This is a genomic window from Amaricoccus solimangrovi, assembly GCF_006385685.1.
Lineage (GTDB): Bacteria > Pseudomonadota > Alphaproteobacteria > Rhodobacterales > Rhodobacteraceae > Amaricoccus > Amaricoccus solimangrovi.
Genome location: NZ_VFRP01000014.1, coordinates 1 through 55949 on the forward strand (window position 1 = coordinate 1; position 55949 = coordinate 55949).

Annotated in this window: 53 protein-coding genes (1 of these 53 running past the window's edge); 22 read left to right on the plus strand and 31 right to left on the minus strand. The window is 70.0% G+C overall.

Translation table 11 applies throughout. The annotated features are described in order from the left end of the window. Positions 1–257: 257 nt before the first annotated feature. The 8 genes from FJM51_RS14080 to FJM51_RS14115 form a co-directional block, all read right to left on the minus strand. Positions 258–1184 (minus strand): sugar ABC transporter substrate-binding protein, encoded by a 927-nt coding sequence (locus FJM51_RS14080; protein WP_140454775.1) that lies wholly within the window; start codon positions 1182–1184, stop codon positions 258–260. Positions 1185–1215: 31 nt separating this feature from the next. Beyond that, a complete protein-coding gene (locus FJM51_RS14085) occupies positions 1216–2349 on the minus strand; it encodes a Gfo/Idh/MocA family protein (RefSeq protein ID WP_140454863.1) in 1134 nt (377 codons plus the stop codon). A gap of 76 nt (positions 2350–2425) precedes the next feature. After that, positions 2426–3478 carry a sugar phosphate isomerase/epimerase family protein gene (locus tag FJM51_RS14090; protein WP_140454776.1) on the minus strand — a complete coding sequence of 351 codons (1053 nt, stop codon included), beginning with the start codon at positions 3476–3478 and terminating at the stop codon, positions 2426–2428. A 154-nt stretch (positions 3479–3632) separates the two neighbouring features. Beyond that, positions 3633–4811: a Gfo/Idh/MocA family protein gene (locus tag FJM51_RS14095; protein WP_140454777.1), complete on the minus strand. Its 1179-nt coding sequence runs from the start codon at positions 4809–4811 to the stop codon at positions 3633–3635. Further along, positions 4804–5766 (minus strand): hydroxyacid dehydrogenase, encoded by a 963-nt coding sequence (locus FJM51_RS14100; protein ID WP_140454778.1) that lies wholly within the window; start codon positions 5764–5766, stop codon positions 4804–4806. Before FJM51_RS14100 ends, FJM51_RS14095 begins: the two co-directional genes overlap by 8 nt. Continuing rightward, a complete protein-coding gene (locus tag FJM51_RS14105; protein ID WP_140454779.1) occupies positions 5766–6587 on the minus strand; it encodes an HpcH/HpaI aldolase family protein in 822 nt (273 codons plus the stop codon). Before FJM51_RS14105 ends, FJM51_RS14100 begins: the two co-directional genes overlap by 1 nt. A 10-nt stretch (positions 6588–6597) precedes the next feature. After that, a complete protein-coding gene (locus FJM51_RS14110; RefSeq protein ID WP_140454864.1) occupies positions 6598–8031 on the minus strand; it encodes an NAD-dependent succinate-semialdehyde dehydrogenase in 1434 nt (477 codons plus the stop codon). Positions 8032–8036: 5 nt separating this feature from the next. Then, positions 8037–8252, minus strand: coding sequence for a Rossmann-fold NAD(P)-binding domain-containing protein (locus tag FJM51_RS14115; protein ID WP_140454780.1), 216 nt, complete (start codon positions 8250–8252; stop codon positions 8037–8039). 107 nt (positions 8253–8359) lie between these two features. Between FJM51_RS14115 and iolD the strand changes: the two genes are divergently transcribed. Genes iolD through FJM51_RS14130 form a run of 3 tightly spaced genes read left to right on the plus strand, consistent with a single transcriptional unit; the run spans position 8360 to position 11932 of the window. Next, the gene (gene iolD / locus FJM51_RS14120; protein ID WP_140454781.1) at positions 8360–10207 is read left to right on the plus strand and encodes a 3D-(3,5/4)-trihydroxycyclohexane-1,2-dione acylhydrolase (decyclizing); all 1848 of its coding nucleotides are present in this window, start codon (positions 8360–8362) and stop codon (positions 10205–10207) included. Positions 10208–10211: 4 nt separating this feature from the next. Continuing rightward, positions 10212–11111: a myo-inosose-2 dehydratase gene (gene iolE / locus FJM51_RS14125; RefSeq protein WP_140454782.1), complete on the plus strand. Its 900-nt coding sequence runs from the start codon at positions 10212–10214 to the stop codon at positions 11109–11111. A gap of 14 nt (positions 11112–11125) precedes the next feature. Beyond that, complete coding sequence (locus FJM51_RS14130) at positions 11126–11932, plus strand: SDR family oxidoreductase (protein WP_233713131.1); 807 nt, start codon at positions 11126–11128, stop codon at positions 11930–11932. 393 nt (positions 11933–12325) lie between these two features. Here FJM51_RS14130 and FJM51_RS14135 read toward each other — a convergent pair whose 3' ends face one another. The 8 genes from FJM51_RS14135 to FJM51_RS14170 all read right to left on the minus strand — a co-directional run bounded on the left by FJM51_RS14135 (position 12326) and on the right by FJM51_RS14170 (position 19241). Beyond that, positions 12326–12625, minus strand: a complete 300-nt coding sequence (locus tag FJM51_RS14135; protein WP_140454784.1) for a DUF4242 domain-containing protein — start codon at positions 12623–12625, stop codon at positions 12326–12328. Between the two features lie 141 nt (positions 12626–12766). After that, positions 12767–13762 carry a Gfo/Idh/MocA family protein gene (locus tag FJM51_RS14140; RefSeq protein ID WP_140454785.1) on the minus strand — a complete coding sequence of 332 codons (996 nt, stop codon included), beginning with the start codon at positions 13760–13762 and terminating at the stop codon, positions 12767–12769. Beyond that, positions 13759–14640, minus strand: a complete 882-nt coding sequence (locus FJM51_RS14145; protein WP_140454786.1) for a sugar phosphate isomerase/epimerase family protein — start codon at positions 14638–14640, stop codon at positions 13759–13761. Before FJM51_RS14145 ends, FJM51_RS14140 begins: the two co-directional genes overlap by 4 nt. 25 nt (positions 14641–14665) lie before the next feature. After that, positions 14666–15499 (minus strand): carbohydrate ABC transporter permease, encoded by an 834-nt coding sequence (locus FJM51_RS14150; protein WP_140454787.1) that lies wholly within the window; start codon positions 15497–15499, stop codon positions 14666–14668. Beyond that, entirely contained in the window at positions 15496–16416 is a 921-nt protein-coding gene (locus tag FJM51_RS14155; protein WP_140454788.1) for a carbohydrate ABC transporter permease, read from the minus strand. The genes FJM51_RS14150 and FJM51_RS14155 overlap by 4 nt, the downstream gene beginning before the upstream one ends. A gap of 55 nt (positions 16417–16471) precedes the next feature. Beyond that, positions 16472–17653 (minus strand): ABC transporter substrate-binding protein, encoded by a 1182-nt coding sequence (locus tag FJM51_RS14160; RefSeq protein WP_140454789.1) that lies wholly within the window; start codon positions 17651–17653, stop codon positions 16472–16474. Beyond that, complete coding sequence (locus FJM51_RS14165) at positions 17650–18624, minus strand: alpha/beta hydrolase fold domain-containing protein (protein ID WP_140454790.1); 975 nt, start codon at positions 18622–18624, stop codon at positions 17650–17652. Before FJM51_RS14165 ends, FJM51_RS14160 begins: the two co-directional genes overlap by 4 nt. Continuing rightward, positions 18621–19241, minus strand: coding sequence for a GntR family transcriptional regulator (locus tag FJM51_RS14170; protein ID WP_210240289.1), 621 nt, complete (start codon positions 19239–19241; stop codon positions 18621–18623). Before FJM51_RS14170 ends, FJM51_RS14165 begins: the two co-directional genes overlap by 4 nt. A gap of 139 nt (positions 19242–19380) precedes the next feature. Between FJM51_RS14170 and FJM51_RS14175 the strand changes: the two genes are divergently transcribed. After that, positions 19381–20454, plus strand: a complete 1074-nt coding sequence (locus FJM51_RS14175; RefSeq protein ID WP_140454792.1) for an ABC transporter ATP-binding protein — start codon at positions 19381–19383, stop codon at positions 20452–20454. Between the two features lie 9 nt (positions 20455–20463). Here the strand turns inward: FJM51_RS14175 and FJM51_RS14180 are convergent, their stop codons facing one another. From FJM51_RS14180 to FJM51_RS14220, 9 genes are all read right to left on the minus strand, one after another. After that, positions 20464–21228, minus strand: a complete 765-nt coding sequence (locus tag FJM51_RS14180; RefSeq protein ID WP_140454793.1) for an SDR family oxidoreductase — start codon at positions 21226–21228, stop codon at positions 20464–20466. Then, a complete protein-coding gene (locus FJM51_RS14185) occupies positions 21225–21764 on the minus strand; it encodes a gluconokinase (RefSeq protein WP_140454794.1) in 540 nt (179 codons plus the stop codon). The genes FJM51_RS14180 and FJM51_RS14185 overlap by 4 nt, the downstream gene beginning before the upstream one ends. Next, complete coding sequence (locus FJM51_RS14190) at positions 21757–22080, minus strand: putative antibiotic biosynthesis monooxygenase (RefSeq protein WP_140454795.1); 324 nt, start codon at positions 22078–22080, stop codon at positions 21757–21759. The genes FJM51_RS14185 and FJM51_RS14190 overlap by 8 nt, the downstream gene beginning before the upstream one ends. Positions 22081–22092: 12 nt before the next feature. Then, complete coding sequence (locus FJM51_RS14195) at positions 22093–23028, minus strand: 2-hydroxyacid dehydrogenase (protein WP_210240290.1); 936 nt, start codon at positions 23026–23028, stop codon at positions 22093–22095. A gap of 4 nt (positions 23029–23032) precedes the next feature. Continuing rightward, the gene (locus FJM51_RS14200) at positions 23033–23788 is read right to left on the minus strand and encodes an amino acid ABC transporter ATP-binding protein (RefSeq protein ID WP_140454796.1); all 756 of its coding nucleotides are present in this window, start codon (positions 23786–23788) and stop codon (positions 23033–23035) included. A gap of 11 nt (positions 23789–23799) precedes the next feature. Next, the gene (locus FJM51_RS14205) at positions 23800–24588 is read right to left on the minus strand and encodes a transporter substrate-binding domain-containing protein (protein WP_140454797.1); all 789 of its coding nucleotides are present in this window, start codon (positions 24586–24588) and stop codon (positions 23800–23802) included. 29 nt (positions 24589–24617) lie between these two features. Continuing rightward, complete coding sequence (locus FJM51_RS14210) at positions 24618–25274, minus strand: amino acid ABC transporter permease (RefSeq protein ID WP_140454798.1); 657 nt, start codon at positions 25272–25274, stop codon at positions 24618–24620. A gap of 11 nt (positions 25275–25285) precedes the next feature. Further along, the gene (locus FJM51_RS14215) at positions 25286–25954 is read right to left on the minus strand and encodes an amino acid ABC transporter permease (RefSeq protein WP_140454799.1); all 669 of its coding nucleotides are present in this window, start codon (positions 25952–25954) and stop codon (positions 25286–25288) included. Between the two features lie 92 nt (positions 25955–26046). Beyond that, positions 26047–27081, minus strand: a complete 1035-nt coding sequence (locus FJM51_RS14220) for a LacI family DNA-binding transcriptional regulator (RefSeq protein ID WP_140454800.1) — start codon at positions 27079–27081, stop codon at positions 26047–26049. Between the two features lie 227 nt (positions 27082–27308). Between FJM51_RS14220 and FJM51_RS14225 the strand changes: the two genes are divergently transcribed. From FJM51_RS14225 to FJM51_RS14285, 13 genes are all read left to right on the plus strand, one after another. Further along, the gene (locus FJM51_RS14225) at positions 27309–28307 is read left to right on the plus strand and encodes a Gfo/Idh/MocA family protein (protein ID WP_140454801.1); all 999 of its coding nucleotides are present in this window, start codon (positions 27309–27311) and stop codon (positions 28305–28307) included. A gap of 3 nt (positions 28308–28310) precedes the next feature. Next, on the plus strand, positions 28311–29939 hold the full coding sequence (locus FJM51_RS14230; RefSeq protein ID WP_140454802.1) for an acyl CoA:acetate/3-ketoacid CoA transferase: 1629 nt from the start codon (positions 28311–28313) through the stop codon (positions 29937–29939). Beyond that, positions 29936–30703, plus strand: coding sequence for an enoyl-CoA hydratase/isomerase family protein (locus FJM51_RS14235; RefSeq protein ID WP_140454803.1), 768 nt, complete (start codon positions 29936–29938; stop codon positions 30701–30703). The genes FJM51_RS14230 and FJM51_RS14235 overlap by 4 nt, the downstream gene beginning before the upstream one ends. A 2-nt stretch (positions 30704–30705) precedes the next feature. Then, positions 30706–32229, plus strand: a complete 1524-nt coding sequence (locus tag FJM51_RS14240; RefSeq protein ID WP_140454804.1) for an aldehyde dehydrogenase family protein — start codon at positions 30706–30708, stop codon at positions 32227–32229. Positions 32230–32278: 49 nt separating this feature from the next. Then, a complete protein-coding gene (locus FJM51_RS14245) occupies positions 32279–33523 on the plus strand; it encodes an ABC transporter substrate-binding protein (RefSeq protein WP_140454805.1) in 1245 nt (414 codons plus the stop codon). A gap of 77 nt (positions 33524–33600) precedes the next feature. After that, positions 33601–34503, plus strand: coding sequence for a carbohydrate ABC transporter permease (locus FJM51_RS14250; RefSeq protein ID WP_140454806.1), 903 nt, complete (start codon positions 33601–33603; stop codon positions 34501–34503). Next, on the plus strand, positions 34503–35450 hold the full coding sequence (locus FJM51_RS14255; protein ID WP_140454807.1) for a carbohydrate ABC transporter permease: 948 nt from the start codon (positions 34503–34505) through the stop codon (positions 35448–35450). The genes FJM51_RS14250 and FJM51_RS14255 overlap by 1 nt, the downstream gene beginning before the upstream one ends. A gap of 108 nt (positions 35451–35558) precedes the next feature. Further along, entirely contained in the window at positions 35559–36668 is a 1110-nt protein-coding gene (locus FJM51_RS14260; RefSeq protein ID WP_140454808.1) for an ABC transporter ATP-binding protein, read from the plus strand. After that, on the plus strand, positions 36668–38149 hold the full coding sequence (locus FJM51_RS14265) for an FAD-dependent oxidoreductase (protein WP_140454809.1): 1482 nt from the start codon (positions 36668–36670) through the stop codon (positions 38147–38149). Before FJM51_RS14260 ends, FJM51_RS14265 begins: the two co-directional genes overlap by 1 nt. Further along, on the plus strand, positions 38146–39750 hold the full coding sequence (locus FJM51_RS14270; protein WP_140454810.1) for a GMC family oxidoreductase: 1605 nt from the start codon (positions 38146–38148) through the stop codon (positions 39748–39750). The genes FJM51_RS14265 and FJM51_RS14270 overlap by 4 nt, the downstream gene beginning before the upstream one ends. Continuing rightward, the gene (locus FJM51_RS14275) at positions 39747–40760 is read left to right on the plus strand and encodes a LacI family DNA-binding transcriptional regulator (protein WP_140454811.1); all 1014 of its coding nucleotides are present in this window, start codon (positions 39747–39749) and stop codon (positions 40758–40760) included. Before FJM51_RS14270 ends, FJM51_RS14275 begins: the two co-directional genes overlap by 4 nt. A 20-nt stretch (positions 40761–40780) precedes the next feature. Then, positions 40781–41197: an acyl-CoA thioesterase gene (locus FJM51_RS14280; RefSeq protein ID WP_140454812.1), complete on the plus strand. Its 417-nt coding sequence runs from the start codon at positions 40781–40783 to the stop codon at positions 41195–41197. Positions 41198–41209: 12 nt separating this feature from the next. Then, positions 41210–43288 (plus strand): FAD-dependent oxidoreductase, encoded by a 2079-nt coding sequence (locus tag FJM51_RS14285; RefSeq protein WP_140454813.1) that lies wholly within the window; start codon positions 41210–41212, stop codon positions 43286–43288. A 9-nt stretch (positions 43289–43297) separates the two neighbouring features. Here the strand turns inward: FJM51_RS14285 and FJM51_RS14290 are convergent, their stop codons facing one another. Genes FJM51_RS14290 through FJM51_RS14300 form a run of 3 tightly spaced genes read right to left on the minus strand, consistent with a single transcriptional unit; the run spans position 43298 to position 46580 of the window. Next, positions 43298–44950: a GMC family oxidoreductase gene (locus tag FJM51_RS14290; protein WP_140454814.1), complete on the minus strand. Its 1653-nt coding sequence runs from the start codon at positions 44948–44950 to the stop codon at positions 43298–43300. After that, a complete protein-coding gene (locus tag FJM51_RS14295; protein ID WP_140454815.1) occupies positions 44947–45591 on the minus strand; it encodes a gluconate 2-dehydrogenase subunit 3 family protein in 645 nt (214 codons plus the stop codon). Before FJM51_RS14295 ends, FJM51_RS14290 begins: the two co-directional genes overlap by 4 nt. After that, the gene (locus FJM51_RS14300; RefSeq protein ID WP_210240291.1) at positions 45591–46580 is read right to left on the minus strand and encodes a hypothetical protein; all 990 of its coding nucleotides are present in this window, start codon (positions 46578–46580) and stop codon (positions 45591–45593) included. Before FJM51_RS14300 ends, FJM51_RS14295 begins: the two co-directional genes overlap by 1 nt. A 240-nt stretch (positions 46581–46820) precedes the next feature. Between FJM51_RS14300 and FJM51_RS14305 the strand changes: the two genes are divergently transcribed. Then, positions 46821–48587: a thiamine pyrophosphate-requiring protein gene (locus tag FJM51_RS14305; protein ID WP_140454816.1), complete on the plus strand. Its 1767-nt coding sequence runs from the start codon at positions 46821–46823 to the stop codon at positions 48585–48587. 9 nt (positions 48588–48596) lie between these two features. Then, positions 48597–49697: an enolase C-terminal domain-like protein gene (locus FJM51_RS14310; RefSeq protein WP_210240292.1), complete on the plus strand. Its 1101-nt coding sequence runs from the start codon at positions 48597–48599 to the stop codon at positions 49695–49697. Positions 49698–49699: 2 nt separating this feature from the next. Here FJM51_RS14310 and FJM51_RS14315 read toward each other — a convergent pair whose 3' ends face one another. The 3 genes from FJM51_RS14315 to FJM51_RS14325 form a co-directional block, all read right to left on the minus strand. Next, positions 49700–50434 carry a DUF4396 domain-containing protein gene (locus FJM51_RS14315; protein ID WP_140454817.1) on the minus strand — a complete coding sequence of 245 codons (735 nt, stop codon included), beginning with the start codon at positions 50432–50434 and terminating at the stop codon, positions 49700–49702. Between the two features lie 144 nt (positions 50435–50578). After that, a complete protein-coding gene (locus FJM51_RS14320; RefSeq protein ID WP_140454818.1) occupies positions 50579–51817 on the minus strand; it encodes an amidohydrolase family protein in 1239 nt (412 codons plus the stop codon). 105 nt (positions 51818–51922) lie between these two features. Next, positions 51923–52957, minus strand: a complete 1035-nt coding sequence (locus tag FJM51_RS14325) for a LacI family transcriptional regulator (RefSeq protein WP_140454819.1) — start codon at positions 52955–52957, stop codon at positions 51923–51925. A gap of 272 nt (positions 52958–53229) precedes the next feature. On the opposite strand from FJM51_RS14325, the gene FJM51_RS14330 reads away from it, so the two are divergent. From FJM51_RS14330 to FJM51_RS14340, 3 genes are all read left to right on the plus strand, one after another. Further along, on the plus strand, positions 53230–54459 hold the full coding sequence (locus FJM51_RS14330; RefSeq protein ID WP_140454820.1) for an ABC transporter substrate-binding protein: 1230 nt from the start codon (positions 53230–53232) through the stop codon (positions 54457–54459). A 66-nt stretch (positions 54460–54525) separates the two neighbouring features. Further along, positions 54526–55419 (plus strand): carbohydrate ABC transporter permease, encoded by an 894-nt coding sequence (locus FJM51_RS14335; protein WP_140454821.1) that lies wholly within the window; start codon positions 54526–54528, stop codon positions 55417–55419. Positions 55420–55459: 40 nt separating this feature from the next. Continuing rightward, on the plus strand, positions 55460–55949 hold the 5' portion of the coding sequence (locus tag FJM51_RS14340; RefSeq protein WP_438502758.1) for a carbohydrate ABC transporter permease. It continues 398 nt past the right edge of the window; only the first 490 of its 888 coding nucleotides appear in the window; the start codon lies at positions 55460–55462; its stop codon lies beyond the right edge, outside the window.

Genomic DNA, 55949 nt, shown 5'->3' on the forward strand with positions numbered 1-55949 from the left:
CCGGAATTGCACGTCATCGAGCGCCACCACGCCCGGGAACTCCTTCCGGATACCCTCGATCTCCAGCAGGGACTCCCCCGCCTTCGACTTGTGGTGGTCGACGCCCTCGCGCGCTTTCGCCGACAGTTCCATGTCCGCCTTCCTCCCAGGCCGCCGTCCGCCCGGAGGCGGGAATGAAGCGGGCGGGAGCCTTCGGACCGGCTGCCCGCCCGTCGTGTCGAGGTGCGGGCGCTCCGGTCCGAGCGCCCGGGCTGGCGTCAGTTCAGCGCCTCGTACTGGGCGAGGTTCGCCGGGGTCACGAGCTCGAACGGGATGAAGGTCTTCTTCTCGTAGGGCTCGCCCTTGACGATCTTGAGCACGGTATCGACCGCGCCGACGCCCTGGCCCTTGGCGTTCTGGAACACGGTCACGTCGAGATCGCCCGCCTTCATCGCCGCGAGCGCGTCCTTGGTCGCATCGACGCCGCCGATCACGACCTGGTCCATCGGCACACCGGCGGCCTTCAGCGCCTGGATCGCGCCGATCGCCATCTCGTCGTTGTTGGCGAAGACCGCCGCCGGCTTGATGCCGCCGGTCAGCCAGTTCGTCATCAGGTCGAGCCCGGGCGTGCGCATGTAGTTGGCGGTCTGTTCGTCGACGATCTTGATGCCCGAGCATTCCGGCGTCTCGAGCACCTCGTGCACGCCCTGGGTGCGGCCGCGCTGACCCGAGGTGCCAAGCTGGCCCATCATCACGACAGCGTCGCCCTTGCCACCGATCTCCTCGCAGATCTCCTTCGCCTGCAACGTGCCCGCGAGCACCTCGTCGGAGCCGACCCAGGCCTGCTTGTCGGGGAAGTTGTCCGCGACCGGCGGCATCAGGTTGACGAAGACGAGCGGGATGCCCGCCGAGGCGGCGGCGGCCGACATCGCATCGCCGGAGTCGGCATCGACCAGCATCACGATGATGCCGTCGACGCCCGAGGCGATGAAGTTCTCGACCTGGCTCTGCTGGCGCGAGATGTCGCCGCCGGCGTCCTCCATCTGGACGGTGACGCCGAGGCTGTCGGCGTGCGCCTGCATGTTGTGGCGCAGCACGGTCAGCCAGTTGTCATCGAAGAGCGACATGGCGACGCCGATCGTCTCGGCATGGGCGGAGCCCGCCATGAGCGCCGCGATGCCGGCGCCGAGCAGATACTTCCTCATATGCACTTCCTCCTCCTGTTGGTCTTCTGGTTCAGGCGAATTTCGGTGTGGTCCAGGCGAGCGCGCCCGCTTCGTGGCAATCGACGACCGCGTCGACGAAGGCGACGCCCTTGAGCCCGTCGTAGGCGGTGGGGATCCCCTCGGCGGCCGCTCCCGGCTGCCGCCCGGCGGCGCGGGCGCGGATCGCCTCGGCGAAGCCGGAATAGAGATTGGCGAAGGCCTCGATGTAGCCCTCCGGATGGCCCGGTGGCGTGCGGACGCGGGCGTGGGTCGCCTCGGTCAGATCCTCACGGCCGCGCTTGATCGTGGCAGGCGCGCCGAAGAGCGGCGTGAAGGTGAGCTCGTTCGGATGCTCCTGGCTCCAGACCAGGCTCCCCTTCGCGCCGAAGACGCGGAGCCGCAGCCCGTTCGACTGGCCGATCGCCACCTGGCTCGACCAGAGCAGGCCGCGCGCGCCGCCCTGGTAGCGGATCATCACATGGGCGTTGTCGTCGAGCGCCCTTCCCGGAACGAAGGTCGCGAGATCGGCGGCGATGCTCTCGGCCTTCAGGCCCGTCACGTACCCGGCGAGGTGATAGGCATGGGTGCCGATGTCGCCGATCGAGCCGCCCCGTCCGTTCTTCTTCGGATCGGTGCGCCAGGCCGCCTGCGCGTTGCCCTCGAGCTCGATGCCGGTCGCCATCCATTCGAGCGGGTATTCGACCTGGACGACACGGATCTCGCCGAGGTCGCCGCGCGCGACCATAGCGCGGGCCTCCTGGATCATCGGATAGCCGGAATAGGTATAGGTGACGCCGACGAACCGCCCGGTCTTCTCGGCGAGGTCGTTGAGCGCGATCGCCTCCCCGAGCGTCGCGGTCAGCGGCTTCTCGCAGATCACGTCGATGCCGGCCTCGAGGAAGGCTTTCGCGATCGGGTAATGCGTGAAGTTCGGCGTGCAGATCGCGATCACGTCCACCCCGTCCGGCCGCCCCGCCTCGCCCGCGGCCATCGCCTGATAGGAGTCGTAGGACCGGTCGGGTGCGATGTAGTTCGCCGCCGCGAAGGCGTGGCCGCGCTCCGCGTTCACGTCGAAGGCGCCGGCGACGAGATCGTACTGGTTGTCGAGCCGCGCCGCGAAGCGGTGGATGCCGCCGATATAGGCGCCCTCCCCGCCGCCGATCATGCCGAGGCGGAGCCGCCGCCCGGCCAGATCGGAGCGGATGGGCTTGGTAGGGGCCAGGGTTTCGGCCGTCGTCATGTCAATACCCCAGGATTTCGCGGTTGAGGGACGGGTTCGCCTCCGCCCTGACGAAATCGTCGAAGGCGCGGTCGGAGACGCGGATGATGTGGTCGGCGATGAACTTCGCCCCCTCGGCGGCGCCGTCCTCGGGGTTCTTGAAGCAGCACTCCCATTCGAGCACCGCCCAGCCGTCGAAACCGTGGCCGGTGAGCTTGGAGAAGATGCCCTTGAAGTCGACCTGCCCGTCGCCAGGGCTGCGGAACCGGCCGGCCCGCTTCACCCAGGGCTGGAAGCCGCCGTAGACCCCGCCCTTGCCATCCGGGCGGAACTCGGCGTCCTTCACGTGAAAGGCCTTTATCCGCTCGTGGTAGTGGTCGATGAAGGCGAGGTAGTCGAGGCACTGCAGCACGAAGTGGCTCGGATCGTAGTTGATGGCGCAGCGGGCGTGATTGTTCACCCGCTCAAGGAACATCTCGAAGGAATGGCCGTCGTGGATGTCCTCGACGGGATGGATCTCGAAACAGACATCCACCCCCTCGGCGTCGAAGGCATCGAGGATCGGGCGCCAGCGGCGCGCGAGTTCGTCGAACCCCTCCTCGATCAGCCCTTCGGGCCATTGCGGGTAGGGATACATGTAGGGCCAGAGCAGGCTGCCCGAGAAGGTCACGTGACGGTCGAGCCCGAAGCGGCGCGACGCCTTCGCCGCCGCCCGCATCTGCCGCTCCGCCCATTCGCGCCGCGCCTTCGGGTTCCGCCTCACCTCGGGCGCGGCGAAACTGTCGGCGGGATGATCGAAGGCGGGGTGCGAGGCGACGAGCTGGCCCTGGAGATGGGTCGCGAGCTCGGTCACCTCGAGCCCGTTCTCGGCGAGCACGCCCTTCACCTCGTCGGCGTAGTCCTGGCTCTCCGCCGCCTTCTCGATGTCGATGACGCGCTTGTCCCAGCAGGGCAGCTGCGCGCCGACGAAGCCTTTGGCACTAGCCCAGCCCGCCATCCCTTCGAGGCTGTCGTACGGCGCGTCGTCGCTCGCGAACTGCGCGAGGAAGACGGCGGGACCCTTGATCGTTCGCATGGTGATATCGCCCCTTTCGCACGCCGCGCGCGGAGGAGCTCACAGCCAGGCCGTGCCGCTCATGCCTTCCTCCCCGCCGCGCACCGTGTCATGCCACGTGACGCAATTTTTATTGCGTTTATCCTGTCAGATGCAATTGTTGCTGTCAACCAGTTTACGCAACAAAAATTGCATTCCTGTTGACTCCGGAACGGCCGCGCAGGTCCGGGTCGTTCGTCGGCACCCAGGCCGTTTCCCGGCTCGACCTCTGGATCGCCTCGACGAGGGACTGGACGCGGGCGCCGGCGCGGAAGTTGAAAGGCTCCGGGGCGCGGCCGGCGATCGCGTCGAGATAGCCTGCGATCTCGATCGCCTTCAGATCGTTGAAGCCGAGCTGGTGGCCCGGCGCGACGCAGAAGCGGCCGTAGGGCGGATGCTCCGGCCCCGCCTCGATCCGGCGGAAACCGCGCTGGCCGGCGGGATCGTCGGCGCTGTAGTAATGGAGTTCGTTGAAACGTTCCTGGCTGAAGACGAGCGCGCCCTTCGAGCCGTGGACCTCGAAATCGTGCTGCATCTTGCGGCCCATGGCGATCCAGTTCGCCTCGATCGTGCCGACCGCGCCGTTTTCGAAGCGCAGGAAGGCGCGGCCGACGTCGTCGGTCTCGACCCGCTTCGTGCCTCCCGCGCCGTCCGGACGGCTGGTGATCACCGTGGCGCAGTCCCCGAGCACCCTTGCGATCGGCCCGAGCAGGTATTCCGCCGTGGCGAGAGCGTGGCTGCCGATATCGGCGAGCGCGCCGCCGCCGGCCGGATCGTTGCGGAAGGTGAAAGGCGCGTCCGCGTCGGCCATGTAGTCCTCGGCATGGACGCCGCGATAGGAGCGGATCTCGCCGAGCGCGCCCGCGCGGATCATCTCGCGCGCCTTCGCAAGCATCGGGTTGCAGAGATAGTTGAACCCGACCTGCGTCCTGACGCCCGCGGCCTCCGCCGCCTCGGCCATCTCGACGGCGTCGGCGGCGCGTGGCGCCAGCGGCTTCTCGCAATAGACATGCTTGCCGGCGGCGATCGCGGCCAGCGCCATCTCCCGGTGCAGCGCGTTCGGCGCGGTGATGTCGACCACGTCGATTTCGGGATCAGCGACCATCGCACGCCAGTCCCCGGTCGCATGCGCGAAGCCGAAGGCGCGCGCCGCCGCGGAGGCCACTGCATCCGAGCGGTCCGCGACCGTGTGAGGCACGATCTCGTAGGGCAGATCGAAGACGCGCGGCGCCGAGGCGAAGCCGAAGGCATGGGTCTTGCCCATGAAGCCGGAGCCGATCAGGCCGATGTTGAGGACGGGTTTCGTATCAGGCATCGGAGAGGTCCCGGTTGACGATCAGCGCCGGATCGGCGCGGCCTTCGAGAAAATCGAGCACGTTGCGGACCGCGCCGATCGCCATGCGCTCGGCGCATTCGGCGGTGAGGCCGGCGACATGCGGCGAGAGGATCACCTTGTCCATCGCGAGCAGCGGATTGCCGGGCGCGGGCGGCTCGTCCTCGAAGACGTCGAGCCCGGCTCCGGCGAGGCGGCCTTCCGCGAGGGCCGCGATCAGCGCCGGCTCGTCGACGACGCCGCCGCGCGCGGTGTTGACGAGGATCGCGGAGGGTTTCATCGCCGCGAGGTCCGCCGCGCCGATCAAGGGCCTGTCGCCCTTCGGTGCGTGGACGCTGACGAAATCCGCCCAGGCAAGGCCCCCGGTCAGATCCGCGACCGGCGCGACCGGCCCTTCGGGCCAGCCCTGGCGGGCGAGGAACGGGTCGAAGGCGCGGATCTCCATGCCGAAGCCCCCGGCCATGCGCGCGAGATGCCGTCCTGCCCGGCCGTAGCCGAGGATCAGCAGCCGCTTGCCATGGAGCTCGCCTGGCTCCAGCCCGTCGCGCCAGCTCCAGTCGCCGGTCCGGACCGCGCGATCGGCGCGAAAGCCGCGCTTGGCCGCGACGAGCATCAGCGTCATCGCCTGTTCCGCGACCGAAATCGAATTGACGTCGCCCACCACCGCCAGCGCGATGCCGCGCGCGTTCAAGGCGGCGAGATCGACGGAATCGTAGCCCACGCCGTGGCGCGACACGATCCGGAGCCGCCCGGCCTTCGCCACCGTCGCCGCCGAAAGCGGCTGGGTGCGGATCACCAGCCCGTCGGCCCGGGCGATCAAGGGAGCGTAGCTCGCCTCGGACACCTCCTCGACGTAATCGAAGGTGATACCGGGGCGGCCCCGAAGCAGGTCGATGCCGCTCGGGTGCAGCTTTCCGGCGACGAGAACATGCGGCATCAGTAGCCTCCCTTCGCGCTGGCGACCGCCGGTTCCGCCGCTGCTTCGTCGGTCAGTTCGCGGAAGCGGGCGACGCTCGCGGCGGCGGCGGCGGCGAGCAGGCGCGAGTCGCCGCCCACGGTCGTCAGGTCGAAGCCCCAGCCGATCGCCTTCGCCGCGTAATCCGGCGTCCCGCAATGGAGCGCGGCGCGGATGCCGTGCTTCCGGCACGCCGCGAGGATGGTCTTGATCGCCGCGACCATCTCCGGCTCCTCGCGGTCGAAGGCGGGGGCGAGCCTGCCCTCGGCGAGGCTGAAGCTGAGATCCGCCGGGCCGATGTAGAGCCCGTCGAGCCCCGGCGTGGCGGCGATCGCGTCGAGGTTCGCCATCGCTTCCTTCGTCTCGATCATCGCGAAGCCGAGGATCTCGTCATTCGCCTCCGAAGCGTAATTCGCCCCCGCGGAGAAATTCGCCCGCGTCGGCCCGAAGCTGCGCTGGCCCTGGGGCGGGTAGCGCAGGCAGCTCACGAAATCCGCCGCCTGTTCCGCCGTGTTCACCATCGGGCAGATGATCCCGTAGGCGCCCGCGTCGAGCATCTTCATGATCACCCCCGGCTCGCGCCAGGGCACGCGCACCATCGGCACCACGCCGGAGGCGCGCATCGCCTGCAGCATCGGCAGCACGGCGGAATAGTCGAGCGCGCCGTGCTGCGCGTCGATCGTCACGCTGTCATAGCCCTGCGCCGCCATGATCTCGGCGGTGAACGGGTTGCCGATCGAGAGCCAGCCGTTGATCGCCGGCTTCCCCTCGGCCCAGAGGGTCTTGAGCTTGTTCCTGATCATCGCCTTCTCCTCAGATCACGACCTGGGCGAGCTTGGTCTCGAGGTAGTCGGTGATCCCCTCCGATCCTCCCTCGCGGCCCATGCCCGAATATCTCGCGCCTCCGAACGGCGCCTCGGCCGCGGCGAGCGCGAAGCTGTTGATCCCCACCATGCCGGCCCTCAGTCCCGCCACCGCGCGGCGCGCGCGGCCAGGGTCGCGGGTGAAGGCATAGGCCGAGAGGCCCATCTCGGTCGCATTGGCGCGTTCCAGCACCTCCTCCTCGTCGCGAAAGCGCGTGATCGCCGCGATCGGGCCGAAGTTCTCCTCCGCGAAGACCCGCATGTCGTCGGTCACGTCGGCGAGCACCGTCGGCTCGAGGAAGAAGCCCGCGTTGAAATCGGAGGCACGGCCGCCGCCGGTGACCACCCGGGCGCCGGCCTTCACCGCCTCGGTGATCACGCCCTCGAGTTCCGCCCGGCGGTTGCCGTTGATGACGGGACCCATCTGCGTCGCCGGATCGAGCCCGTCGCCCAGTCGCAGCGCCTTCGCCCGCGCCGCGAAACCCTCGACGAAGGCGTCATGCAGGCTTTCGTGCACGAAGAGCCGGTCGCAGGTGACGCAGACCTGGCCCGCGTTGGCGAACTTGGTCGGCACCGAGGCGTCGAGCACCGCCTCGAGATCGGCGTCGTCATGGACGATCAGCGGCGCGTTGCCGCCGAGTTCCATCGTCACCTTCTTCATCGTGTCGGCGGCGTCGCGGATCATCTGCTGGCCGACGCCGGTCGAGCCGGTCAGGGATACCTTGCGCACGAGCGGCGAGGCCATGATCGGCGCGTAGGTCGCGGCGGTCGGCCCGACGACGAGGTTGACGACGCCCTCGGGCAGGTTCCCGGCGCGGCAGCAGTCCACCATCACCATCGCCGTGCCCGGCGTCTGGCTCGACGGCCGGACGACCACCGAGCAGCCGGCGGCGAGCGCCGGCGCGACCTTGCGGGCGACCAGCGCGGCGGGGAAGTTCCAGGCGGTGAAGGCGGCGACAATGCCGATCGGCTCGCGCGTCACCTCGAAGCGGCCGCCGGGAACGCGGCTCTCGACGATCCGGCCGTAGATCCGCCGCGCCTCCTCGGCGTACCAGCGGAACTGGTCGCAGGAGAGGCCCCATTCCCGGCCCGCCTGCGCGAGCGGCTTGCCGGTCTCCGAGGCGATCATCCGCGCCGCCTCGTCGGTCCGGCGGATCATCTCGTCGGCGATCGCATGCAGCGCATCGGCGCGCTCGAAGGCGGATTTTGCCCTCCAGGCGGCGAGGCCCCGTTCGGCCGCCGCGATCGCGGCCCCGGTATCGGCCGCCGTCGCCACCGGCGCCGCGCCGAGCGGCTTCTCGGTGACCGGGCTGATCACCGGGGCCGTCCCGCCCGCCGCCGCGCTCCAGCTCCCGCCCAGAAAAAGTCCGAACTTCTCGTACATCTCGCTCACCCGATCTCGCTGACCTTGACCGGCCGACCTTCGGTAGCCAACCGTAACGCCGCCTCTGCCAGGACCGGCGCCAGCCGCCCGTTCCCGAAACCGACCTCCGGCTTCGTTCCCGACTCCACGGCGCCGACGAGGGCCAAGGCGTCGTGCGTGGCGATATCGGCCACGTACATGCGGCCGATCCGGCCGCGGTAGGGCACGGCGATTCGAACCATGGCTCCCTCCCATTGGAAATTTTCGCAATGCTTGTTGCATCAAGCTTGATCTGTCAACACGCATTACGTATGAAGCGGGAAAGCAAATCTTCCTGGGAGGACCAAGGATGAGTCGATCAACCGTTCGCCTGACCATGGCGCAGGCGCTGGTGCGCTACCTTTGCAATCAGTTCACCGAGATCGACGGCGCGCGCGTTCCGCTCTTCGCCGGGGTCTTCGCGATCTTCGGCCATGGCAATGTCACCTGCCTGAGCGAGGCGCTCGAGGCGGCGCAGGACGAACTCCCCACCTGGCGCGGCCAGAACGAGCAGTCGATGGCACTGGCCGCGATCGGCTTCGCCAAGGCGAAGCGCCGGCGCCAGCTCATGGTCGCCACCTCCTCGATCGGGCCGGGCGCGACCAACATGGTGACCGCCGCCGGCCTCGCCCATGCGAACCGCCTGCCGGTGCTGCTGCTCGCGGGCGACGCCTTCGCCAACCGCCGCCCGGACCCGGTGATGCAGCAGGTCGAGCACTATGGAAACCCGACCGTCACCGTGAACGACGCCTTCAGGGCGGTCACGCGCTACTGGGACCGGATCACGCTGCCCGAGCAGATCATCGGCTCGCTGCCGCAGGCGATCGCGGCGATGCTCGACCCGGCCGATTGCGGCCCGGCCTTCCTCGCGCTCTGCCAGGACACCCAGGAAGTCGCCTACGATTACCCGGAAGCCTTCTTCGAGCCGACGCACTGGACCATCCCCCGGCCCCGTCCGGACGCGGACAGGCTCGCCGAGGCGGTGGCGCTCCTGAAATCGGCGAGGAAGCCGCTCATCATCTCGGGCGGCGGCGTGCGCTATTCGCTCGCGGAGGAGACCGTCGCGAAACTCGCGCTCGACCGCGGCATCCCCGTCGTCGAGACGATCGCCGGCAAGGGCGCGCTCACCCATGACCATCCGGCGCATGCCGGGCCGATCGGCATCCTCGGCTCGACCTCCGCGAACGCGCTCGCCGCCGAGGCCGACGTGGTGCTCGCGATCGGCACGAGGCTCATGGACTTCACCACCGGCTCCTGGACGGTGTTCAATCACGATGCGAGGATCATCGGGATCAACGCGGCGCGCTGGGACGCGACCAAGCACCGCTCGCTCGCGGTGGTGGGCGACGCGCGGGCGACCGTGACCGAGCTCGACGCCGGCCTCGGCGACTGGAAGGCGCCCGGGGGCTGGACCGCGAAGGCGCGCGAGCTGATGGGTGAGTGGGACGCGCTGGTGGACGACTACCAGAAGCCGACCAACGCCGAGGTTCCGACCTACGCGCAGGTGATCGCGCGCGTCCACGCGGCGGCGAAGCCCGAGGATCCGCTGATCACCGCCGCCGGCGGCCTGCCAGGCGAGCTTGTGAAGGGCTGGCGCGTCAAGGCGCCCAATACCTTCGACTGCGAGTTCGGCTTCTCCTGCATGGGCTACGAGATCGCCGCCGGCTGGGGCACTGCGATGGCCCGGCCCGGCACGACGCCGATCGTGATGATCGGCGACGGCACCTACATGATGATGAATTCCGACGTCTATTCCTCGGTGCTTTCCGGCCACAAGTTCATCCTGATCGTCTGCGACAACGGCGGCTATGGCGTGATCAACCGGCTGCAGAACGCCAAGGGCACGCCGGGCTTCAACAACCTCATCCGCGATTGCCGCGTCGTGGAGCCGTTCCCGGTGGACTTCGTGAAACACGCCGAGTCGATGGGCGCGCTGGCGCGAAGCTGCGCGAGCCTCGCTGATCTCGACGAGGCGATGGCCTGGGCCCAGACCACCGACCGCACCACGCTCATCACCATCAGGACCGACGCCTTCGCCTGGGTTCCGGGCGACGCGGACTGGGACGTCGGCGTGCCCGAGGTCTCGCACCGGGACACCGTCAAGGAGGCCCGCGCGGCGCAGGTCGCCATCCGCGAAAAGCAGCGCGTCGGAGTCTGAGCCGATGAAGGCGAAACTTGGAATCGCGCCGATCGCGTGGTGGAACGACGATCTGGCGGAGCTGAGCGACGACGTGTCGCTCGAGGAATGCCTGCGCCAGGCGCGCGAGGCGGGCTATACCGGCATGGAGACCGGGCGGCGCTTCCCGATGGACCCGAAGGAACTCGGGCCGATCCTCGCGAAATACGGCATCTCGGTCTGCGGCGGCTGGTTCTCGGGCCTGCTGCTCGATGGCGAGATCGCGGTGGAGAAGGACCGGATCGCGCCGCAGATGGAACTCTTCAAGGCGATGGGGGCGCCCTGCATCGTCTATGGCGAGACCGCGCGCTCGATCCAGGGCGTGAAATCGGCGCCGCTCGCGACCAAGCCGAAGCTCTCCGAGGAGGAGATCCGGGTCTACGCGCGCAAGATGACCGAGTTCGGCGAGTGGTGCGCCGAGCAGGGAATGCCGCTTTCCTACCACCACCACATGGCGGCGGCGATCGAGACCGAAGCGGAACTCGACCTCTTCATGAAGCATTCGGGCGAAGGCATTCCGCTGCTCTACGACGCGGGCCACATGGCCTTCGCCGGCGGCGACGTGCTGCGCGTGATCGACAACCACCATGCGCGGATTTCCCACGTCCACACCAAGGACGTGCGGATGGGGGTGATCGACGGGCTCGACCGGACGAAGGAGAGCTTCCTCGACGCCGTGGTGAAGGGCGCCTTCACCGTGCCGGGCGACGGCTCGCTCGATTTCGAGGCGATCGTGAGGAAGCTCGCCGGCCACGGCTACGAGGGTTGGTTCGTCGTCGAGGCGGAGCAGGATCCGAAGGTCTCGCCGCCGCTCGATATGGCGAAGATCGGGCATCGGGAACTGCTGCGGGTGATGGACGCGGCGGGATATGAAGTAGAGGCTTGAGAGCAATGAACCGCATGGACGGAAAGATCTGCGTCGTCACCGGCTCGACGCAGGGGCTCGGCGCCGCGATCGCGCGCCGCTTCGCGGAAGCGGGCGCCGCCGGGCTGGTGACGCTCGGCCGGAACGAGGCCAAGGGCAAGGCGGTCGCGGAAGCCATCACGCGCGACACCGGAGTGCCCGCGCATTTCGTGAAGGCCGACCTCGGGAGCGTCGAGGACTGCCGGAACGTGATCGCCGAGGCGGAGCGGGCGTTCGACCGCGTCGACGTGCTCGTCAACGCGGGCGCGCTGACCGACCGGGGCACGATCCTCGACACCAGCCCTGCGCTCTTCGACGCGATGTTCGCCACCAACGTCCGCGGGCCGTTCTTCCTGATCCAGGAGGCGATCCGGCTGATGATCCGCGACGGCGTCGAGGGCGCGATCCTCAATATCGGCTCGATGTCGGAACTCGCGGGCCAGCCCTTCATCAGCGCCTATTGCGCCTCGAAGGGCGCGCTCGCCACGCTGACGCGCAATACCGCCTTCGCGGTGCTGGCCAACCGGATCCGCGTGAACCAGCTCGACATCGGCTGGATGGCCTCGGACCACGAGCGCGAGCTTCAGGCGGCGGAATCGGGCGATCCCGACTGGGAGAGGAAGGCCAACGCCGCTCTGCCCTTCGGCCGCCTGATCGATCCCGCCGAGGTCGCCCGCGTGGTGAACTTCCTCTGCTCCGGCGACGCCGGCCTGATGACCGGCGCGGTCGTGAACTTCGACCAGTCCGTCTGGGGCGCCTACGCGGGCCAGGCGCCCGGACCCGAGGGGCCGATGACGCTCTGAGGGCGAGGCGGCCCCCGACGCCGCGCACGTTCGGGATGCGCGGATCGCTGACATTGTTCCGGATGAGGACGATCCCGCTGACGATGGAGAAGACCAGCACTGCGATGCGAAGCGCCGTCCCATCAATATGCGCGCGCGCCAGCCGCGAAACCGCGGTGTCAATGAGGACAGCCGGCATCAGCTAGAGCGCCGCCGTGAACCGAGCCGGCTCCAACCGCCCCGCCGTCGCGAGAATGACGAGCGAATTCCACTTCCCCACCAGCAGCGCATCAATTCCGGGGTCGCCGGGAACTGATGGGAGGAAGGAATTAGGTGGTCCCGATCGTCGGATCACGGCGTGCCGACGCACGTCCAGTTCCGACAGATCGGGGTTCGCTCAGGCCGCCGACCCGGTCAGGCCGGGACGGCCTCGACCGGGTCGGGGCGCACGATGACCGTCGTCGCGACCGGATAGAATTCCTCGCCCGGCATGCCGACGCGGCGGGCGTGCTCGCGGATCGCCTCGCCGTCGCGCGCCTCGTAGACGCAGAAGGTGCCGATGCGCCCGTCGGGCTCATGGACGACGTAGCTGCGGATCCACCGCACCTGGTCGGCCATTTCCTCGTTGCCGATCCGGGCCGATTTCGCGCCCGCGGCTTCGAGTTCGGCGAGATCGGCCCAGGCGCTCGGGCGCCGGATGACATAGAGCTGCATTGGTCTTCCTCCTCCTGTGCGGCGTTGCGCGCCGCGCGCGTCACGCGCTCCGCGTGACTTCTGGAAGAGTGCGACGGATCGCCGCTTACGGTCCTTACCGCGCGCTGATCCTTGCCGGATCTTCGGGCGCGCCCGCGCCGGTCAGATCGCGAGCGCGGCGCGCATCGTCTCGAGCCAGCGCATCGCCTCGACGCCGTCCGCGATGGTGGGCGCCGGGGTCGCCGCGCCGCCGAGCGCGGGAACGACATCGGCGAGCAGCGCGTGATAGCCCTTGTAGTCCTCGTTGGCCGCGGCGGTGAAGTTCGGCTTCCAGGTCAGCGTGTCCGATCCGGGATCGAGCGTCGCGCCAAGGTCGTCGACCTTGAAGGCCGGGTCGCGGTGCCAGCGCACCTCGATCACGTCCTCGACCTCGAGCCGCTGGTGGTCGCCCATGATCTCGATCCGCTCCACCGGCGCGCCCCGGCTCTGGAGCGTGCCCATGGCGATGGTGCCGATCGCGCCGCCCGCGAAGTCGAGCGCGACGTGGAACAGGATCCGCCCCGGCGTCTTCTCGACCTTGCGCGCGCTCAGGCCCGTGATCGGCCCGGCGAGGAACGGCGCGAGGTCCATGTAGTGCACGCAGTGGTGCAGCAGGAAGCCGGTGTAGTCGACGTCGCCGGTGAAATAGCCGGGCGCGGTCATGTAGTAGCCGGTGAGGCCGAGCACCTCGCCGAACCGGCCCGAGGCGATCACGTTGCGCGCGATCCGGTTGCCGATCGAATAGCGCTTCATGAAGCCGAGCAGCAGCGGCTTGCCCGCCTTCTCGGAAGCGGCGAGCAGCCGGCGCGCGCCCTCGGCTGTCCCGGAAGGCGGCTTCTCCATGAAGACCGGCAGGCCGCGCTCGAGCGCGGCGAGGCCGAAGGCGAGGTGCTGGTCCGGGCCGACCGCCATGCCGATCGCGTCGAGGCCCGGGGTGGCGATCAGCTCGGCCGCGTCGGAGGTGAGCGTGGCGACGCCGAACTGGCGGGACGCCGCCCGGAGCCGCGCGCCGTCGATGTCGCAGAGCGCTCCGATCCGGACGTCGTGGCGGAGGAGTTGCGGCAGCAGCATCTGGCTCGCGTGGGTGCCGCAGCCGATCCAGCCGATGGTGAGGGTCATCTGCGGTATTCCGTCAGTTCGATATGGGAGCGGATGAAGGCGACGGAGGCGCGCAGGCGCGCGTCCTCGTCCTCGTGGGGCGGCCGCCACTGGGCGAAGGGCACGCCGAAGCGGTCGTCGTTCCGGCGGAAGGGTTCGAGCGAGACCGGCCCGGCGTAGCTGACCTCGTGGAGCGCGCGGAACACGCCGACCCAGTCGGTCGCGCCGGTGCCGGGGAAGCCGCGGTGGTTCTCGTTCGCCTGGAAATGCGCGAGCCGCTCGCCCGCGAGCCGGATCGCCTCGGGGATCGAGGCTTCCTCCATGTGCATGTGGAACGTGTCGAGCATCATCCGCACGCCCGGATGGTCCACCGCGTCGAGCAGTTCCATCGCCTGCGCCGTGGTCGAGAGCACATCGGATTCGAACCGGTTCAGCGGCTCCACCGCGAGGGTGATCCCCGCCGCCGCCGCGTGTTCGCCGGCGGCCCGGAGACCCGCGACGCAGCGCTCCTTCCGCGCGAGGCGCTCGTCCTCCGCGACCGGCGCGGGCGGGCGGCCGGCGAAGACGAGCGGGTTGCCGGTGAGCGGCCCGCCGACGATCGCGGCGCCGAGCGCGACGGCGGTGTCGACCGCCTGGCGCAGGTAGTCGATACCGCCCTGATGTCGCCCCCGATCCTCCGAGGCGAGGTTGCGCTCGAGGTTGACGCGGGCGGCGAGCACGACGCCGAGCCCCGCGTCGGAGAGCGCGCGGGCGGCGGCGGCCGGATCGAGTTCGCCCGGCTCCGGCACCAGCAGTTCGACGAAATCGAAGCCCTGGGCCTTCATCCGGTGGAAGAGCGGGAAGTGTTCGGGCCCGAAGGGGCGGGCGTATTGCATCGAGATGATGCCGACGGGGTTCATGGCAGGTCCTTCGGTCATGCGAGATTCAGCCCTTCACCGCGCCCTGCGTCAGCCCGCCGACCAGCCGGCGCTGCACGATCAGGAACAGCAGGACGACCGGGAGCGCGCCGACGATGCCGCCGGCGGCGAGCAGCCCCCATTCGATCTGGAACTCGCCGATCAGGGTCTGGATCGCGACGGTCACGGTGCGCACGTTCCGGCCCGTCAGCGTCAGCGCGTAGAGGTATTCGTTCCAGGCGGTGATGAAGATGTAGATGCCGGTCGAGATGATCCCGGGCAGCGCGAGCGGCAGCACGACGCGCCTCAGCGCCTGGAGCCGCGAGCAGCCGTCGATCATCGCCGCCTCGTCGAGGCTTCGCGGGATCGCGTCGACGTAGCTCGTCAGCATCCAGACCGCGAAGGGGATCGCGACCGTCGCATTGGCGAGGATGAGCGCGAGATGCGTGTCGAGGATGCCGAGCCAGCGCATGATGATGAAGAGCGGCAGGATCAGCAGCACGACCGGGAACATGTTCACGAGCAGGAACTGCAGCATCAGGAGCTTGCGGCTCGGGAAGCGGAAGCGCGACAAGGAATAGGCCGCCGTCACCGAGACGAGGAGGCCGAGCACGACCGTGCCGGCCGCCACGATCAGGCTGTGGCCCATGTTGCCGGTGAAGCTCGTGTGGAGCAGCAGCCGGTTGAAGTTCTCGAGGCTCCAGACCGCGGGCGAGAGCGAGACGCCGCGCGCGCTGATCTCCGCGGACGGCGTGAGCGCGGTCAGCGCCAGCCAGGCGAAGGGGCCGATGGAGAGGAGCACGATCAGGAGCGCGGGGAGGTGGATCGTGAGCAGGCGGCGGAGCGGGGAAGGGTGGTTCATCTCTCGACCTCCCGCATCGTGCGCGCGATGTAGATCGCGACGAAAACCCCGAGCAGCAGCGTGAAGGCCACCGCGATCGCCGAGCCATAGCCGAAGTCGAGGTTCTGCCGCGCCTTGACGAAGGCGTAGAGCGGCAGCGTGTGGGTGGCATAGCCCGGCCCGCCGCCGGTCATCACGAAGATGACGTCGATCGAATTCGCGACCCAGATCACGCGCAAGAGCCCCGCCGTGGCGAGCACCGGCGCGATGCCGGGCAGCGTCACATGCCGGAACTGGCGCCAGGCGCTCGCGCCGTCGATCGCCGCGGCCTCGTACTGGCTCTTCGGGATGCCCTGGAGCGCGGCGAGGATCATCACGGCGAAGAAGGGGAAGCCCTGCCAGGTCAGCGTGACGATGATCGAATAGAGCGCGACGCCGGGATCCGCGAGCCAGGGCACCGCGGTTTGGATGATCGAGAGCCGCAGCAGCAGGTCGTTCGCGACGCCGATGTTCGGGTCGTAGATCCAGCGCCACATCAGCGCGATGACGACGCTCGGCAGCGCCCAGGGAATGATGACGAGCGCGCGGGCGAGGCCGCGCCAGAAGAATTGCTGGTTGAGGATGAGCGCGGCGACGAGGCCGAGCAGCATCTGCGCCGGTACCGTCAGGCCGATCCAGAGCACGGTGCGCCAGAGCGAGGACCAGAACACCGGGTCCGACATCAGCGCGACAAAATTGCCGAGCCCGATGAAATGCGTGGCCTTCGGCCTGAAGAGCACGAGTTCGAAGAAACTCGTGCCGATGGCGAGCAGCATCGGCGCGAAGACGATCAGGAGCGTGACGAGCACGGCGGGCGTCAGCAGCCAGTAGGGCAGCGCCCGCCGCCCGCGCGCGCGGGGGCGCGGCGCGTCGAGCGCCTCGGCGTCGGCGATGGACATGGGCGGTTCCTCGGAAAGGGGGGAGGCGGCGGTCCGCCTTCCCGCGCGTCTGGTGCTATTCGAACGGCGCCTCGAGGTTTTCCAGCATCTCCTCGGCGGAGATCTCGCCGGTCAGCGCGAGCTGCATCTGCGTCTGCCACTCGGTGTTCACGAAATTGGCCGTCGCGGATGTCTGCGGCAGCACATGGGCGAAGGGCAGCGAGGCGAGCGTCGCGTCGACGAAGCGCTTTTCGTGGCCGGTCCAGTTCTCCGAGCCGGACTTGGTCACCGGAAGCTGGTTGGTCGCCTTGACGAATTCGTTGTTGTTCTCGGGCTCCGCGAGGAAGGAGATCCACTTCCAGGCTGCGTCCTTGTCCTCGGCGCCCGCGAAGATCGCGAGCGACTCGTCGCCGTAGGAGGTCCACTGGCCGCCGCCGCAGGAGGGCACCGGGACCGCCGAGACCTTGTCGCCGAGCGCAGCGACGAGGTCGTTGGACGAGCCGATGTGGTGGATCGTCATCGCGGTCTTGCCGGACTTGAAGGCGCCGATGATCTCCTGGAAGCCGTCGTTCGGGGCAGAGGGCGGGATCGACTTGTCCTCGCGGAACATGTCGACGATCATCTGCGTGCCCGCGATCGCGCCCGGCGTCGCGAGCCTGCCCGGAGCGAGCTCGGCGCCGGAGGCGAGCGCGAAGGCGCCCCACTGGTCCCAGCCGCCCTTGCCGCCCCGGAAGCCGAAGCCGTAGGTGTCGCCGGTGGTGAGCGTCTTCGCCGCCGCGCGCAGGTCCTCGCAGGTCTTCGGCGGCTCGAGCCCCGCCGCCTGGAACAGGTCGGGCCGGTAGTAGAGGTAGAGCACGACGTACTGGATCGGCAGGTAATACCGCTGCCCGTCCGGCCCGGCATTGAGCTCCAGCAGGTTGTCGAGCAGGTTCGCCTTGCCGTCCCAGGCGTCGATCCGGTCGCCGATCGGCTCGAGCGCGCCCATCTCGACGAGCCGGGGCTGGGCGAAGAGCTTCACCATCGCCGCGTCCGGCGCGCCGCCGCCGACCAGCGCGGTGTAGAGCTGGTCGTAGTAGCTGTTCCAGGGGATGTTCTCGGCCTCGATCTCGATGCCGGGGTTCGCGGCCTCGAACTTGTCGACGAGCCCCTGCATCGGGTTCTCGGGATTGTCGAAATGGTACCAGAACCGGACCGTCTGCGCGTTGGCGGCGGTCAGGCCGAGCGCGAGCGCGCAGGCGGTGGCGAGCAGGCGGGTCATGGGTTTCCTCCAGCTGTTGTTGGTTCTTGTGTCGTTTTCCGGATGAAGGCGGCGGCGGCGGCGAGCGCGTCGCGCGCCTGGGGCAGGTCGCGGCTCATCTGCAGGAAGCCGTGGGTGACGCCCGGCACGACCACGGGCTCGACGCCGAGCCGTTCGGCGAGCACGAGCGTGTCGCTCAGCAGCGGATCGACCCCGGCCGCGAGCAGGAAGACCGGCGGCAGCGCCGCGAGCGCCGGAGCCGCCGCCCGCGCGGGCGCGGCGAGCGGGGTCGCGCGGGCTTCGGGGTCGGGAAGATACCAGTTCCAGTAGCGCCGCATCTTGTCGCGGGTGAGACCCGGGCCGTCCCGGAAGGCGCGATAGGACGGGCTTTCGAAATCCGCGTCGAAGACGCCGTAGAACAGCGCCGCCGCCTCGGCCGGAACCGGCCGCCCGTCGGCGATCTCGGAGAGCAGCGCGGCGAGCGCGAGATTGGCGCCGGCGGAATCCCCCGCGACGACGGTTCCGCCCGGCGCGAGCCCCGCCGCGCGGGCGAGGCCGGGCGCGGCCCGCAGCGTCGCGATCGTGTCATGGAGCCCGGCCGGGAACGGGTGCTCGGGCGCGAGCCGATAGTCCGGCAGCAGCGCCGGCAACCCCGTTTCGAGCGCCAGAACCCGCGCGCAGCGGTCATGCGACGCCGGCGAGCCGAAGGCGAAGCCGCCGCCGTGGACGTAGACGAGAAGCCCCGGCCGCGCCGTCTCTGGTACGATCAGGCGCGCGGTGACCGCGGGCGTGCCGAGCTCGGGATCGGCCGGGATCTCCAGATCCTCGGCGCGCGCCATCTCGAGCAGGTCGCGGTTCCACCAGCCATCGCGGCGCGCGGCGAGCGCGCGGCCCTCGGAGGGCGGCAGCAGCGTGGGATCGCCGGTCGCGGCGTCCGCCTCGGCCTGGAGGGCGACCAGCTCGGGCAGGAGTTCGGCGGAAAAGGCGGTCACGGGGCGGCTCCCTCGAAAACGTCGGGCCCGAAGTCGACGATGGTGGCGATGTGGTGGAAAAGCGCCCGCTCCGCGCCCGCCGCGTCGCCCGCCTCGATCAGATCGACGATCGGGCCGTGGCGCGCCGCGGTGCGCGCGAGGTCGCGGCGCGCGCCGCCGCGCGAGATCTTGAAGCGGTGGTTGTGGATCAGGCAGCGGTGCAGGATCGGCTCCAGCGCGGCGAGGCCCGCCTCCGCGAAGATCCGCTCGTGGAAGTCCCGGTCGATCGCGGCGAGCTCCAGCTCGTCACCCGCCTCGGCGGCGGCGAACATGCCCGCCACCCGCGCGCGCAGATCCCCGATGAGCCGCGCCGGGGGCGCGCCCGCGACGGCGCGGATCCCGCGGCATTCGATCTGCTGGCGGATGCGGAACATCTCGACCGCCTCCTCCGCCGTGCAGCTCGAGACCTGGGTGCCGCGGTAGCCGAGCCGGCGCACCAGCCCCTCGTCCTGCAACCCGAGCAGCGCCTCGCGCACCCGGCCCTGGCTGCAGCCGAAACGGGCGGCGAGTTGCAGTTCGGTCAGCGTCTCGCCGGGCGCGAGTTCGCCGAGCATGATCTCCCGCTTCAGCGTCGGCATCACCGCGTCGCGCGATGCGGCCCTCGTTTCGCTTGTCGCCGCGCGGGTCATGGGGCGGAATTCCCTCTTGCGTCAAATTATCGTTATCAATATTGATAATATACAGGCTGTCAAGGCCGTCCGCGGGGGGGAGACACAGATGTCCGCCATCGAGCTGAGGAATATCCGGAAGGCCTACGGGAGCGTCACGGTGATCCCGAGGATCGACCTCCGGATCGGGAGCGGCGAATTCCTCGTGCTGGTCGGCCCCTCGGGCTGCGGCAAGTCCACGCTGCTCCGGATGATCGCCGGGCTCGAGGAGATCTCGGGCGGCGAGATCACCATCGGCGCGCGGCCGGTCGGGAACCTGCCGCCCGCCGAGCGCAATGTCGCGATGGTGTTCCAGGATTACGCGCTCTACCCGCACATGAGCGTGGCGGAGAACATGGGCTTCGGCCTCCGAATGCGCGACCAGCCGGCGAAGGAGGTCGCGCGCGCGGTCGGGGACGCCTCGGCGATCCTGAAGCTCGACGCGCTGCTCGAACGGCGTCCGGCGCAGCTTTCGGGTGGCCAGCGCCAGCGCGTCGCGATGGGCCGCGCGATCGTGCGCGCGCCCGACGCCTTCCTGTTCGACGAGCCGCTCTCGAACCTCGACGCCGCGCTCCGCGTCGAGATGCGGCTCGAGATCGGCAAGCTGCACCGGCGGATGAAGGCGACCACGGTCTATGTGACGCACGACCAGGTCGAGGCGATGACGCTCGCGGACCGGATCGTGGTGATGAACGCGGGGCGGATGGAGCAGGTCGGCGCGCCGCTCGACCTCTACCGCCGGCCCGAGACGCTGTTCGTCGCGCGCTTCATCGGCAGCCCGACGATGAACACGCTGCCCTGCGATCTCGCGCGGGGACCGGACGGGACCGCGCTGGCGCGGCTTCCGGGCGGCGCGCGGCCGATCCCGTCGGCGGGGCGCGCGGAGGGGCGGGTGATCCTCGGCATCCGTCCGGAGGATCTCGCGGTCTGCGGTGCTTCCGAGGCCTGGTTCACCGGGCCGCTCGCGGTGGTCGAGCGGCTCGGCAGCCAGAGCTTCGGCTATCTCGAGGTGAGCGACGCGCTCACGGTCACCGTCGCCTTCGACCGCGCGGCCGAGCTTTCCCCGGGCCAGATCGTCTCGGTCGCCGGCGATCCGGCGGCGGCGCATATCTTCGATCCGGCCGACGGGCGCCGGCTGAACTGAGCGCCGGCGTCAGATGCTCGCGGTGATCCCGCCGTCGACGTGGAGCGTGTGGCCGTTGACGAAGGACGAGGCGTCGGAGGCGAGGAAGACCGCGGCGCCGATCAGCTCGCGCGTCTCGCCCCAGCGCCCGGCCGGGGTGCGGGCGGCGAGCCAGGTGGAGAACTCCGGATTCTCGACCAGCGCCCGGTTGAGCGGCGTGCGGAAATAGCCCGGCGCGATCGCGTTGACCTGCAGCCCGTGCCGCGCCCAGTCGGTCGCCATGCCGCGCGTGAGGTTGCGCACCGCGCCCTTGGTGGCGGTATAGGGGGCGATGCCGGGGCGGGCGAGTTCGCTCTGCACCGAGGCGATGTTGATGATCTTGCCGCGCCCGCGCGCGATCATGCCCCGCGCCACCGCCTGGCCGACGTAGAACAGGCTCGAGACGTTGGTTTCCATCAGCGCCCGCCAGCGCTCGATCGGGAAATCCTCGAGCGGGGCGCGGAACTGGATGCCGGCGTTGTTGACGAGGATCTCGACCGGCCCCCCGGCCTCAAGCGCCGCGACCGCCGCGGCGACCGCGTCCGGGTCGGTCACGTCGAAGGCCGCGGTCTCGACCGCGTGGCCCGCCTCGGCGAGCGTCGCCGCGGCCGCTTCGAGCCGCCCGGCGTCGCGCCCGTTCAGGATCACCCGCGCGCCATGGGCGGCGAGTCCTTCCGCCAGCGCGAGGCCGATGCCCTGGCCCGAGCCGGTGACGAGCGCGCGGCGGCCCGCGAGGTCGAACAGCGGGAAGCTCACGGCGCCACCCGTTCGGCGAGCGCCGCCAGCGCCGCGTCGATGATCTCGGGCAGGGCCGCTTCGATATCGATGCTCACCACGCCCGGCTCGCCGCGCGGGTCCTCGAGCGTCGCGAGCTGGCTCGCGAGCAGCTCCGGCGGCATGAAATGCCCCTCCCGCGCGCCCATCCGCCGCGCGAGCAGCGCCTCCGAGCCCGAGAGGAACACGAAGCGGACATCCCGCCCGGCGCCTTGGCGGATCAGGTCGCGATAGGCGCGACGCAGCGCCGAGCAGGAGACGACGATCTCCGCCCCCGGCTCCTCCGCGATCCGCGCGGCGATGGCGCGGAGCCAGGGCCAGCGGTCCTCGTCGGTGAGCGGCGTTCCGGCCGCCATCTTCGCCACGTTCGCCGCCGGATGCAGCGCGTCGCCCTCGACGAAACCCGCGCCGAGCCGCGCGGCGATCCCCTCGCCGACCGAGGTCTTGCCGCAGCCGCAGACCCCCATCACCACGATGGCGCGCCGTTCAGACACGGGCTCAGTCAGGGGCTCAGCCATGGGCGAGCTCGAAGACATGGTGCCGCACCCTCCCGTCGAACATCGCGAGCAGGCCCTTCGTCACCTCGCGGCTCTCGTGGCGCACGTCCGAGTCGAGCGCGGCCCGGAGCGCGTCCATGTCGTCGAATGCCATCGAGAGCGCCAGCGCCACCTCGGGCATCCCCGCGTCCCGCTCCCGCTCGCGCAGCACCCGCACCTCGCGCGCGCCGGGAAAGCGCCGCCAGAGCGGCAGCAGGTCGCGCGCGATGTAGGCGTCGAAATCGGCCTCGCGGCCGGGGTGGATCGCGCCTTCGAACAGCGCCTGTCGGACGATCATGGGCCGGGTTCCTCAGTTGACGAGCGAAGGCGGGCGCTCGCCCGCGAGATGGGCGGCGAGATTGGCGAGCACCAGTTCGCCCATCGCGATCCGGGTCTCCAGCGTGGCGCTCGCCTGATGCGGCATCAGCACGCTGTTCGGCAGGTTCAGGAATTCCGTCCGGATCGCGGGCTCGTTCTCGAAGACGTCGAGCCCGGCCCCCGCGATGCCGCCGCGCGAGAGCGCCGCGATCAGCGCGGGCTCGTCGACGACGCTGCCCCGCGCGATGTTGACGAGCAGCCCCGCGGGCCCGAGCGCCTCGAGCACGTCGGCGCCGACGACCCCCCGCGTCTCCGCCGTCGCCGCGACGCAGACGGCGAGCACGTCGCTGTCGGCGGCGAGCGCGACCGGATCGGGCAGGGCGGTCCAGCCCGGCGCCTCGACCGGGCGGCGGTTCCAGTAGCGGACCTTCATCCCGAAGGCCTCGGCGCGCTGCCCGAGCGCGCGGCCGATCTGGCCGAGGCCGAGGATGCCGAGCCTGCGCCCGCGCGGGCTCGCGCCGAGCGGGAAGGGCTCGCCCGCCGCCCAGCGGCCGGCGCGCAGATAGGCGTCGCCCTCGACCACGCGGCGCATGAGCGCGAGCATCAGCGCCATGCCGAGGTCGGCCACGTCGTCGGTCAGCGTGCCGGGCGTGGTGGTCACGTCGATGCCCCGCGACCGGGCGAAGCCGAGGTCGACGCGGTCGGTGCCCACCCCGTTGATCGCGATGATCCCGAGTTCGGGCATCGCCTCGATCCAGTCGTTGCCGAAGCCGGAGCCGCCGCCGGTGACGACGCAGCGGATCCGGGGCCGCGCGGCCCGCGCGGCCTCCTCCTCGGCGAAGAAGCGGTGCACGGTGAAGCGCGCGTCGAGTTCCGCCTCGATCCCGGGCAGCATCGGCTCGACGAGCAGGAGTTCGGGTCTGGTCATGGCCTCAGTGGATCTGCTGGAGGAAGGCGCGGGTCCGCTCGTGGCGGGGCGCGTCGAAGAAGGTGTCGGGCGCGGCCTCCTCGATGATCTGGCCCTGGTCCATGAAGATCACCCGGTCCGCCACCGCGCGGGCGAAGCCCATCTCGTGCGTGACGCAGATCATCGTCATCCCCTCGCCCGCGAGGTCGATCATCGTGTCGAGCACCTCCTTGACCATCTCCGGGTCGAGCGCCGAGGTCGGCTCGTCGAACAGCATGATGCGCGGGTTCATGCAGAGCGCGCGCGCGATCGCCACGCGCTGCTGTTGACCGCCCGAGAGCTGGGCGGGGTACTTGTCCGCCTGCTCCGGGATGCGCACGCGCTCGAGATACCTGCGCGCGGTCGCCTCCGCCTCCGCGCGCGGCGTCCCCCGGACCTTCATCGGCGCCAGCACGCAGTTCTGCAGGATCGTGAGGTGCGGAAAGAGGTTGAACTGCTGGAACACCATGCCGACGTCGCGGCGCACCTCGTCGACGTTGTGGCCGCCCGCGGTGAGCTCGATCCCGTCGACCACGATCTGGCCCTCCTGCACCGCCTCGAGCTGGTTGATCGCGCGGATGAGCGTCGACTTGCCCGAGCCGGAGGGGCCGCAGATCACGATCCGCTCCCCCCGCCGCACCTCGAGGTTCACGTCCCGAAGCGCGTGGTAGCCGCCGTACCACTTGTTGATCCCGGCCATCCGGATGGCGATCTCGTCGGCCGGGGTGGGGGTCGCGCTCATGGGCTCGCTCCTCAGTTCGTGGCCGAGACGAAATCGGGGAGCGGCGAGCCGAGCCACTTCTCGTGGATCTCGTTGAGCTTGCCGTCGGCCTTGATCTTCTCGAGGAAGGCGTTGATCTCGGCGAGCAGCGCGTCCGATCCCGGCGGGACCGCGATCCCCTGCTTCTGCTGGCTGAGGTCGAACTTCACGTCGAACCGGCCGGGCGCGACCTGCTCGATCTGGTTGATGATGATGTTCGAGACGCCGATCGCCTCGACCTGGCCCGAGAGCAGCGCCTGCACCGCGCTCGCGTCGTCGTCGAAGCGCTGGATCGTGGCGCCGTCGGGCGCGACGGCGGTGACGGCGCTGTCCTGCGTGCTGGCGCGGGTGACGCCGATCGTGTGGCCGGCGAGCTTTTCGGGCGCCGAGAGGTCCACGTCCGTGAGCCCGTAGACCGCGATCGCGATGCCGGCGTAGGGCTCGGAGAAGTCGACCCGCTCGGCGCGCTCGGGCGTGATGCCGAGCGAGGCGACGAGCAGGTCGACCTGGCCGCTCAGGAGGTAGGGGATGCGGTTCGGCCCGGTCACGGGGACGATGTTGAGCGTGACGCCGAGATCGTCGGCGAGCAGCTTCGCCACGTCGGCGTCGTAGCCGTCGGGCTTGCCGCTCGCGTCCATGATGCCGAAGGGCGGGAAGTCGACCAGCATGCCGACGTTGACCGAGCCCTTCGACTTGATCTCGTCCGGGGTCGCGGCGGCGAGCGGCGCGGCGAGCGTCGCGGCCGTGAGAAGCGCGAGGGCGGCGCGGCGGGTGAATGTCATCGGAGCGTTTCCTTGTCGGTTGTTGGTTTTCAGCGGGTGGTGGCCCGGGCGAACCGGGTCTCCATCCGGCGCGCCATCAGGGACAGCGGCCAGCAGAGGAGGAAGTAGAACGCGGCGACCGTGCCGAACACCGCGAAGGGGGCGAAGGTCGCGTTGTTGACGATCTGCCCGGTGCGGGTGAGCTCGGTGAAGCCGATGATCGAGGCGAGCGAGGTGCCCTTGATGAGCTGTACGAGGAAGCCCACGGTCGGCGCCACCGAGATCCGCGCCGCCTGCGGCAGGATGACCGAGGTCATCCGGTCGTAGTACCTGAGCCCGAGCGCGGTCGCGGCCTCGCGCTGGCCCGAGGGCACCGCCTCGATCGAGCCGCGCCAGATCTCGCCGAGGAACGCGCTCGCATGCAGCGTCAGCGCCAGCGAGGCGGCGAGCCACGGGTTGATCGCGAGGCCGAGGATGTTCATCCCGAAGAAGGCGAGGAAGAGCTGCATCAGCAGCGGCGTGCCCTGGAACAGCCGGATGAACAGCATCGCGAGCGTCCGGAGCCAGCGCGCATCCGCCGTGCGGGCGAGCGCGATCGCAAGGCCGCCGATCGCGCCGCCGGCGAAGGCGATGGCGGAGAGCGCGAGGGTCCAGCGGATCGCCTCGGCGATGAGCAGGATGTCGGAAAGGCCGAAGGGGCGGATCATGCGCGGGCTCCTCAGCGGCTGAGCGGATAGGTGAAGACGGCCCGCTCGATCGCCGCGAAGATCGCCGAGAAGCCGACGGCGAGCGCGAGATAGATCCCGGTCACGACGAGATAGACCTCGAAGCTCGCGAAGGTCTTCGACTGCAGGTCGTTGCCCGCCGCGGCGAGATCGGTGGCGGAGATCACCGAGACGACGCTCGAGGTCAGCATCAGGTAGATGAACTGGCTCGTCAGCGCCGGATAGACGGTCCTGAGCGCCGGCTTCATCACCACGTAGCGGAACACCTGGAGCCGGGAGAGGCCGAGCGCGGTGCCGGCCTCGATCTGGCCCCTGTGAATCGACTCGATCCCCGCGCGGATGATCTCGGTGCCGTAGGCGCCGAAGTTGACCACGAGCGCGAGCAGCGCGGCGCTGTTCGGGTCGAGCCGGACGCCGATCGTGGGCAGGCCGAAATAGAGGAAGAAGATCTGCACCAGGAAGGGCGTGTTGCGGATCGCCTCGACATAGGCGTCGACGAGCCAGCGCAGCGGCCGCGGCCCCGAGGTCTTGGCGAGCGCGCAGACGACCGAGACGACGAGTCCGATCGCCATCGCGGCGGCCGAGAGCTTCACCGTCATCCAGGCGCCGACGAGCAGCTGGTCCATCGCCGCGAAGACCGGCGCGAAGTTGAATGCGTACATCGGAGCTTCCTTCTCCCGCCGATCCGTCTAACGCGGATCTTTCTTCCGATCGAGAATCTTTAGATCGATCTAAAGCGAATCACCGCCCCGAGTCAATCCCGGGCGGGCGCGGCGGCGGTGGAGTCGCGCGCGACCAGCCGGGTCAGGCTGATCAGCCGGCGGTCGCCGCGCTCCGGGCTCTCGAGGCGCGAGAGCAGCAGCCGGGCGGCCGCCTCGCCGACCTCGCCGGGGAAGGTCGCGACCGAGGTGAGCCGCGGCCGCGCCATCTCGGCCACCGCGAGGTCGTCGAAGCCGACGATCGAGAAGCCCGCGCCGACCGCGACGCCCGCGTCGGCGAAGCTGTTGGCGAGGCAGGCCGCCATCACGTCGCTGAAGCAGATCGCCGCCGTGGGCCGGGCGGGATGGTCGATCAGCCGCCGCGCCGCCTCCGGCGGAAACGGCGGCGCGACCGGCAGCTCGATCGTGACGCCGGGATCGAGCCCGCGCGCCTCCATCGCCGCGCAAAACCCCGCGAGCCGCTCGCGATAGGCGGAATGAACCGGCCCCCCGGTGCCGAAGGCGATCGAGCGGTGGCCGAGCGCGCGCAGATGCTCCACCGCCTGCCGCATCCCGCCGGCGTAATCGACGCCCGCGTAATCGCATTCTGATTCAGAGACATGACGCAGCGCCTGCACGACGGGAAGCTTCCATCCCGCCGCCTTCCCGAGCAGCGCCGGCCGGGTTCCGGCGACCGGGCAGAGGATGACGCCGTCGACGCCGCGCTCGCGCATCCGCCGCAGGATCGTCTCCTGGTTCGCCGGCGCTTCGCGGCTGTTGGCGAGCACCACGACCATGCCCGCGCCCTCCAGCGCCTGCTCGATCCCGGCCAGCATCTCCGCGAAGAACGGGTTGGCGAGGTTCGGGACGATCACGCCCACGGTGTTGCTCCGCGCCGCGCGCATCCCCGCCGCCCCCATGTTGTAGACATAGCCGAGCCGGTCCATCGCCGCCTCTACCCGGCGCCGGGTCTCGTCGGCGACGAGCGGGCTCTTGCGGATCACGAGCGAGGCGGTGGCACGCGACACCTCGGCCTCCCGCGCCACATCGAGCAGGGTGACGCGCCTGGCCCGGCGCTGCTCCGAAGTCATGTCTGGCCTCCAGAAATTTATTGGATCGATCTAACATATTTCCGACCCGCTCGCAATCCGCGCCGCCCGGCGCGGGGCCGGATCGCGGACAGGTCGAGGCGCGCTCGGATCTTCGGTCTCCGTATCCTGTGCCGTGACGATTTTTCGGTTGACCTGATTGGCACGTTCCAATTATACCCGGTCCAGGAAATTGGAACGTGCCAAATAAGAACGCTGGAGGATGCCGGATGAAGTGGGGCCTGATCGGGGCGAGCACGATCGCTTCCGAATACGTCATCGGCGCGATCCGCTCGCAGGGCGATGAAATCGCCGCCGTGATGAGCGGCGACGCGGCGCGCGGCGCCGATTACGCGGCGCGCCACGGCATTCCGGACAGCACCACGGATCTCGGCGGGTTGCTCGCCACGCCGGGCGTCGAAGCGGTCTACATCTCCACCACGAACGAGAAGCATCATCCGCAGGCGCTGGCGGCGATCGCGGCGGGCAAGCACGTCCTCTGCGAGAAGCCGCTCGCCATGACCGTGGCCGAGGCGGCGGAGATGGCGCGCGCGGCGCGGGCGAAGGGCGTGGTCTTTGCGACCAACCATCACCTTCGCAACGCCGGCGCGCATCTCGCGATCCGGGACCTGATCGCCGAGGGTCGGATCGGCCGCGTGCTGAGCGTGCGCGTCTTTCACGCGGTGCACCTGCCGCCGCACCTCCAGGGCTGGCGGATCAGCGACGCGGGCGCGGGCGGGGGCGTGATCCCGGACATCACCGTGCACGACGCCGACACCGTGCGCTTCTACCTCGGTGAGGATCCGGTCGAGGTCGTCGCGATGGCGGGGGTCTCCGGGATGGGCGAAGGCGTCGAGGACAGCGTGATGTCGGTCTGGTCGATGCCCTCGGGCGCGATGATCCAGACGCACGAGAGCTTCACCCATCCCTTCGCCGGTTCGGGCGTCGAGGTGCACGGCACCGAAGGCTCGATCTTCGGGCGCGGGATCATGACGCAGAAGCCGGTCGGCGAGGTCGAACTGGTCGACGCCTCCGGGCGGCACGCGGTCGCCTTCGACCGGCACGACCTCTACGGCCGCGGGCTCGCGCTCTTCGCCGAGGCGGTGGCGGGGCGGGGGCGGCCGGCCGCCGACGGCGTCGACGGGGTGAAGTCGCTCGCGGTCGCGACGGCGGTGCGCGAGGCGGCGCGGACCGGACGCGCGACGCGCGTGAACTACGAGGGGTTCTGAGAGATGAAATCGAAGATCGTTTCGCCCGAGGCGGCGGTGGCGCGCATTCCCGACGGGGCGGTGGTCACCGTCTCCTCCTCCTCCGCGCTCGGCTGTCCGGACAAGGTGCTGGAGGCGATCGGCGCGCGCTTCGACAGGGAGGGCCATCCGCGCGACCTCACCACCATCCATCCGATCGCCGCGGGCGACATGTACGGCGTGAAGGGCATCGACCATATCGCGAAGGACGGGCTGCTCGCGACCGTGATCGGCGGCTCCTATCCGAGCGGGCCGTCGTCGCTGCCGATGCCCGAGATCTGGCGGATGCTGACCGAGGAGCGGGTCGCGGCCTACAACGTGCCCTCCGGCATCCTCTTCGACATGCATCGCGACGCGGCCGCGTTCCGCCCCGGCGTGCTGACGCAGGTCGGGCTCGACACCTTCGCCGATCCGGTCCGCGAAGGCTGCGCGATGAACGACGCCGCGGCGGCGCGGCCCATCGTCCGCCGCGTCGAATTCGGCGGCGAGACCTGGCTGCATTTCCCCAACATCATCCCCGACGTCGCGATCATCCGTGCGACCACGGCGGACGAGCACGGCAATCTGACCTACGAGCACGAGGGCGCCTATCTCGGCGGTCTCGACCAGGCGATCTGCGTCAGGAACCACGGCGGGCTGGTGATCGCGCAGGTGAAGCGCGTGACGGCGGCGGGCTCGCTCCGCCCGCATGACGTGCGGGTGCCGGGGCATCTCGTCGACCTGATCGTGCTCGATCCCGACCAGCGCCAGACCACCGAGACGCCCTACGACCCGGCGATCTCGGGCGAGATCATGCGGCCCTGGGAGAGCTTCAACGTGGCCGAACACGGGGTCGAGAAGATCGTCGCCCGGCGCGCGGCGATGGAACTGAAGGAAGGGATGGCCGCGAACCTCGGCTTCGGCATCTGTTCGATGGTGCCGCGCATCCTGCTGGAAGAGGGTTATCCGCGCGCCGTCACCTGGGCGATCGAACAGGGGGCGGTCGGGGGGATGCCGCTGATGGGCTTCGCCTTCGGCTGCGCCTCGAACGCCGACGCCTTCATGCCGAGCCCGCAGCAGTTCACCTATTTCCAGGGCGGCGGCTTCGACGTGACCTTCCTCTCGTTCCTCGAGATCGACCTCGAAGGCAACGTCAACGTCTCGAAGCTCGGCAAGAAGCCCTATCTGACCGCCGGCTGCGGCGGCTTCGTCGACATCACGGCGCGGGCGAAGAAGATCGTCTTCGCCGGGCAGTTCGAGGCCGGGGCGCAGTTCGAATTGACCGAAGGCGCGATCCGGATCGCGCGCCCAGGAAAATTCCCGAAGATGGTGGAGAAGGTTGAGCATGTGACCTTCTCCGGCCGCCGGGCGCGGGAGCTGGGGCAGGAGGTGCTCTATGTCACCGAGCGCTGCGTGATCCGGCTGACCGACAAGGGCCTCGTCGCGACCGAGATCATGCCCGGCATCGATCCGAAGCGCGACATCGTCGACGCCTCCCTCGGCCGGGTCAGCCTCGCGCCGGATGCGAAGACGCTGCCGCCCCGGTTGCTCGGCACCGGGCCGATGGGGCTGCGGCTGGAGCCGAAGGCCGCGCCCGCGCCGCACGCGCACGGGCTGATGCGGGCGGCGTCATGAGCGGGGTCCACCTCGACGTGGAAGGCGCGGTCGCGACGCTCCGGCTCGACAATCCGGAGAAGCTCAATTCGCTGACCGTGCCGATGCTGGAGGCGCTCGAGGCGCATTGCGCGGCGCTGGAGCGGAGCCCGGAGGTGCGCGCGGTGATCGTGACGGGGGCGGGCGAGCGTGCGTTCTGCACCGGCGCGGATATCACCGCCTGGGGGCCGATGGCGCCCTTCGACTTCGCGCGCCACTGGGTGCGCGAGGGGCACCGGATCTTCGACCGGCTGGCCCGCCTGAGCAAGCCCACCGTCGCGGCGCTGAACGGGCATACCTTCGGGGGCGGGCTCGAGCTCGCCGCCTGCTGCGACGTAAGGGTGATCGCGCCGCGCGCGACGCTGGCGCTGCCCGAGGCGGGGATCGGCATCGTGCCGGGCTGGTCGGGGACGCAGCGGCTGGCGCGGCTCCTGCCCGAGGCGGCGGTGAAGGAGATGGCGCTCTTCGGCCGGCGGATCGGGGCGGAGCGGGCGGTCGCGCTCGGCTTCTGCGCAGAGGTGGCGGAGGACGTCGCCGGGGCGGCGCGGGCGCTGGCGGAGAAGGCGGCGGGGCTGTCGCCCCGCGCCGTCGAGGTCGCGAAATACATGATCCATTCCGGCGCGGGCGAGGATCGCGCCGCGCTGATCGAGGCGCTCGGCTCCGGCATGATCGCCGCGAGCGCCGACCGGGCCGAGGGCGTGGGCGCCTTCGCCGGGAAACGCAAGCCGGAGTTTCCGGGGAGATGACGATGCTGGACCTGACCTTGGTCGCCGCGCGCGACACGGCCCTGCCGGAGCCCGCCGAGATCCGGCACCTGATCGGCGGGGCGTGGCGCGGGAGCGCCGATGGCGCCACTTTCGAGCGCCGCTCGCCCGCGCATGACGTGGTGGTGACCCGTGCCGCGAAGGGCGGCGCGGCGGAGGCCGAGGCCGCGATCGCCGCGGCGCGGGAGGCTTTCGACGACGGGCGCTGGTCGGAGGTTTCCGGCAAGGAGCGCGCCGGGCTGCTCCTGCGCGTCGCGGATCTGATCGACCGCGAGCGCGAGCGGATCGCGCGGGTCGAGGTGCTCGAATCCGGCAAACCGATTTCGCAGGCCCGCGCCGAGATCGAGGGCGCGGCCGACCTCTGGCGCTACGCCGCGGCGCTGGCGCGGACCGTCGCGGGGGACAGCCACAACAGCCTCGGCCGCGACATGCTGGGCGTGGTGCTGAAGGAGCCGATCGGGGTCGCCTCGATCATCACGCCCTGGAACTTCCCCTTCCTGATCGTGAGCCAGAAGCTGCCCTTCGCGCTCGCCGCGGGATGCACCGCGGTGGTGAAACCTTCGGAGATGACGCCCACGACCACCATCATCCTCGGCGAACTGCTGATCGAGGCGGGGCTTCCCGCGGGCGTCGTCAACATCGTGCTCGGCTACGGCGATCCGGTAGGCGCGGTCATGACCACCGACCCGCGCGTCGACATGGTGACCTTCACCGGCTCCACCGCGGTCGGCAAGGCCATCGTCGCCGCGGCGGCGCCGACGCTGAAGAAGGTCTCGCTCGAGCTCGGCGGCAAGAACCCGCAGGTGATCTTTCCGGACGCGGATCTCGACTCCGCCGTCGATGCGATCGTCTTCGGCGTCTATTTCAACGCGGGCGAATGCTGCAATTCCGGCTCGCGGATCATCGTGCACGCGGACATCGCCGAGACGGTGACGGAGCGCGTCGTGGCGCTGTCGCGCAAGGTCGCCTTCGGCGATCCGCTCGACGAGGCGACTAAGGTCGGCGCGATCGTCTCGCCCGAGCATCAGGCGAAGATCGACGCCTATGTGAGGGGCGCGGTCGCGGCGGGCGCGACGGTCCGGCTTGGCGGCGCGGCGCTCGACGTGCCGGGGCTCGGCGGGCAGTTCTACCAGCCGACGGTGGTCGCGGGCGTGACGCCCGACATGGCGATCGCGCGGGAGGAGGTGTTCGGGCCCGTGCTCTCGGTCCTGACCTTCCGGACGATGGAGGAGGCGATCGGGCTCGCCAACGCGGCCTCCTACGGGCTCTCGGCCGGGGTATGGAGCGAGAACGTCCACACCTGCCTCGCCTTCGCGCGCGCCGCCCGGGCGGGGACGGTCTGGACCAACACCTGGATGGACGGTTTCGCCGAGATGCCCTTCGGCGGCGTCCGGGAGAGCGGGCAGGGCAGGGAGCTCGGCCGCTACGGGCTGGAGGAATTCCTTGAGGTGAAGACCGTGCAGATGCGGATCGGCCGCACGCGCGCACCCTGGGTGACGACCCGCTGACCCTCGGGCCGGCGGCGAGAGGCAACGATAACATCGGAGGAGAGACGGAATGCGGAAGATCTTGGCGACGGCCAGCTGCGCGCTCGCGCTGGCAACGGCGGGGGCCGCCTCGGCGGCCGACGTGGAGGTGCTGCACTGGTGGACCAGCGGCGGCGAGGCCGGCGCGCTCAACGTGCTGAAGCAGGATCTCGCGAACCAGGGCATCGGCTGGCAGGACATGCCGGTCGCGGGCGGCGGCGGCACGCAGGCGATGACGGTGCTGCGCGCCCGCGTCACCGCGGGCAACCCGCCCTCGGCCGTGCAGCTTCTCGGCTTCGACATCACCGACTGGGCCAAGGAGGGCGCGCTCGCCAATCTCGACGAGGTGGCGGACGCCGGAGGCTGGGGCGGCGTGGTGCCCGAGGCGATCCAGAAGTTCTCCAAGTACGACGGCCACTGGGTCGCGGCGCCGGTCAACGTCCACTCGACCAACTGGGTCTGGGCGAACAAGGCGATCCTCGACGAGCTCGGCATCGCGGTGCCGACCAGCTGGGACGAACTGGTCGCGGCGATGCAGAAGGTGAAGGATTCCGGCAAGACCGCCGTCGCCCACGGCGGTCAGCCGTGGCAGGACGCGACGATCTTCGACGCGGTGGTGATGTCGACCGGCGGGCTCGACTTCTACAAGAAGGCCTTCATCGACCTCGATCCCGAGGCGCTCGGCTCGCCCACCATGGTCGAGGCCTTCGACCGGATGACCACGATCCGGGGCTTCGTCGACGACAACTTCTCCGGGCGCGACTGGAATCTCGCCTCGGCGATGGTGATCAACGGCGAGGCGGCGTTCCAGTTCATGGGCGACTGGGCCAAGGGCGAGTTCCTGAACGCGGGCAAGGTGCCGGACAAGGACTTCCTCTGCTTCCGCTTCCCCGGAACCGAGAAGGAGGTGACGTTCAACACCGACCAGTTCGCCGTGTTCAAGCAGGGCGACACGGTGAAGCCGGAACAGGCGGCCCTGATCACGGCGATCATGTCGCCGGAGTTCCAGGTCTCCTTCAACAAGGTCAAGGGCTCGGTCCCGGCGCGCACCGACGTCTCCGTCGAGAGCTACGACGCCTGCGGCCAGAAGGCCTATGCCGAGATGAAGGCGGCCGCGGCCTCGGGCAACATGGTCGGTTCGATGGCGCATGGCCATGCCAATCCGGCCGCGATCAAGAACGCGATGTACGACGTCATCACCGCGCAGTTCAACGGCGAGTACGACTCCGAGACGGCGGCGCAGGAGCTCGTCGACGCGGTCCAGCTCGCCCAGTGATCGCCCGCTGATCGGGCGCTGATCGGTCCGGAGGGCGGCGCGCCGCCCTCCCATCCCCCTCCCACGGAGGCTACCCCATGGCACAGACCACATCGGGCCGCGGCGGGAGCGGCGGCGACTGGCTGCGCGACGCGCTCCCCCGGCTGGTGCTCAGCCCGAGCTTCGCGATCGTGCTGATCTTCGTCTACGGCTTCATCCTCTTCACCTTCGTCCTCAGCTTCACCGACAGCCGCATCCTCCCCTCGTTCGGCTTCGTGGGCTGGGAGAACTACCAGAAGCTCTTCGGGCTCAGGGCCTGGGGCATCGCGGTAAAGAACCTCGCGATCTTCGGCTCGCTCTACATCGTGATCTGCTGCGCGATCGGGCTCCTGCTCGCGATCCTGCTCGACCAGAAGATCCGCGCCGAGGGGTTCATCCGCACGATCTACCTCTATCCGATGGCGCTCTCCTTCATCGTCACCGGCACGGCCTGGAAATGGTTCCTCGACCCCGGCATCGGCCTTCAGGCGGTGGTGCGCTCCTGGGGCTGGGAGAGTTTCACCTTCGACTGGATCAAGAATTCCGAGATGGCGATCTACACCATCGTCATCGCTGCGGTCTGGCAGACCTCCGGCTTCGTGATGGCGATGTTCCTCGCCGGGCTGCGCGGCATCGACACCGAGATGATGAAGGCCGCGCAGATCGACGGCGCCTCGACCTTCGCGCTCTACCGCCGGATCGTGATCCCGCAGCTGCGCCCCGCCTTCATGTCGGCCTTCGTCGTGCTCGCCCACATGGCGATCAAGTCCTACGACCTCGTGATCGCGCTGACCGGCGGCGGTCCCGGCACGGCGACCGAACTGCCCGCGACCTTCATGTACTCCTACACCTTCACCCGGAACCAGATGGGCATCGGCGCGGCCTCGGCGGTGATCATGCTGATGACGATCGCCGCGATCATGGTGCCCTTCATCTACTCCGAGCTCAGGGAGAAGAAGTGATGGCGACAGACCTCAGCGCCGAAGCCTCGGCGGCCGCGATCAAGCCCGTCAGGCAGGCGCCGCCCAGCGGCTCCCATGGCTCATCCCAGGTGATCAGGACCGGCGGCGCCGCGCGGATCGTCATCTATCTGATCCTCGCGCTCTTCTGCCTCTACTACCTGCTGCCGCTCTACATCATGGTGGTGAACTCCCTGAAGCCGCTCAGCGAGATCACCGCCGGCGGCATGATGGCGCTGCCGCGGGACTGGACGCTCTCCCCCTGGGCCAGCGCCTGGTCGACGGCGCAGATCGGCGTCGCGGCGACGGGTCTCCGGCCCTTCTTCCTGAACTCGATCCTGATGGTGGTCCCCGCCGTCGCGATCTCGACCGTGCTCGGCGCGATGAACGGCTACGTGCTGACGAAATGGCGCTTCCGGGGCGACACCTGGGTCTTCGGCCTCCTGCTCTTCGCCTGCTTCATCCCGTTCCAGATGGTGCTGATCCCGATGGCCCGGATGCTCGGCCTCGTCGGGCTCGCGGGCACCGTGCCCGGCCTCATCTTCGTCCATCTCGTCTACGGCATCGGCTTCTCGACGCTCTACTTCAGGAACTACTACCAGCAGTTCCCGACCGAGCTGGTGCGCGCGGCGCAGATCGACGGAGCCGGGTTCTTCACCATCTTCCGCCGGATCATGCTGCCCTCCTCGGGGCCGATCGCCGTGGTCTGCGTCATCTGGCAGTTCACCAACATCTGGAACGACTTCCTCTTCGGCGCCTCCTTCTCCGACTTCGACAGCCAGCCGATGACGGTGGCCTTGAACAACCTCGTCCAGTCCTCGACGGGCGTGAAGGAATACAACGTGCATTTCGCGGGCGCGATCATGGCCGCCCTTCCCACCCTCCTCGTCTACATCGTCGCCGGGCGGTACTTCGTCCGCGGGCTGATGGCAGGCTCCGTGAAAGGGTGAGGACCGGTCGCGCTTGCGCGAGGGAACGCGCCGGTGGCGCGTTTCCAGGACCGAACGCTCCGAGCCCCGCGAGGGGCGGACAGGCATCAGATTCGCAGAGGTAAGATCATGGGCTTTCTCGACATCAACCGGGCGACCAAGTCCTACGGCGCCGTCAAGGTGCTCCACGAGACCGACATCTCGATCGACGAGGGCGAGTTCCTCGTGCTCGTCGGCCCCTCCGGCTGCGGCAAGTCCACGCTCCTCAACATGATCGCGGGGCTCGAGGAGATCACCACCGGCGACATCGCGATCAAGGGCCGCTCGATGAACGGCGTGCGGCCCGCCGAGCGCAACATCGCCATGGTGTTCCAGAGCTACGCGCTCTACCCGAACATGAACGTGGCGCAGAACATCGCCTTCGGCCTCGAGATGCACGGCGTGCCGAAGCCGGAGCGCGACAAGGCGGTGGCGCAGGTCGCCGAGCTCCTGCAGATCAATCACCTGCTCGACCGCAAGCCCGGCCAGCTCTCGGGCGGCCAGCGCCAGCGCGTCGCGATGGGACGCGCGCTGGTGCGCGATCCGGACGTGTTCCTGTTCGACGAGCCGCTGTCGAACCTCGACGCGAAGCTCCGCGTCGACATGCGCACCGAGATCAAGAAGCTGCACCAGAAGCTCCGGACCACGATCGTCTACGTGACTCACGACCAGATCGAGGCGCTGACGCTCTCGACCCGGATCGCGGTGATGTTCGGCGGCCACGTCCAGCAGCTCGGCACGCCGAAGGAGATCTACGACCGGCCTGCGAACATGTTCGTCGCGGGCTTCATGGGCTCGCCGTCGATGAACCTCTTCCCCGCGACGATCGCGGTCGAGAACGGGCGGGCGGTGGCGAAGGCGAGGAAGAGCGGCGGCGAGGTGACGCTGCCCTTCGCCGAGGGGCGGGGCTTCGAGGCGCAGGCGGGGCGCGAGATCGTGCTCGGCCTGCGCCCCGAGGCGATCACCGACCGCGATGGCGCGGACCACCGCAGCCGGGCGGTGCATGTGATCGAGGTGCCGGTGGAGATCACCGAGCCCGCCGGATCGGACACCTTCGTGATGGCGCACCTCGGCGGCAAGGAGGTCACCGGGCGCTTCCGAGCGGACGTCGACGTGCGGCCGGGGCAGGTCTTTCCCTTCGCGATCAACATGGAGAAGGCGGTCGCCTTCGACCCCAGGACCGAGGCGCGGATCGCGTGATGCCGGACGGGCCGGACATCGTCATCATCGGCTCCGGCATCGGCGGGGCCACCGTGGCCGCGGCGCTGGCGCCGAGCGGGCGGCGGATCGTGATCCTCGAACGGGGCGAGCGGCTCGCGGATTGTCCCGAGGCGCGCGACGAGGCGGCGATCTTCGCGCGCGGGCATTTCCGTCCGGTGGAGACCTGGCACACGCCGGAGGGTGAGGCGTTCAACCCCGGAAATTACTACTACGTCGGCGGCAATTCGAAGCTTTACGGCGCGGTGCTGATCCGCTACCGCGCCGAGGATTTCCGGCCGATGCGCCATCTCGGCGGGACGACGCCCGGCTGGCCGGTCAGCTACGACGAATTCGAGCCGTGGTATCAGCGTGCCGAGCAGATGTTCCGCGTGCGGGGCGACGCGGCGCAGGATCCGACCGAGCCGCGCCATTCGGGCGCCTATCCCTTCCCGCCGGTGCCCGACGAGCCGGACATCTCCGACACGCGCGCGCGGCTGAGGCGCGCCGGGGTGACGCCCTCGCCGCTGCCGCTCGGGGTGGAGATCGAGGGCTGGCTCCGGCGCGCACCGACGCCCTGGGACGCCTTCCCCGACACGACGGGCGCGAAATGCGACGCGGAGAGCGTCGGGATCGCGGCGGCGCTCGCCCATCCGAACGTGACGCTCGAGACCGGCGCGCGGGTGACGCGGCTCGCCGCGGACGGCTCGGGGCGCGTGGTGGCGGTGGAGTACGAGCAGGGCGGGGTCGCGAAGCGGCTCGCGCCGGGGCTCGTCATCCTGAGCGCGGGCGCGGTCAATTCGGCGGTGCTCCTGCTCCGCTCGGGGCTCGCGAACCGGTCGGATCAGGTGGGGCGGAACTTCATGAACCACAACTGCTCGGCGGTGCTGGCGATACACCCGTTCCGGCGCAACCGGGCGGTCTATCAGAAGACCTTCCTCGTCAATGACTTCTATCTCACCGGAGGCCCGGACGGCGCGCCGCTCGGCAACATCCAGCTGCTCGGCAAGATCTCCGGGCCGATCCTCGCGGCGGCCGCCGGCCTGCCCCGGCCGGTCGCGCACTGGATCGCCGCCCACGCGGTGGACTTCTACGCGATGAGCGAGGACCTGCCGCATCCCGACAGCCGCGTGAGCGTGGAGGGCGAGCGGATCGTCTTCGACTGGCGCCGCTCGAACTGGGAGGCGCACGAGGCGCTGGTGGCGAAGCTCAAGGCCCTGCTGCGGCGCGCGGGTTTCCCGATCGTGCTCGCGAAACCGTTCGACCGCCGCACGCCCTCGCATCAGTGCGGCACGGCGAAGATGGGGACGGATCCCGCGTCGAGCGTGGTCGACACCTATTGCCGGACGCACGACCACCCGAACCTCTTCGTGGTGGACGCGAGCTTCCTGCCGACCTCGGCGGCGGTCAATCCCGCGCTCACCATCGCCGCGCAGGCGCTGCGCGTGGGCGATCACATCATCTCGAAGGATCTCGCGGCATGAGCGGCGAAGGCTACGATTTCGTCATCGTCGGCGGCGGCTCGGCCGGCTGCGTGCTCGCGGCGCGGCTGTCGGAGGATCCGGCTGCGAAGGTACTGCTGCTCGAAGCGGGGGGCACGGACCGGCATCCGTTCTACCACCTGCCGGCGGGTTTCGCGAAGATGACCAAGGGGATCGGCTCGTGGGGCTGGTCCACCGTGCCGCAGCGGCACATGAAGGACATGGTGATACGGTTCACCCAAGGAAAGGTGATCGGCGGCGGCTCGGCGATCAACGCGCAGATCTACACCCGCGGCAATGCGCTCGACTACGACGAGTGGCGACAGATGGGCTGCGACGGCTGGTCCTACGAGGAGGTGCTGCCGTATTTCCGCAAGGCCGAGGACAACGACACGCACGAGAACCGCTGGCATGGGAAGGGCGGGCCGCTCGGCGTCTCGAAACCGCGCGCGCCGCTGCCGATCTGCGAGGCCTGGTTCGCCGCCGCCGCCGAGCTTGGCATCCCGCGCAACGACGACATGGCGGGCGAGACGCAGGACGGCGTCGGCTACTACCAGCTGACCCAGCGCGACGCGCGGCGGTCCTCGGCGGCGATGGCCTATCTCGCGCCGAACCGGGCGCGGAAGAACCTCACGGTGCGGACCGGCGCGCAGGTGAAACGGATCCTGGTGGAGAACGGGCGGGCCACCGGCGTCGAGATGATGGACGGCGCGCGGATCACGGCGGCGAGCGAGGTCATCCTCTCGTCGGGTGCGATCGGCTCGCCCCGGATGCTGATGCTCTCGGGGATCGGCCCGGCGGATCATCTGGCGGAGGTGGGAGTCCGTCCGGTGTTCGACCAGCCCGGGGTGGGGTCGAACTTCCAGGACCATCTCGACCTCTTCGTGATCGCGGAGGTCACCGGCCCGCACACCTACGACCGTTACGCGAAGCCGCACTGGTCGGCGGTGGCGGGGCTCCAGTACCTGCTGACGAAGACGGGGCCGGTGGCGTCGAGCCTGTTCGAGACCGGCGGCTTCTGGTACGCGGAGAAGGACGCGCGCTCGCCCGACATCCAGTTCCACCTCGGCCTCGGCTCGGGGATCGAGGCGGGGGTGGAGGCGATGCCGAACGGCGGCGTCACGCTCAACTCCGCCTATCTCCGCCCCCGCTCGCGCGGCACGATCCGGCTCGCCTCCGCCGATCCGGCCGCGGCGCCGCTCATCGATCCGAACTACTGGGAGGATCCGCACGACCGGGAAATGTCGATCCGCGGGCTCAGGCTCGCGCAGGAGATCATGCGCGGCGAGCCGTTGAAACCCTATGTCCTCGCCGAGCGCCTGCCGGGGCCGGGGGTGCGGAGCGACCAGGACTATTTCGACTTCGCCTGCCGCCACGCCAAGACCGACCACCACCCGGCGGGCACCTGCCGCATGGGCTCGGACGCGGCGGCGGTGGTCGATCCCAGGCTCCGCTTCAACGGGATCGAACGGCTCCGCGTCGTCGACGCCTCGATCATGCCGCGGCTCGTTTCCTCCAACACCAACGCGCCCACGATCATGATCGCGGAGAAGGCCGCCGACATGATCCGCGCCGATCACCGGGGGGCGGGGAGGGCGGCGTGAGCAGGAGGCCGACGATCGTGGACGTGGCGAGGGCGGCGGGCGTCTCGAAATCCACCGTCTCGAACGTGCTCCAGAACAGCCCGCTGGTGAAGCCCGCGACGCGCAAACTGGTCGAGCAGGCGATGGGGGATCTCGGCTATGTCTACAACCGCTCGGCGGCGAACCTGCGCGGCGGCGACATCGGCCTGATCGGCCTCGTCATCAACGACCTGCGCAACCCGTTCTTCACCGAATTCGCCGCCAGCGCGCAGATGACCTTCGCCGAGCGCGGCTATGCGACCGTGATCGCCAATACCGACGAGAAGCCGGAGATCCAGGCCCAGGTCATCGCCTCGATGATCGAGCATGGCGTCTCGGGCTTCCTGATCTCGCCCGACTACGTGCCCGAGGAGGAAGGGCTCGAGACCATCCGCCGCGCCGGGATTCCCGCGATGCAGGTGCTGCGCCGGATCGATCCCCGGACCGACGTCTTCCCCTTCGCCTCGCTCGACTACGCGACCGGCGGGCGGCTCGCGGCCGAGCATCTGCTGGGGCTGGGGCTGCGTCGGATCGCCTTCGTCGGCGGGCTCGCGAACCGGCCGGTGACGGAGGAACGCATGTCGGGCTATCGCGCCGCGATGGCCGAGGCGGGGCTCGATACGGCGGCCTTCCACGGCCGGCCATCGCGCGCCTTCGGCCGCGACATGGCGCTCGCGCTTCGCGCGCGGCATCCGGAGATCGAAGGGGCGATCTGCTTCTCCGACCTCGTGGCGCTCGGGATGCTCGCGGGCTTCGCCGAGGCGGGGACGCGGGTCGGGACCGACTTCCGCCTCGTCGGCTTCGACGACATCGAGGAATGCGCGCTGACCTGGCCCCGGCTTTCCTCGGTGCGCTGCGATGTGGCGCGCTTCGGGCGCGAATCCGCCGAGGCGATGCTGGCCTGGCTCGAGGAAGGCCGGCAGCCGCCGCCGATGCGCCGCGCGCCGGTCGAACTGGTGGCGCGGCATTCGAGCCTCGGGGTGCCGGGGTGACAGGCAATGGAGCGACGGAAATGCTGTCGAACACGCTGATCCGCCGGATCGAATGGGGCGACTGCGACCCCGCCGGCATCGTCTTCAACCCGCGATTCTTCGCCTTCTTCGATCACGGCACCGCGATGCTGATCGAGGCCGCCGGCTGGCCGATGACGCGCGCCGTGGCGGAATTCGGACCGATCGGCTGGCCGCTGGTCGCGACCCGCGCCACCTTCAGCGCGCCCTGCGCGACCGGCGAGGACGTGACCATCACCACCCGCGTCGTCGAGGCGCGCAACTCGAGCTTCGACATCCACCACCTGCTTGCGAAGGACGGCGAGACCCGCGTCGAAGGGTTCGAGACCCGGGTCTGGACGCTGCGTGACGCCGCGACCGGCCGGCTACGCGCCGCGCCGCTGCCCGCGCCGCTTCGCGCGCGCTTCCTGAGCCAGTAGAGGAACCGTCCGATGAGCGTGAACGTCCCCGAAGCCATCCTCGACGCGCTCACCGACGTCGAGATGCCCCGGCTGCCGCCCGAGCGTGGCGCAACGGAGACGATGCGCGTCGGCGGCTGGGACATCCCCGTCCACCGCCACGGCTGCGTCGTGGTCGGGAGCGGCGCCGCCGGGCTCCGCGCGGCGGTGGAGCTCCGGCGGCGCGGCTGCGACGTCGCGGTGGTGAGCCAGAGCGCATGGGGTGGTACCTCAGCCTGCTCGGGATCGGACAAGCAGACGCTGCACACCGCGAATACCGCCGATCGCGGCGACGACCTGAAGGCGATGGCCCGCGCGATCCGCGCCGGGGGCGCGATGGACGCCGACACGGCCTATGTCGAGGCGGTGGGCTCGGCGCGGGCGATGGCTTCGCTCCAGTACCTCGGCCTGCCGCTGCCGCAGGACCGTTTCGGCGGCACACTCCGCTATCAGACCGACCACGACGAGGTCGGGCGCGCGACGAGCTGCGGCCCGCGCACCTCGCGCCTGATGGTGAAGGTGCTGGCCGAGGAGGCGATCCGGCTCGGCATCCCGCTCCTGAACCAGACCACCGCCGTCCGGATCCTGACCGCCGGATCCGGCGCCGCGCGCCACGCGCTCGGCATCCTCGCGATCCGCCCCCGGCATCGGAGCGAGGCCAATCCGCTCGGCCTCGTCCTCTTGGAGTGCGCCGCGCTGGTCCTCGCCGCCGGGGGGCCCGGGGAGCTCTACCGCGACAGCGTCTATCCGAACGGCTGCTTCGGCTCGCTCGGGCTGGCGCTCGAGGCCGGGATCGACCTCGTGAACCTGACCGAGAGCCAGTTCGGCATCGGCACGCGGCGCGAGGGCTTCCCCTGGAACCTCTCGGGCACCTATGTCCAGGCGCTGCCGCATATCTACTCGCTCGACCAGAGCGGCGCGGAGCATCACTTCCTCGCCGACTACTACCGGAGCACGCGCGAGCTCGCCTCGAACGTGTTCCGCAAGGGCTATCAATGGCCGTTCCACGCGACGCGGATGCTCGACTTCGGCTCGAGCCTCGTCGATCTGGCGATCCACCGCGAGACCTCCGCCGGGCGGCGGGTGTTCATGGACTTCAACCGGAACCCGCTCCCGGTGCCCGGAAGCGCGCCCTTCGGGCTCGATGATCTCGACGAGGATGCGCGGAGCTATCTCGCGACGGCGGGGGCGACCCAGGCGCTGCCGATCGAGCGGCTGCGCCACATGAACCCGCTCGCGATCGAACTCTACCGCCGCTACAAGATCGACATCGCCGCCGAGCCGCTCGAATTCGCGGTGAACAACCAGCACATGAACGGCGGAATCGCGGTCGACACCTGGGGGCGGACCAGCCTCGCGGGCTGCTACGCGGTCGGCGAGGCGGCGGGCACGCATGGCGTGACCCGGCCCGGCGGCGCGGCGCTGAACGCCGGCCAGGTCTTCGGCACGCGCGCGGCGGAGGACATCGCGGCGCGCGGTCTCGCCGCCCCGGCCGCCGGCGGGATCGCCGCCGCGGCGGAGGAGGGCGTCGCCGCGATCCGCGCCACGCTCCGCCCCGAAAGCCCGCTCGGCCTCCCAAAAATACGCGAAAGCGTGCAGGCCCGGATGAGCGAGCACGCCGGCATGATCTGCGATGGCCCCGGCGTCGCCTCCGCGCTCGCGGAGGCGCGCGCGCTCAACGCCGAGATCGAGGCGAGGGGCATCGCGTCCGGCCGCGCCGCCGAGGCGGCGCGCGCGCTGCAGTGGCGGCAGATGGCGCTCGCCTCCGAGGCGGTGCTGGCCGCGCTCGATCACTTCATCGCCCAGGGCGGCGGCAGCCGGGGCGCGCGCGCGATCATCGCCGCAGATGGCGAGGCGGTGCCGCGCGGGCGCGCGGGCGCGCTCGAAGACTACCGCTTCCGGACCGAGCGCGCCGCGCAGCGCGGCGAGCAGATCCATCTGCGGCGCGAGGATGGGGCGATCCGGATCACGACACGGCCCAACCGTCCTTTCGACGAGGATGCGAAATCCTTCTTCGAACGCGACTGGCCCGACTGGCTGACCGGGCGGATCTACGAGCCAGGAGGCGGGTGAGAAGGCGTCTCAGCCGATCTCCCCCCGGCGCGCCAGCGCCTTGATCCGCTCCGCGATGCGCAGGGAATTCGCGACGATGGTCAGCGACGGGTTGACCCCGCCGCCGGTCGGAAAGAGCGAGCCGTCGCAGACGAAGAGATTGTCGATGTCCCAGCTTCGCCCGTCGGCGTTCACGACGCTCGACGCCGGATCCACGCCCATCCGGCAACCGCCCATCAGATGCGCGGTATCGGCGGTCTCGTAGAGGTCGCGGCCGCCCGCGGCGTCGAGCACCGCGCGCATGAAGCGCTGCGCGTGGGTGAAGAGCCGGCGGTCGTTGTCGCAGTAGCCGAAGGTGACCTTCGGCACCGGCAGGCCGAGCGCGTCGGTCTCTTCGGAAAGCTCGACCCGGTTCTCGTCCCGCGCCTGCGTCTCGCCGACGATCTTGAGCCCCGCCATGTGATTGTAATGGCCCATCCACCGCCGCAGCCGGTGGCCGAAGACCCCCTCGTTCGAGACGAGCGCGGTGGCGAAATCGGTCGGGAGCGGCCCCTGGCTCATGAAGGCGTAGCCGCCGTCGAAATCCTTGTCGTCGTCGTAGTTCCAGCGTTCGCAGACCGCGAGCGAGGGCGGCCCCTTGTACCAGCGGATCTCCTCCTCCATCACGCCCCAGACCGCGTGGTTCGAATGGACCATCAGATTGGTCCCGACGAGCCCGCTCGAATTGGCCAGGCCGTCCGGATGGGCCGGGCAGGCGGAATGGAGCAGGAGCCGCGGCGTCTCGATCGAATAGCCCGCGACGATGACCGCGCGCGCCTTCTGGAGGCGCCACGCGCCGCTCCGGTGATAGCGGACCCCCGTGACGCGGCCGTCGCGCCCGGTCTCGATCCGCCCCACCATCGCGAGGTCGCGGATCTCCGCCCCGGCCGCGAGCGCGCGCGGCACGAAGGTCACCAGCATCGACTGTTTCGCATTGGTCGCGCAGCCGATCTTGCAGAAGCCGCGGTAGACGCAGGGATGGGCGAGGCCGCGCGGCGCCGAGAGGCTCGCCGTCGGCGTCGGCGCCCAGGCGGTGCCAAGCGCCTCGCAGCCGCGCGCGAGCACCAGCGCCGAGGCCGAAAGCTCGTGCTCGCGGTAGGGATACCGCCCCCGCGGCGGCCCCCAGGGGTAGCGGACCGGCCCGGCGATCTTCATCGCGTCCTCGGCGAGGTCGTAATAGTGCCACATCTCGCGCCAGTCGACCGGCCAGTCATGGCCGTAGCCGAGCAGGCTCCGGGCCTTGAACCATTCGGGGCGCCAGCGCAGCGCGACCATCTGGAAATGCACCGTGGTGCCCCCGACCGCCTTGCCCGAGTTGTTGGAGCCGAATTCGAGCGGATCGGCGCCGCCCGAGATCCGTTCGTCGAGCCAGTAGAGCTTTTCCTGCTCCCGCTCGTCGGAGGCGAAATCCTCGAGCGGCCGGTAGAAGGCTCCCGCGTCGAAGGCGACGACCGAATGCCCCGCCTCGGCGAGCCGCGCGGCGAGCACCGAGCCGCCGCAGCCGGTGCCGACGATCGCGAAATCGACCGGCTCGTTCTCGGAATACCGCCGCATCGGCACCCAGCCCCCCGGGCGGAACACGTCGGGAGCGCGGCCCTCCGCCGCGCGGGGCCGGGTCTCGGCGTCGGAGACGACGGCGCTCATGGGGCGCCTTCCAGCGCCTGGGGCGGCCGGACCTCCTCCGCCTCCCACGGATCGCGCATGTCGGGGCCGAGCCGGACGTAGCCGCGCGGCGCGGCGGGGCCGCCGAAGCCGATCTCGTTCCAGGCGAGGGGATGGGCGTAATAGATCTTCACCGCCTCCTTGAGCAGCACGTGGCGGAAGAAACGCCGCGGGTGGAGGCCTTCCCAGGCCGCGGGATCGGTCTCGCCCGCGTCGATGGCGGCGAGCAGCGCGTGGCGCTCCTCCGCCGTCAGCGTCTCGAAGGACCGGCCATGCCGCCGTTCCGCCTCCGCCGCGATCGCGGCGAGCCCGCGCCGCCAGGCCTCGCGCGGGGGCGGCGCGTCGGCGTAGCGGGTGCCGCTTCCCTCGTTGTTCCACAGCATCGCATCGACGAAGGCCTCGACCGGGATCCGCGCCGCCTCGCTCCGCTCCGGCTGCGGCAGGATCGTCTCGATCACCGAACGCAGCAGACGGTATTCCGCCTCGCCGAGGAACCGCCGGGGCGGCACGTTCTCCAGCCGGTCGGCGACCACGCGCCGCGTCGCGTCGTTCCAGGACGGCCCATCCCATTTCGCGAGCACGTCGTAGCCGGGATAGGGTGTTTCGAAGGGTTTCTCGTCCATCAGCCTCTCCTTCCAGGCGCGAGCAGCCGTAGCGCCGCGAAGCCGCCGAGCGCGATCCCGGCGAGGCTCGGCGGCGCCGCGACCGGCGGCCCCTGGAACAGGTTCTGCGTCCAGTTGCGCCAGCCGCCGTTGCCCCGGCTCACGCCATAGGCGTGAAATCCGGTTCCGACGAGGCCGAGCACGCTCGTGAGCGCGAGCGCGCCCCGGGCGAGCCGGAGCCGCGCCGGGCTCGGGCGCAGCGTCGCCGCGGCGAGCGCGAGGCCGGTCGCGGGAACCGCGGTGACCGGGGCGTACATCGCCGGATTCTGGAACGCGCCCCGGAAATGCAGCAGCCCGACCTCCGCGGTCAGTCCGAAGAGCCCGCCCGCGCCCAGAAGCCCGAGCGCGCGCCCCGCGGCGCGCGGTTCCCTTTCCTCCGCCGCCAGCGCGCCGAGGCCGAGACCGCCGGCGAGCACGAGCGCCCCGGGCGCGCCGAAGGGCGCGCGGTAGAAGAGATTGTTGAAGCTGAGCCCGCCCGGCCGCGACAGGATGTTCCGGAAATGGAACACCGTGCCCGCGAGCCCGGTGAGCGCCGCGCCCCGGAAGACGAGGCGGCGCGGCCCCGCGCTCGCCCGGGACAGCGCGGTGGCGACGCCGGCGGCGACGGTCGCGCCCGCGACGAGCGGCGCCGCGTACATCCGGCGCTCCCGGAAATTCGCGCGCGAATGCTCCATCGCGCTGTCGGCCAGCACGCTTCCCGCGAGCAGCGCCGCGCCCAGCCCGGCGAGCCTCGCGGCGCGGGAGGGCCGTCCGCCCCGGGCGCCGAGCAAGGCGCCCCCCGCCACGGCCAGGGCGAGCCCCCCGCCGGTCGCTCTCACCAGAGTCGCGGGCGCTGTCTCCGGCTGGCGGCGGGAGGGCGCGGGCCGGGAGGTCCGGGTCTGACCCGGGGGCGAGCCGTGGCAGGGGGCGGGGTGGCTGTCGCTGGGCTGTGTCCGCGTGGAAAATGCCATGGGCTGGCTCTCCGTATTCAGGGCGTATCGAGGTCGCGCCGCTCCGGCACCGGCGAGGATCCAACGTCCGCCCCGCCGCTTCGTTTCGAGTTCCTGCCCGAAAGCTGGTCACGCCCCCGTGCGCGGCCCGGAACAAAACCCGCGAGGCCCCGGTTTCCCCGGCGGAGGGCTCCACAGGGCCGGGACGCGGCCCGCCGAGCCGAAACCGGGCCTGAGCGCCCGCTGTCCGGAGATCTCATCATGGCGGATACCGTCGGCGACTTCATTCTCAAGCGCATGTCCGAATGGGGCGTCGACCGCGTGTTCGGCTTCCCGGGCGACGGGATCGGCGGTCTCGTCGCCGCGATCGGCCGCGACGACAAGATCGACTTCGTCCAGGCGCGGCACGAGGAAAGCGCGGCCTTCATGGCCTGCGCCCATGCGAAATTCACCGGCGAGGTCGGGGTCTGCGTCGCGACCTCGGGTCCCGGCGCGATCCATCTGCTGAACGGGCTCTACGACGCCCGGCTCGACCATCAGCCGGTAGTGGCGATCGTGGGCCAGCAGGCCCGCGCCGCGCTCGGCGGCAGCTATCAGCAGGAGGTGGATCTCCGCACCCTCTTCAAGGACGTCGCCGGCGCCTATGTCGAGACCTGTTCCACGCCCGCGCAGATGCGCCACCTGATCGACCGTGCCTTCCGGATCGCGAAATCCGAGCGCACCGTGACCTGCGTCATCGTTCCGAACGACGTGCAGGAGCTTCCGGCGGTGGAGGAGCCGCCGCGCGCCCACGGCACCGTGCATTCGAGCGCCGCCTTCTCCACGCCGCGCGTCGTGCCGGCCGAGGAGGATATCGAGCGCGCCGCCTCCATTCTGAACGCGGGCTCCAGGGTGGCGATCCTGGTCGGCGCCGGCGCGCTCGAAGCGACGGACGAGGTGATCGAGGTGGCCGAACGCCTCGGCGCCGGCGTTGCCAAGGCGCTGCTCGGCAAGGCCGCGCTGCCCGACGACCTGCCCTTCGTCACCGGCTCCATCGGGCTTCTCGGAACCGAGCCTTCGGACTGGATGATGCGCCATTGCGACACGCTGCTGATGATCGGCTCGCGCTTCCCCTATTCGGAATTCCTGCCGGCGGAGGGCGACGCGCGGGGGGTGCAGATCGATCTCGATCCGACGATGCTCTCGATCCGCTACCCGATGGAGGTCGCGCTGACCGGCGACGCCGCGGCGACCCTGCGCGCGCTGATCCCGCGTCTGGAGCGCAAGGAGAAACGCGACTGGCGCGAGGATATCGAGAAGCGCGTCGCGGACTGGTGGGAGGGCGTCGAGAAACGCGCGATGGAGGAGGCCGATCCGGTCAATCCGGAGCGGGTGTTCTGGGAGCTTTCCTCCCGCCTGCCGGAAAACGCGATCATCTCCGCCGACAGCGGCTCCTCGGCCAACTGGTACGCGCGCGCGCTTCGGATCCGCCGCGGCATGAAGGCCTCGCTCTCGGGCACGCTCGCCACGATGTGCCCGGGCCTGCCCTACGCGCTCGCGGCGAAATTCGCCTATCCCGACCGGGTGCCGATCGCCTTCGTGGGCGATGGCGCGATGCAGATGCTCGGCATCACCGATCTCATCACCGCGTCGAAATACTGGCGCGGCTGGTCCGACCCCCGGCTCGTCGTCTGCGTGCTCAGCAACGGCGATCTCAACCAGGTGACCTGGGAGTTGCGCGCGATGGCCGACAGCCCCCGGGTGCCGGAGACGCAGGACGTGCCGCGCATGGATTTCGCCGCCTACGCCGAGTTGCTGGGGCTGAAGGGGATCACCGTCGACACGCCCGACGCGATCGGCGCGGCCTGGGACGCCGCGCTCGCCGCCGACCGGCCGTGCCTGATCAACGCGATCGTCGATCCCGACGTGCCGACCCTGCCGCCGCATATCACCTGGTCGCAGGCGAAGTCCTACGCGACCGCGCTCGTCAAGGGCGATCCGGAAAGCGGCGGCATCGTGCGGCAGACGATCAAGCGGGTGCTCACCTGAGCGCCCGCCATGGCCGGCGACATGAGCCGCGCGCCGATCCGGAGCGTTCGCGCGCGCGCCTTCACGATCCCGACGGATGCCCCGGAATCGGACGGCACGCTCGAATGGCGGGAGACGACGCTGGTGCTGGCGGAGATCGAGGCCGGCGGCATGCGCGGTCTCGGCTATACCTATTCCGACGCCTCGGCCGGGAAGCTGATCGAGGACAAGCTGGCGGAGGCGCTGCGGGGCGAGGACGCGCTCGACATCCGCGCGCGCTGGACGGCGATGCGGGACCGGACGCGCAACCTCGGCCAGACCGGCCTCGCCGCCACGGCGATCTCGGCGGTCGACAACGCGCTCTGGGACCTCAAGGGAAAGCTGCTCGGCCTGCCGGTCGCGGCGCTCGTCGGGCGCGCGCGGCGCGAGATCCGCGCCTATGGTTCGGGCGGCTTCACCTCCTATGACGACGCCCGCCTCGCCGCGCAGCTGGGCGGCTGGGCGGAGCAGGGATGTTTCGCCGTCAAGATGAAGGTGGGCCGGAAGCCGGGGGAGGATCGTCGCCGGATGCGCGTCGCGCGGGAGGCCATCGGCGCCGGAACCGGGCTCTTCATCGACGCCAACGGCGCCTTCGACCGGAAATCCGCGCTCGCCTTCGCCGAGGCCGCGGGCGGGTTCTGCGCGCGCTGGTTCGAGGAGCCGGTCTCGTCGAACGATCTCGCGGGGCTGAGGCTGCTCCGCGACCGCGCGCCGGCGGGCATGGCGATCACCACCGGCGAATACGCCTTCGCCCCCTGGACCTTCCGCGACCTGCTCGGCGCCGGCGCGGTGGACGTGCTTCAGGCCGATGCGACGCGGTGCCTCGGGATCACCGGCTTTCTCGACGCCGCCGCGCTCGCGCTCGCCCATGAAGTGCCGCTCTCCGCGCATTGCGCGCCGGCACTGCATCTGCATGCCTGTCTCGCGGCGCCGGCGGCGGCGCATCTCGAATGGTTCCACGACCATGTCCGGATCGAGGCGATGCTCTTCGACGGCGCGCCCCGCCTCGCCGCCGGCCTCCTCCGCGACAATGGCGAGCCCGGCCTTGGCCTGGCGCCGAAGGAGGCCGAACTCGCGCGTTTCGCCGTCTGAGGCTACATCTCCTCCTTCAGCCCCTTGCGGATGAGCCACCAGTTCACCGGATAGGCGGTCGCGAAGCCGCAGAGCATGGCGAGCTGCATCATGAACCAGAACTCGACCGTGGGAACCTCCAGCCGGGTCTGGAGGATGTGGCCGAAGATCCAGAAATGGGCGAGCGCCATGAAGCCGTACATCCCCACCTGCCAGGCGGTGAGCGAAAGCGCGTCGGCCTTGACCGCCTGGATCAGCCCGTCCTTCACCGAAAGGCCGCGCATCGGCTTGATGGTGAAATACTGGAAGGCGATCCCGAGCCCGAAGGCGAAGATGTAGTCGAGGATCCAGACCGCGAAGATCTTCTCGCCGAAGAGGCTGTGCCAGCCGAACCAGACCGCGACCGCGGGGACGAGGAAGGCGAGCCATTCGGCGATCATGTCGCCGAGCGCGCAGCCCGCGCCGCAATGCGTGGCGCCCTTGCCGACCTTGGCCGGGAACGGGGTGAGCTTCTTGTTCGGCATCGGCTCGTCCCGCTCCATCGCGGGCTTGACGCGGCTCTGCGCGGCGAGCTTGCCATAGGTGTAATATCCCGCGAGCGCGATCGGCCCCGCGAAGAGCGCCGTCAGCGGCCAGACCAGGTTCATGATCCACATGTGCTGCGGATCGCGCCATTCGTCGACGATGATGATGAGGGAGCAGCCGAAGGCCACCGCGAGCGAGATTACGGAAAGGGCGTGCAGCCAGCCTGGGACCACCGGAAGTTCCTCCTGTTGCCGGGACGGATCTGGATGCGAACCGCCCGGCCGCGCGACTGTTCCGAGAAAGTGGGGAAGATATGCAAATGCATATTCGCGCGGACCGCCCCTCGTCGCGCGCGGCTCCGTCCGGGTGGGGCGGGGTTACCGGGCCGCGGCGTCCCAGAGCGGGCGGGCCGGGGGACGTTCGAAGGTGGGACGGCCGGCCTTCCAGCCGCGGATGACCGGGGCGACGCGGCGGACGGCCTCCGCCGGGCTCGGCGCGGCGATCAGCACGATATCGGCCGGCCCGCCCTCCCGCGGTCCGTAGGGCGCGCCGCCAAGCTGCGCGGCCGGGGCACTGGTCACCATGTCGAAGGCGGCCGCGAGATCGGCCTCGCGCGAGAGCTGCGCGACATTGGCATAGAGGTTCGCCATCCGGCAGAGCGAAGCGTCGCCATAGGGGGTGAAGGGATTGAGGATGTTGTTGCTCGCGACCGCGGTCCGGACGCCGAGCGCCCGGAGCCGGGGCAGCGGGGCGAGGCCGCGCGGCACCAGCCGGTCGCGGTCGCGTCCGAGCAGGAAGAGATCGGTGGCGGGCAGGGCGGTGACGGCGATCCCGGCGTCGGCGAGCATCCGGCCGAGCGCGGTGACCTCCTCCGGCCCCATCGCCGAGAGCTTGGTCGCATGGCCGACCGAGACGCGGCCCTGCCAGCCGTGCCGGCGGGTCAGCGCCGCGATTTCCGGCAGCGCGGCGCCACGCGGCTCGAGGTCGAAATCGACATGGAAATCGACGGGCACGTCGTGGGCGACCGCGAGATCGAAGATCGCCGCCAGATGCGCGGCGGGATCGGGATCGGTGTAGGGGCAGCCGCCGACGGAGGTGGCGCCCCGGTCGAGCGCCGCGGCGAGCAGCCGGAGCGTCTCCGGCTCGCGCGTCGTCCCTTCCTGGGCGAAGGCGCAGAGGTCGATGTCGAGCGCGGGCGCCATCGCCGCCCTGACCTCGATCAGCGCCCGGAAGGCGCGGTCGCCCACCCGCGGGTCGAGTTCGACGAAGCTCCGGAGCCGGGTGGTGCCCTGGAGCACCGCGAGACGCGCCACCTCCGCCGCCCGCGCCGCGACGTCCTCGACGGTGAACTCCGCCTTGGCGGCGGCGGTCAGGCGGACCGCCTCGGCGAGCGTGCCCTCCTCCGGCGCGCAGCGGTCGAGGAGCAGGGCCTTGTCGAGATGGATGTGGCAGTCGACGAACCCGCCGAAGGCGAGCGCGCCCTTCGCCGCGACGCGGGGCGCGCGCGCCACGATCTTCCGGGCGATCGCGCGGATGCGTCCCGCGCCCACGGCGATGTCCCAGAGCCCCGGCCGCTCCGCCAGCCGCGCGCCGGAGATGACGAAATCGAGGCTCATCCGCCGCCTTCCCGTCCGGCGGGGAAGGCGGTGGCGCGGTGAGGGGCGGGCGGTTCCATGCCGGGCATCATGCCACGCTCCCGCGCCAAGTCGATGGGGCGGGGATCACGCGTCGGGCGGGACGTCGATGCGCTGGAGCTCGCCCGGCGGGACGCCGGCCAGCGTGCGCGTGACGGCGTCGGCGAGGAAGGCGCCGGCGGCGCGGAAATCCTCGTGGATGACCACGGTCTGGCGCCGGAACTTCTCCATCATGTGGAAGGAATCCTTCACCGCGAGGTCGAAGTCGCGCCCGATCTCGAACCCGGCGGCCTCGGCGCCGCTGATGACGGCGATGGCCGCGCTGGCCGAGCCGCAGACGAAGCCGTCCGGGCGCCGGCGGGCCGAGCGCATCATCCGGCCCACCTCCGCCTCGATCGCCTCGTGGGCGCTGTCGATCGTGACCTCGCGGATCGGGATCTCGGTCAGGTCGAGCCGATCCAGCGCGCGGGCGAAGCCGGTGGACATGTGCTGGCAGTAGGTCAGGTTCGCCGGCGGCGGCAGCAGGGCCAGACGCTCGCGGCCGCGCGCGGCGAGCCGCCGGACGGCGATCTCGGCGTAGCGCTCGTTGTCGAAGTCGAAATAGGGGTGGACGATGTCCATCGCCGTGCGGCCGTGGGTAGCGAAGGGAAAGCCGCGCTCGCGCAGGTAGCGCACGCGGGGGTCCTCCGGTTCGATTCGGGAAAAGATCACGCCGTCGGCGGAGCCGGTCTCGACGATGTAGCGCACGGGTCCGAGCGGATCGGTGCGCGGGTCGTATGGGGTCACGATCAGATGGTAGGGCGTGCCGGCGAGCCGCTCCGAGATGCCGTGGACGAGATGGGGCGTGAGGCCGAGCACCTCGGTCTCGACCGACAGGATGAGGCTGATCACGTTGGTCTTGCCGGTGCGCAGCCTGACGCCGGCGCGGTTCGGCCGGTAGCCGATCTGCCCGGCGACGAGCCGCACGCGCTCCTTCGTCGCCTGCCCGATGTCGGGCGCGTCGTTGAGCGCGCGCGACACCGTGGTGACGCCGAGGCCGGTCATGTAGGCGATCGTTCTCAGCGTGGGCCGCCCCTTCGCGCCCCCGGGCCTCGGTCCGCCGCCCTGTCCGTCTTCCGCCATCTCCGCCATCCAGTCCTGCCGAATCGCAGGATAGCCCAGCCGCGCGGCGGGTACAAATCTGAAACGATACAGTAAACCCGGAGGCAGGGTGGATATGGCGAAAACCGGTCCGGGTGAGTCCGGTGACTCCGTATATAATGCACTGTTTATGCACATATAAATCCGAAATTATTCCCGGAGCGAGGATCGGTCGCTTCAGGCGACGGCGAAAAAGATAGCGCGATGGGTACCGATCCTGTAACGATGCAGAAAAACATACCGGGAGGCTACAGATGAAAAGACGCGCTCTTGCCGCGATGCTCACGGGTTCCGTCGCGCTGCCCTGGGCGGCGTCGGCCGCGGATCTCGAGGTCACGCACTGGTGGACCTCGGGGGGCGAGGCGGCGGCGGTCGCCGAATTCGCCAAGGCGTTCGACGCCACGGGCAATCATTGGGTGGACGGCGCCATCGCGGGGTCGGGCGAGACCGCGCGCTCCATCATGGTGAGCCGGATCACCGGCGGCGACCCGATGGGCGCGACCCAGTTCAACCATGGCCGCCAGGCCGAGGAACTGGTCGCCGCCGGGCTGATGCGCGACCTCGACGCCGTGGCCGAGGCGCAGGACTGGAAGAGCGTGATCAACCCGCCCTCGCTGCTCGAGAGCTGCATGCTCGACGGGCACCTCTACTGCATCCCGGTCAATATCCACTCCTGGCAGTGGCTCTGGCTGTCGAACCAGGCCTTCGCCGATGCCGGCGTGCCTGTCCCGGCCAATTGGGAGGAATTCGTCGCGGCGGCGCCCGCGCTCCAGAAGGCCGGGAAGATCCCGCTCGCCGTCGGACAGCAGGGCTGGCAGATGACGGGCATCTTCAACGACCTGCTGCTCGGGCTCGGCGGCAAGGACCTCTATCTCAAGGTCTACGACGAGAAGGACGCCGAGGTGGCCGGGGGCGCCGACGTGGCGAAGGTCTTCAAGGCGCTCGACGACGCGCGGACCCTCTCCAAGGGCTCCAACGTGCAGAGCTGGAACGAGGCCACCGCGATGGTGATCTCGGGCAAGGCCGGCGGCCAGGTGATGGGCGACTGGGCGCAGGGCGAGTTCCAGGTCGCGGGCAAGGTCGCGGGCACCGACTACACCTGCCTGCCGGGCCTTGGCGAGGCGCGGTACATCACCACGGGCGGCGACTCCTTCTACTTCCCGGCGCTCGACGATCCGGAAAAGTCCAAGGCGCAGGAAGTGCTGGCCGAGGTCATCCTGTCGCCGGAGACGCAGGTGGCGTTCAATCTCAAGAAGGGGTCGCTGCCGGTGCGGGGCGACGTCGATCTCGCCGCCGCGAACGACTGCATGAAGAAGGGCCTCGCCATCCTCAAGGAAGGCAACGTGCTGAAGAGCACGGACGAGCTCATCAGCCCGGATACCACCACGCAGCTCAACGACCTGATGAGCGAGTTCTTCGCCGAGTCGATGACGGCGGAGGACGCGCAGAAGCGCTTCGCCGGGCTGATCGAAAGCGCCGACTGACTCTGCCATGCCGGCCCCGGGGCGCGGGGCCGGCCCTTTCCGGAACAGACCGAAGGGGGGACAGCCATGTCCGCGGACGGGCCGCCTGGCCGGCTATTCAAGAACATCAGCGCGAAGATCGCGTCGATCCCGATGATCCTGACGGCGGTCGTCGTGTTCCTCGGCGGCACGCTCTGGACGGTAATCTATTCCTTCACCGACTCGAAGCTGCTGCCCCGGCTCAACTTCGTCGGCCTCGCGCAGTACGAGCGGTTGTGGTCGACGCCGCGCTGGATCGTCTCGATCGAGAACCTCGCGATCTACGGCATTCTCAGCCTGATCTTCTCCTTCGTGATCGGCTTCCTGCTCGCCGCGCTGCTCGACCAGCAGATCCGGTTCGAGAACACGTTCCGCACCATCTTCCTCTATCCCTTCGCGCTCAGCTTCATCGTCACCGGCCTCGTCTGGCAGTGGATCCTGAACCCGGATTTCGGCCTCCAGCACATCATCCGGGGGTTGGGCTGGGAGAATTTCACCTTCAACCCGCTCTACGACGCGCGCCTCGTGATGTTCGGCATCGTGCTCGCCGGGCTCTGGCAGGGGACCGGGCTCATCATGTGCCTGATGCTGGCGGGCCTGCGCGGCATCGACGAGGACATCTGGAAGGCGGCGCGGGTCGAGGGGATCCCGACCTGGAAGACCTATCTCTTCATCGTCATCCCGATGATGCGGCCGGTCTTCGTCACCACGCTCGTCATCGTCATGGCCGGCATCGTGAAGCTCTACGATCTCGTCGTCGCGATGACGGCCGGGGGCCCGGGGACCGCCTCCGAGGTCCCGGCGAAATACGTCTACGAGTTCATGTTCCGCGCCCAGAACCTCGGCCAGGGCTTCGCCGCCTCGACGATGATGCTGCTCAGCGTCGCGGTTGTCGTCATCCCCTGGGCCTATCTCGAATTCGGAGGGAAGCGCCGTGGCTAATCCCGACATGCTGGCGACGACCCTCGCCGCCACCGACGTCATGGGCCGGGCGGAACCGCGCGGGGCGCGGCCGCGCAAGACGCTGTCGCGGCGCAACGTCATGCTCTACGGCGTTCTGATCGTGGTGGCGCTCTACTACCTGCTGCCGCTCTACGTGATGCTGGTGACCTCGCTGAAGGGGATGCCGGAGATCCGGCTCGGCGGCATCTTCGCGCCGCCGATGGAGATCACCTTCGAACCCTGGGTGAAGGCCTGGTCGGAGGCCTGCACCGGGCTCAACTGCGACGGGCTCTCCCGCGGCTTCTGGAATTCGGTCCGTATCACCATCCCCTCGGTCGCGCTCTCGATCGCGATCGCGAGCATCAACGGCTACGCGCTGGCGAACTGGCGCTTCAAGGGGGCGAACACCTTCTTCGCCATCCTGATCTTCGGCGCCTTCGTACCCTACCAGGTGATGCTCTATCCGATCGTGATCCTGCTGCGCGAGATCGGGCTCTATGGCACGCTGACCGGGCTCGTGATCGTGCACA

Coding starts and splice junctions, on each gene's coding strand:
- FJM51_RS14080 (WP_140454775.1), bottom strand. CDS start 1,184: ATGAGGAAGTATCTGCTCGGCGCCGGCATCGCGGCGCTCATGGCGGGC.
- FJM51_RS14085 (WP_140454863.1), bottom strand. CDS start 2,349: ATGATCGGCGGCGGGGAGGGCGCCTATATCGGCGGCATCCACCGCTTC.
- FJM51_RS14090 (WP_140454776.1), bottom strand. CDS start 3,478: ATGCGAACGATCAAGGGTCCCGCCGTCTTCCTCGCGCAGTTCGCGAGC.
- FJM51_RS14095 (WP_140454777.1), bottom strand. CDS start 4,811: ATGCCTGATACGAAACCCGTCCTCAACATCGGCCTGATCGGCTCCGGC.
- FJM51_RS14100 (WP_140454778.1), bottom strand. CDS start 5,766: ATGCCGCATGTTCTCGTCGCCGGAAAGCTGCACCCGAGCGGCATCGAC.
- FJM51_RS14105 (WP_140454779.1), bottom strand. CDS start 6,587: ATGATCAGGAACAAGCTCAAGACCCTCTGGGCCGAGGGGAAGCCGGCG.
- FJM51_RS14110 (WP_140454864.1), bottom strand. CDS start 8,031: ATGTACGAGAAGTTCGGACTTTTTCTGGGCGGGAGCTGGAGCGCGGCG.
- FJM51_RS14115 (WP_140454780.1), bottom strand. CDS start 8,252: ATGGTTCGAATCGCCGTGCCCTACCGCGGCCGGATCGGCCGCATGTAC.
- iolD (WP_140454781.1), top strand. CDS start 8,360: ATGAGTCGATCAACCGTTCGCCTGACCATGGCGCAGGCGCTGGTGCGC.
- iolE (WP_140454782.1), top strand. CDS start 10,212: ATGAAGGCGAAACTTGGAATCGCGCCGATCGCGTGGTGGAACGACGAT.
- FJM51_RS14130 (WP_233713131.1), top strand. CDS start 11,126: ATGGACGGAAAGATCTGCGTCGTCACCGGCTCGACGCAGGGGCTCGGC.
- FJM51_RS14135 (WP_140454784.1), bottom strand. CDS start 12,625: ATGCAGCTCTATGTCATCCGGCGCCCGAGCGCCTGGGCCGATCTCGCC.
- FJM51_RS14140 (WP_140454785.1), bottom strand. CDS start 13,762: ATGACCCTCACCATCGGCTGGATCGGCTGCGGCACCCACGCGAGCCAG.
- FJM51_RS14145 (WP_140454786.1), bottom strand. CDS start 14,640: ATGAACCCCGTCGGCATCATCTCGATGCAATACGCCCGCCCCTTCGGG.
- FJM51_RS14150 (WP_140454787.1), bottom strand. CDS start 15,499: ATGAACCACCCTTCCCCGCTCCGCCGCCTGCTCACGATCCACCTCCCC.
- FJM51_RS14155 (WP_140454788.1), bottom strand. CDS start 16,416: ATGTCCATCGCCGACGCCGAGGCGCTCGACGCGCCGCGCCCCCGCGCG.
- FJM51_RS14160 (WP_140454789.1), bottom strand. CDS start 17,653: ATGACCCGCCTGCTCGCCACCGCCTGCGCGCTCGCGCTCGGCCTGACC.
- FJM51_RS14170 (WP_210240289.1), bottom strand. CDS start 19,241: ATGCCGACGCTGAAGCGGGAGATCATGCTCGGCGAACTCGCGCCCGGC.
- FJM51_RS14175 (WP_140454792.1), top strand. CDS start 19,381: ATGTCCGCCATCGAGCTGAGGAATATCCGGAAGGCCTACGGGAGCGTC.
- FJM51_RS14185 (WP_140454794.1), bottom strand. CDS start 21,764: ATGGCTGAGCCCCTGACTGAGCCCGTGTCTGAACGGCGCGCCATCGTG.
- FJM51_RS14190 (WP_140454795.1), bottom strand. CDS start 22,080: ATGATCGTCCGACAGGCGCTGTTCGAAGGCGCGATCCACCCCGGCCGC.
- FJM51_RS14195 (WP_210240290.1), bottom strand. CDS start 23,028: ATGACCAGACCCGAACTCCTGCTCGTCGAGCCGATGCTGCCCGGGATC.
- FJM51_RS14200 (WP_140454796.1), bottom strand. CDS start 23,788: ATGAGCGCGACCCCCACCCCGGCCGACGAGATCGCCATCCGGATGGCC.
- FJM51_RS14205 (WP_140454797.1), bottom strand. CDS start 24,588: ATGACATTCACCCGCCGCGCCGCCCTCGCGCTTCTCACGGCCGCGACG.
- FJM51_RS14210 (WP_140454798.1), bottom strand. CDS start 25,274: ATGATCCGCCCCTTCGGCCTTTCCGACATCCTGCTCATCGCCGAGGCG.
- FJM51_RS14215 (WP_140454799.1), bottom strand. CDS start 25,954: ATGTACGCATTCAACTTCGCGCCGGTCTTCGCGGCGATGGACCAGCTG.
- FJM51_RS14220 (WP_140454800.1), bottom strand. CDS start 27,081: ATGACTTCGGAGCAGCGCCGGGCCAGGCGCGTCACCCTGCTCGATGTG.
- FJM51_RS14225 (WP_140454801.1), top strand. CDS start 27,309: ATGAAGTGGGGCCTGATCGGGGCGAGCACGATCGCTTCCGAATACGTC.
- FJM51_RS14230 (WP_140454802.1), top strand. CDS start 28,311: ATGAAATCGAAGATCGTTTCGCCCGAGGCGGCGGTGGCGCGCATTCCC.
- FJM51_RS14235 (WP_140454803.1), top strand. CDS start 29,936: ATGAGCGGGGTCCACCTCGACGTGGAAGGCGCGGTCGCGACGCTCCGG.
- FJM51_RS14240 (WP_140454804.1), top strand. CDS start 30,706: ATGCTGGACCTGACCTTGGTCGCCGCGCGCGACACGGCCCTGCCGGAG.
- FJM51_RS14245 (WP_140454805.1), top strand. CDS start 32,279: ATGCGGAAGATCTTGGCGACGGCCAGCTGCGCGCTCGCGCTGGCAACG.
- FJM51_RS14250 (WP_140454806.1), top strand. CDS start 33,601: ATGGCACAGACCACATCGGGCCGCGGCGGGAGCGGCGGCGACTGGCTG.
- FJM51_RS14255 (WP_140454807.1), top strand. CDS start 34,503: ATGGCGACAGACCTCAGCGCCGAAGCCTCGGCGGCCGCGATCAAGCCC.
- FJM51_RS14260 (WP_140454808.1), top strand. CDS start 35,559: ATGGGCTTTCTCGACATCAACCGGGCGACCAAGTCCTACGGCGCCGTC.
- FJM51_RS14265 (WP_140454809.1), top strand. CDS start 36,668: ATGCCGGACGGGCCGGACATCGTCATCATCGGCTCCGGCATCGGCGGG.
- FJM51_RS14270 (WP_140454810.1), top strand. CDS start 38,146: ATGAGCGGCGAAGGCTACGATTTCGTCATCGTCGGCGGCGGCTCGGCC.
- FJM51_RS14280 (WP_140454812.1), top strand. CDS start 40,781: ATGCTGTCGAACACGCTGATCCGCCGGATCGAATGGGGCGACTGCGAC.
- FJM51_RS14285 (WP_140454813.1), top strand. CDS start 41,210: ATGAGCGTGAACGTCCCCGAAGCCATCCTCGACGCGCTCACCGACGTC.
- FJM51_RS14290 (WP_140454814.1), bottom strand. CDS start 44,950: ATGAGCGCCGTCGTCTCCGACGCCGAGACCCGGCCCCGCGCGGCGGAG.
- FJM51_RS14295 (WP_140454815.1), bottom strand. CDS start 45,591: ATGGACGAGAAACCCTTCGAAACACCCTATCCCGGCTACGACGTGCTC.
- FJM51_RS14300 (WP_210240291.1), bottom strand. CDS start 46,580: ATGGCATTTTCCACGCGGACACAGCCCAGCGACAGCCACCCCGCCCCC.
- FJM51_RS14305 (WP_140454816.1), top strand. CDS start 46,821: ATGGCGGATACCGTCGGCGACTTCATTCTCAAGCGCATGTCCGAATGG.
- FJM51_RS14310 (WP_210240292.1), top strand. CDS start 48,597: ATGGCCGGCGACATGAGCCGCGCGCCGATCCGGAGCGTTCGCGCGCGC.
- FJM51_RS14320 (WP_140454818.1), bottom strand. CDS start 51,817: ATGAGCCTCGATTTCGTCATCTCCGGCGCGCGGCTGGCGGAGCGGCCG.
- FJM51_RS14325 (WP_140454819.1), bottom strand. CDS start 52,957: ATGGCGGAAGACGGACAGGGCGGCGGACCGAGGCCCGGGGGCGCGAAG.
- FJM51_RS14330 (WP_140454820.1), top strand. CDS start 53,230: ATGAAAAGACGCGCTCTTGCCGCGATGCTCACGGGTTCCGTCGCGCTG.
- FJM51_RS14335 (WP_140454821.1), top strand. CDS start 54,526: ATGTCCGCGGACGGGCCGCCTGGCCGGCTATTCAAGAACATCAGCGCG.